We start from the raw sequence: 57,671 nt of genomic DNA, 5'->3' as shown, positions 1-57,671 counted from the left end.
GCATTCGTAATGTCTTTTTATTGGTAGGTGCTTTCTTATTTTTAGCTGCAATCCTAACCATTTTCTTTATCAAGGAAGATTTTCAGCCCGTGGCTAAGGAGAAGGCTATTCCAACGAAAGAAGTATTTTCTTCTTTCAAGTATCCTAGGCTCTTAGTAAACCTATTTTTGACGAGCTTTGTCATTCAATTTTCAGCTCAATCAATTGGCCCTATTCTGGCTCTCTATGTGCGGGACTTAGGGCAGACTGAAAATCTCCTATTTGTATCAGGATTGATCGTATCCAGCATGGGATTTTCTAGCATGATGAGTGCTGGAGTTCTAGGAAAACTTGGCGATAAGGTAGGGAATCATAGATTGTTAGTCGCAGCGCAGATTTATTCTGTCATCATTTACCTTCTTTGTGCCCATGCGACCAGCCCCCTTCAACTTGGCTTGTATCGTTTTCTCTTTGGTTTGGGAACGGGAGCTCTCATACCGGGAGTCAATGCCCTTCTCAGCAAAATGACTCCAAAATCAGGTATTTCCAGGATTTTCGCCTTCAACCAAGTCTTTTTTTACCTCGGTGGAGTGATTGGACCTATGGCGGGATCCGCAGTTGCAGGATATTTGGGCTACCATGCTGTCTTTTATGCGACAGCAGCCTGTGTAGCTTTCAGTTGTTTATGTAATTTAGTGCAATTTAGATCATTATTAAAAGTAAAGGAAATCTAGTGCGAGTAAAAATCAATCTCAAGTGCTCCTCTTGCGGTAGCATGAATTATCTAACCAGTAAGAACTCCAAAACTCATCCTGACAAGATTGAGGTTTTAAAGTATTGTCCCAAGGAAAGAAAAGTAACCCTACATCTTGAATCTAAGTAGATTTTATGGTAAAATAATAGGGATTTTAAGGAGTTTGATATGTATAACCTATTGTTAACCATTTTATTAGTATTATCTGTTGTGATTGTGATTGCGATTTTCATGCAACCAACTAAGAACCAATCCAGCAATGTATTTGATGCCAGCTCAGGTGATTTGTTTGAACGTAGTAAGGCGCGTGGTTTTGAAGCTGTGATGCAACGTTTGACAGGTATTTTAGTCTTTTTCTGGCTAGCCATTGCCTTAGCATTGACGGTATTATCAAGTAGATAAGAAATGGGCGAGACTAGGTCTTAGCCTATTTTTATTTTGAATGATGTTTACTAAAGTTATCACTCAAAAAGAAATTATAAAAATCTAGAAAGAAAACATGAAAGATAAAATTAAAGAATATTTGCAAGAGAAGGGGCGAGTGACGGTAAATGATCTAGCTCAGGCTCTCGGAAAGGATGGGTCCAAGGATTTCCGTGAGTTAATTAAAAACCTGTCTCTGATGGAAAGAAAGCACCAGATTCGTTTTGAAGATGATGGTAGTTTATGTCTGGACCAAAAGAAGAAACATGAAATTACCCTCAAAGGGGTTTTTCATGCCCATAAAAATGGCTTTGGATTTGTCAGTCTGGAAGGCGAAGAGGACGACCTTTTTGTAGGAAAAAACGATGTCAACTACGCTATTGATGGCGATACCGTTGAGGTCGTTATCAAGAAAGTCGCTGACCGTAACAAGGGAACTGCTGCAGAAGCAAAAATTATCGATATCCTAGAGCATAGCCTGACGACAGTTGTCGGGCAAATCGTTCTGGATCAGGAAAAGCCCAAGTATGCGGGCTACATTCGTTCAAAGAATCAGAAAATCAGCCAACCGATTTATGTGAAGAAACCGGCTATCAAGTTGGAAGGTACTGAAGTTCTCAAGGTCTTTATCGACAAATACCCAAGTAAGAAACATGATTTCTTTGTCGCTAGTGTGCTAGACGTGGTGGGGCACTCGACTGATGCTGGGATTGACGTTCTTGAAGTCTTGGAATCCGTGGATATTGTTTCAGAATTTACAGAAGCTGTTCTCAAGGAGGCAGAAAGTGTACCAGATGCTCCGTCTCAAAAGGATATGGAAGGGCGTCTTGATTTAAGAGATGAGCTTACCTTTACCATTGACGGCGCGGATGCCAAGGACTTGGACGATGCAGTTCACATCAAGCCTTTGAAAAATGGCAATCTAGAACTCGGAGTTCACATCGCAGATGTTTCCTACTATGTGACCGAGGGTTCTGCCCTCGACAAGGAAGCCCTTAATCGCGCGACTTCTGTCTACGTGACAGACCGTGTGGTACCAATGCTTCCTGAACGATTGTCAAATGGCATCTGCTCTCTCAATCCTCAAGTAGATCGCTTGACCCAGTCTGCTATTATGGAAATTGATAAACATGGTCGTGTGGTTAATTACACCATTACCCAAACAGTCATCAAGACTAGTTTCCGTATGACCTATAGCGCTGTCAATGACATCCTGGCTGGCGATGAGGAAAAGAGACAAGAGTTTAAGAAAATTGTTCCAAGTATCGAGCTCATGGCCAAGCTACATGAAAGGCTAGAAAGCATGCGTGAGAAACGTGGAGCTCTCAATTTTGATACCAGTGAAGCTAAGATTTTAGTGGATAAAAAAGGTAAGCCAGTGGATATCGTTCTTCGTCAGCGTGGTGTTGCTGAGCGGATGATCGAGTCCTTCATGTTGATTGCTAATGAAACGGTTGCCGAGCACTTTAGCAAGCTGGACCTACCTTTCATTTATCGAATTCACGAGGAGCCCAAGGCTGAAAAAGTTCAGAAGTTTATTGACTATGCTTCAAGCTTTGGTTTGCGAATTTACGGAACGGCCAGTGAGATTAGCCAGGAGGCGCTTCAAGACATCATGCGTGCTGTTGAGGGAGAACCCTATGCGGATGTATTGTCAATGATGCTTCTCCGTTCTATGCAACAAGCTCGCTATTCGGAGCACAATCACGGTCACTATGGACTAGCAGCTGACTATTATACTCACTTTACCAGTCCGATTCGTCGTTATCCAGACCTCCTTGTTCATCGAATGATTCGGGATTACGGCCGTTCTAAGGAAATAGCAGAGCATTTTGAACAAGTGATACCAGAGATTGCAACCCAGTCTTCCAACCGTGAGCGTCGTGCCATCGAGGCCGAGCGTGAAGTCGAAGCCATGAAAAAGGCTGAGTACATGGAAGAATACGTGGGTGAAGAGTATGACGCTGTTGTATCCAGCATTGTTAAGTTTGGTCTCTTTGTCGAATTGCCAAATACAGTTGAAGGTTTGATTCACATCACTAATTTGCCTGAATTTTATCATTTCAATGAGCGTGACTTGACACTCCGCGGAGAGAAATCGGGCATAACCTTCCGTGTAGGACAGCAAATTCGCATTCGAGTTGAAAGAGCCGATAAGATGACGGGAGAGATTGATTTCTCTTATATTCCAAGTGAGTTTGATGTCATCGAAAAGGGCTTGAAACAGTCTAATCGCAGTGACAGAGGTCGTGGTTCAAATCGTCGTTCGGACAAGAAGGAAGATAAGAGAAAATCAGGGCGCTCAAATGATAAGCACAAGCATTCACAAAAAGATAAGAAGAAAAAGGGAAAGAAACCTTTTTACAAAGAAGTAGCTAAGAAAGGAGCCAAGCATGGCAAAGGGCGAGGGAAAGGTCGTCGCACAAAATAAAAAAGCACACCACGACTATACAATCGTAGATACGCTTGAAGCAGGAATGGTCCTGACAGGAACGGAAATCAAGAGCGTTCGAGCAGCTCGAATCAATCTCAAGGACGGCTTTGCCCAAGTAAAAAATGGGGAAGTCTGGCTGAGCAATGTTCATATCGCCCCTTACGAAGAGGGGAATATCTGGAACCAGGAACCGGAACGCCGCCGCAAACTCCTGCTCCATAAGAAGCAAATTCAAAAACTGGAACAGGAAACCAAAGGGACAGGAATGACCCTTGTTCCCCTCAAAGTCTATATTAAAGATGGCTATGCCAAGCTTCTTTTAGGACTTGCTAAAGGGAAACATGACTATGACAAACGCGAATCCATCAAGCGTCGTGAACAAAACCGCGACATCGCGCGTGTGATGAAAGCTGTCAACCAGCGATAAGAAGAGGAAGTAAAATGGAAAAATTAATTGCCTATAAACGGATGCCCTTATGGAATAAACAGACCATGCCAGAAATTGTCCAGCAAAAGCACAATACTAAGGTCGGGACTTGGGGGAAAATCACGGTCTTGAAGGGCATACTCAAGTTTATTGAGTTGACTGAAGATGGTGAGGTTCTAGCTGAGCACCTCTTTGAGGCAGGAGCAGACAACCCCATGGCGCAACCACAAGCCTGGCACCGAGTAGAGGCCGCAACAGACGATGTAGAGTGGTACTTGGAATTTTATTGTAAACCTGAGGATTATTTCCCTAAGAAATACCAGACCAATCCAGTCCATTCAGAGGTCCTAGAAGCCATGCAAACGGTGAAACCAGGAAGAGCCTTAGATTTGGGTTGTGGTCAGGGTCGTAACTCTCTCTTTCTTGCACAGAATGGTTTTGATGTGACAGCTGTGGATCAAAATGAATTGTCCCTTGAAATCTTGCAAAGCATCGTAGAGCAAGAGGATCTAGACATGCCTGTCGGACTTTATGATATCAATTCAGCCAGCATTAGCCAAGACTATGATTTCATCGTATCGACAGTTGTTCTGATGTTCCTACAAGCGGACCGCATTCCAGCTATTATCCAAAATATGCAGGAGCATACCACGGTCGGTGGTTACAACCTTATCGTCTGTGCTATGGATACGGAGGATTATCCTTGCTCAGTCAATTTTCCATTCACATTTAAAGAAGGGGAGTTGGCGGACTACTACAAGGATTGGGAATTGATTAAGTACAATGAAAATCCAGGACATCTGCACCGTCGTGATGAAAATGGCAATCGCATTCAACTACGCTTTGCGACTATGTTAGCTAAAAAAGTCAAGTAAATCAAACATATACCAGCGAATAGAAACCACTTTGCAAAGTTTCTATTCGTTTTTGTTTGCGTTGGTTGATTGGGGCGAGCAGGATTTTATGCTATACTAGAAGTAGGAAATGTGAGTAGTAGAGCTGTGTTTCTGACACTCTCAGCGCAAGAAAGTCTTTATGATGGAGGTAGTCGAATGACGAGTCTTTTGGTGGAATTGTATGATCGGCATGTATTGGAAAAGAATGTCTACCAAGCCTTTATCAGTGATTGTGACGAGATTCTTTTTCTATCTTTGACGAAAATAAGCAATGAAGAGAAACTCTCTCTCCGTCAGTTCATCGTGGAAGAGGTGCCTCATATCCAACGAGTGACCTTTCGTCAGTTATCCTTAGAACAACTAGCAGATCAGTTAGATTATTGTCTAGCAGGCTATGACCAGATTCTTCTTGATGTTTTTGGTGGGGATTCGCTACTAGCCTTATCTCTCTATCAATACGGCTTGGATCGGGACCTCCCCATCGTTGCCATGGATATCGAGCGGGGAAAACAATACAAGTGGGTAGCCGGTCAGTTGGAAAAAGAAGACTTGGACATTCCAACCCTAAGCATCCAACAGCTGATAGCCTTGCGTGGTGGAAAAATGCTCAAATCAAAACGCCCTATCCACTCAGTTCAAGAAATTTCAGCCATCAAAAAATTAGCCAGCTCGGCTATTACCAATCCAGCCCACTGGTACCAAGTGACCCAATTTTTCTCTCTAGCAAAGACCAATGATCTGCATGCTGAAACTGAAAAGATACTGGAAAACAACGGCAAATATTATCGCTATCCAGAATCCTTCATTCCCTTACTAGTGGAAGCGGGGATGCTTTGTATTGAAAGCGAGGACAAAGAGCGAGTAAGCTACAGCTTTCCAAGTCAAGAAGCTCAAGTTTTTTGCCGCAACAAGGGGCATATTTTAGAGGTATATCTCTATCTCTTGGCGATTGAATCTCAGCTGTTTGATGAGTGCATGATAGGCGGTGAGATTGATTGGAATGGCATCTTTCCAGAGGCGGACAATGTTCAAAATGAGATTGATGTCATTCTGAGAAAGGGACGCTCGATTACCTTTATCTCTTGCAAGATGACAGATTTATCAGTTGAAGCCATCAATGAGCTAGAGGTCTATGCCAATCATTTTGCTGGAGAGAGTTGCCTCAAGTTAATTGTCTGTACGGGGAAAATCAATCCCGTTTATGCCAATCGCTGCCAGGAATACGGCGTGCTGGTCATTAGAAGTGAGCAGATTCCCAATCTCATTCCCATGCTAAAAAAATATTCTAAGAGACAAAAAAGATGAGAAATAATATCATGAAAGGCTGGATTCCAGTCTTTTTTAATTCTTTTTCGAATAAATGAGAAAAGGAGGTAGACCATGTTTGTAGCCAGAGATGCCAAGGGAAAATTGGTGAATGCCCTCGAAAAAGACGTGACTAAGCAAGCTTATACCTGCCCCGCCTGTGGGGGCGGGCTACGATTACGCCAAGGACAGAGCATTCGAACGCACTTTGCTCATGAAAGGTTAAGAGATTGTATTGCCATTTTTGAAAATGAAAGTCCAGAACACTTAGGCAACAAAGAGGCCCTTTATTACTGGGCCAAGAAGGACAATCAGGTCGCCTTAGAATATAGTTTGCCCGAGATCCAGCAGATAGCAGATGTTCTCGTCAATGAGAAATTAGCTCTGGAGGTTCAGTGCAGTCCCTTGTCTCAAAAGCTTTTAGGAGATAGAAGCCAAGGATACCGCAGTCAGGGCTATCAGGTTATCTGGCTACTGGGAGAAAAACTCTGGTTAAAAGAGCGGTTAACACAACTGCAAAGAGGATTCCTCTATTTTAGTCAAAATATGGGTTTCTATGTTTGGGAACTGGATCTCAAAAAGCAAGTTTTGAGACTCAAATATCTTCTGCATCAGGACCTACGTGGCAAGCTTCATTTTCAGGTCAAAGAATTTCCCTATGGAAAAGGAAATCTCTTGGAAATCTTACGATTTCCTTATCAAAAACAAAAACTGCCTCGTTTTGCAGTCGTGCAAGATTTAACTATCTGTCACTACATTCGTCAGCAGTTGTACTACCAAACGCCTTACTGGATGAAGAAGCAGGAGGAAGCTTATCATCGAGGAGACAATCTATTAAACCATCAACTAGACGACTGGTATCCTCAAGTCAAGCCGATAGAATCAGGAAATTTTTTGCAGATTGAAACGGATCTGACTAGCTATTATAGAAATTTTCAGGCTTACTATCAAAAAAATCCGAAAAATAATCGCCAAAAGCTCTATCCACCAGCCTTTTATCACTTATATTTCTCAAAAAATGTGGTAAAATAGAAAGGATGGAGGAATCTTATGGTATTACAACGACATGAAATAAATGAAAAAGATACATGGGATCTTTCGACAATCTACCCAACAGACCAGGCTTGGGAAGAAGCCTTGAAAGATTTAACTGAAAAAGTACAAACAGCATCTCAGTATGAGGGACATCTCTTGGACAGCGCAGACAGTTTGCTTGAGATCACAGAATTCTCACTCGACTTGGAACGCCAAGTTGAAAAGCTTTATGTCTATGCGCATATGAAAAATGACCAGGACACGCGTGAAGCCAAGTACCAAGAGTACTATGCTAAGGCAATGACCCTATACAGTCAGTTAGAACAAGCCTTTTCATTCTATGAACCTGAGTTTATGGAGATTAGCGAAGAGCAGTATGCGGCCTTCCTAGAAGCTCAACCAAAACTCCAAGTTTACAAGCACTTTTTTGATAAGCTCTTGCAAAAGAAAGACCATGTTCTTTCGCAACGTGAGGAAGAATTACTTGCTGGAGCAGGAGAAATCTTTGGCGCTGCTAGTGAAACCTTCGCTATTTTGGACAATGCGGATATTAGCTTCCCATACGTGCTTGATGACGAAGGCAAGAAAGTGCAACTCTCACATGGTACTTACATTCGCTTGATGGAGTCTAAAAATCGTGAAGTGCGTCGTGGTGCCTATGAAGCCCTTTATGCGACTTACGAGCAATTCCAACACACTTACGCTAAGACCTTGCAGACAAATGTTAAGGTGCAAAACTACCGAGCAAAAGTTCACAACTATAAGAGTGCTCGCCATGCAGCCCTCGCAGCAAATTTTGTTCCAGAAAGTGTCTATGACAATCTAGTAGCTGCAGTTCGCAAGCATTTGCCACTCTTGCATCGTTACCTAGAACTTCGTTCTAAAATCTTGGGTATTTCCGACCTCAAGATGTACGATGTCTACACACCGCTTTCGTCAGTAGATTATAGCTTTACCTACGAAGAAGCCTTGAAAAAGGCAGAAGAAGCTTTGGCGGTTTTAGGTGATGACTACTTGAGTCGTGTCAAACGTGCCTTCAGTGAGCGTTGGATTGATGTCTATGAAAACCAAGGCAAGCGTTCTGGTGCTTACTCTGGTGGTTCTTACGATACCAATGCCTTCATGCTTCTCAACTGGCAGGACAATCTAGACAATCTCTTTACCCTTGTCCATGAAACAGGTCATAGTATGCACTCAAGCTATACTCGTGAAACCCAACCTTATGTTTACGGAGATTATTCTATCTTCTTGGCTGAGATTGCCTCAACGACCAACGAAAATATCTTGACAGAGAAATTATTGGAAGAAGTAGAAGACGACGCAACGCGCTTTGCTATTCTCAATAACTTCTTGGACGGTTTCCGTGGAACAGTCTTCCGTCAAACTCAATTCGCTGAGTTTGAACATGCCATTCACCAAGCAGACCAAAATGGAGAAGTCTTGACAAGTGATTTCCTCAATAAGCTATACGCTGACTTGAACCAAGAGTACTATGGACTCAGCAAGGAAGACAATCCTCAAATCCAATACGAGTGGGCACGAATCCCACACTTCTACTATAACTACTATGTTTATCAATATTCAACTGGTTTTGCAGCTGCTTCAGCCTTGGCTGAGAAGATTGTCCATGGTAGTCAAGAAGATCGTGACCGCTATATCGACTACCTCAAGGCAGGTAAGTCTGACTATCCGCTCAATGTTATGAGAAAAGCGGGTGTTGATATGGAAAAAGAAGACTATCTTAACGATGCCTTTGCAGTCTTTGAACGTCGCTTGAACGAGTTTGAAGCCCTTGTTGAAAAATTGGGATTAGCATAAGATGGTAGAGTCTTATAGTAAAAATGCCAATCACAATATGCGTCGTCCCGTCGTCAAGGAAGAAATCGTTGAACTCATGCGCCAGCGTCAAAAGCAGGTGACTGGTTCTTTGAAAGAATTGGAAGCCTTCGCTCGCAAGGAAAATATCCCAATCATTCCTCATGAAACAGTTGCTTACTTTCGATTTCTCATGGAAAGTCTGCAGCCTAAGAATATTTTAGAAATTGGGACAGCTATCGGTTTTTCAGCTCTTTTGATGGCGGAGCATGCGCCAGATGCTAAGATTACAACCATTGACCGCAATCCTGAGATGATAGGCTTTGCCAAGGAAAACTTTGCCCAGTTTGACAGTCGTAAGCAAATCACCCTCTTAGAGGGAGATGCCGTAGATGTTTTGTCTAGCCTGACAGAAACTTATGACTTTGTCTTTATGGATTCGGCTAAGTCCAAGTACATCGTCTTTCTACCTGAAATCCTCAAACGACTTGAAGTTGGTGGAGTGGTTGTCTTGGATGATATTTTTCAAGGAGGAGATGTTGCCAAGGACATCATGGAAGTCCGCCGTGGTCAACGAACCATTTATCGTGGTTTGCAAAGACTTTTCGACGCAACTTTGGACAATCCAGGTCTAACAGCAACTCTAGTTCCTCTTGGTGATGGCATTCTCATGCTACGAAAGAATGTAGCAGATGTACAGCTACCTGATGATAAATGATTTTCAGAAAAATTTAAGAAATTATAGTAAAATAGATAAAGTAACACTTACCGTAAAAGGAGTAAACATGAAGAAAAAACTTATGGCAGGAGCCATCACACTTTTATCAGTAGCAACACTTGCAGCTTGTTCAAATAGTTCTGAAGGAAAAGATTTGATCAGCATGAAGGGCGATGTGATTACAGAGCATCAATTCTTTGAAGAAGTAAAGAACAATCCAACTGCACAACAAGTCTTGCTCAATATGACCATCCAGAAAGTATTTGAACAACAATATGGATCAGAAGTAACGGATAAAGATGTGGATGACGCCGTTGCTGAAGAACAAAAGAAATACGGCGATAGCTACAATAGCGTACTTCAACGGGCAGGTATGACTGCTGAAACTCGTAAAGCTCAAATTCGTACTAGCAAATTGGTTGAATTGGCAGTTAAGAAGGCTGCCGAGAGTGAATTGACAGATGAGGCTTACCAAAAGGCTTTTGAGTCCTATACACCAGATGTGACAGCTCAAATCATCCGTATGGATAATGAAGACAAGGCAAAAGAAGTGCTTGAGAAAGCCAAAGCAGAAGGTGCAGATTTTGCTCAGTTGGCGAAAGACAACTCTAACGATGACAAAACAAAAGAAAATGGTGGAGAAATCACTTTTGACTCTGCTTCAACAGAACTTCCAGAACAAGTCAAAAAAGCAGCCTTTGCCTTGGATGTGAACGGTGTTTCTGATGTGATTACGGCTACTGGAACACAAGCCTACAGCAATCAATTCTACATCGTTAAAGTAACGAAGAAGACAGAAAAATCTTCTAACTTAGAGGATTACAAAGAAAAATTGAAGACCATCATTTTGACTCAAAAACAAAATGATTCAGCCTTTGTTCAAGGAGTAATTGGTAAAGAATTACAAGCAGCAAACATCAAGGTCAAAGACCAAGCCTTCCAAAACATCTTCACCCAATACATCGGTGGTGGTGACTCAAGCTCAAGCAGTAGCTCTTCATCTAATTAAGCAATGAAAATACAAATCTCATTTGAGGTTTGTATTTTTTATGCTTGAAGACAAAAAATAAGTAAAATTCGAAGGATTAAAGGATAATAGTTTTTTTCTTTCTGAAAAAGTGGTATAATAACAATCAAAACTAGAAAATAAAACGGAATTAGGGACAACCACCTCTGTTCCTATTAGAGTGGTGAAATATGAAAATTAGTAAAAGGCACCTACTAAACTATTCCATTTTGATTCCTTATTTTCTTCTGTCGATTTTGGGATTGATTGTAGTTTACTCGACAACGAGTGCAACCCTAATTGAAGAAGGAAAAAGCGCTTTTCAATTGGTACGTAACCAGGGGATTTTCTGGGTGGCTAGTTTGGTTTTGATTGCCTTAATCTATAAATTAAAATTAGGTTTCCTGAGAAATGGACGTCTCATTTTTATCGTGATGATTGTGGAGATGGTTCTTTTAGCCCTAGCGCGTCTGGTCGGAACACCTGTCAATGGAGCATACGGATGGATTTCTGTAGGACCTGTAACGATTCAGCCGGCTGAATACCTTAAGATTATCATCATCTGGTACTTGGCACATCGTTTTTCAAAACAGCAAGATGAGATTGCGGTTTATGATTTCCAGGTGTTGACCCAAAATCAATGGCTACCTCGGGCTTTTAACGACTGGCGTTTTGTTCTGCTGGTTCTGATTGGTAGCTTGGGGATCTTCCCCGACTTGGGAAATGCGACCATCTTGGTTTTGGTGGCGCTCATTATGTACACCGTTAGTGGAATCGCCTATCGTTGGTTCTCGACCATTCTAGCTCTCTTAGCAGGGAGTTCAATTTTAGTATTGTCTGTCATTCGTCTCGTTGGGGTTGAAAAATTTTCTCAGATACCGGTATTTGGTTACGTTGCTAAACGTTTTAGTGCCTTCTTTAATCCCTTTAATGACTTGGCAGGTGCAGGACACCAGCTTGCAAATTCCTACTATGCCATGGTAAATGGTGGCTGGTTCGGACTGGGCTTGGGAAATTCTATCGAGAAGCGTGGTTATCTGCCAGAAGCCCATACGGATTTCGTGTTTTCGATTGTTATCGAAGAGTTTGGATTCGTAGGAGCGAGTATGATTTTGGCTTTACTCTTCTTCTTAATTTTGCGAATCATCTTGGTTGGTATTCGAGCCAAGGATCCTTTTAACTCCATGGTTGCTATCGGTGTCGGAGGGATGATTCTTGTCCAGGTCTTTGTCAATATCGGTGGGATTTCTGGTTTGATTCCTTCTACAGGGGTGACCTTCCCCTTCCTTTCACAAGGTGGGAACAGTCTCCTGGTATTATCCGTAGCCATTGCCCTTGTATTAAATATCGATGCCAGCGAGAAACGTGCTAAACTCATTAGAGAATACGAATCTCAAACTGTTGAAGGTCTGTAAGGATTGTATGGAAAGGAAAAATATATGTCTCTTCAGAAATTAGAAAACTATAGTAATAAAGCCGTCGTCCAAGAAGAAGTCTTGATTTTGACTGAGCTGCTAGAAGATATCACAAAAAATATGCTAGCGCCAGAGACCTTTGAAAAAATCATGCAGTTGAAGGAATTATCAACAAATGAAAACTATCAAGGGCTCAATGAACTGGTGACTAGCCTTTCCAATGAAGAAATGATTTACATTTCTCGTTATTTCTCTATCCTTCCACTCTTGATTAATATATCTGAGGATGTGGACTTAGCCTATAAAATTAACCACCAGAACAATGTGGACCAAGACTATCTAGGGAAATTGTCTACAACCATAAAGATGGTAGCTGAAAAAGAAAATGCAGCTGAAATTTTAGAAAAGTTAAATGTCGTTCCTGTCTTAACCGCCCATCCAACGCAAGTACAACGCAAGAGTATGCTGGACTTGACCAACCATATCCATACGCTCTTGCGTAAGTACCGTGATGTCAAACTAGGCTTGATTAATAAAGAAAAATGGAACATGGATCTCCGTCGTTACATTGAAATTATCATGCAAACAGACATGATTCGTGAGAAGAAGTTGAAAGTAACTAACGAAATCACCAACGTGATGGAGTACTACCAAAGTTCTTTCCTGAATGCTGTTCCACGTTTGACGGCTGAGTATAAGAAACTAGCTAAAGAACAAGGTATCGAGCTCCAACATCCAAAACCAATTACCATGGGGATGTGGATTGGAGGAGACCGTGATGGAAATCCTTTCGTAACAGCGGAAACTCTCAATAAATCAGCCTTGACCCAGTGCAAAGTCATCATGAACTACTATGATGAAAAGATTTATAATCTTTATCGTGAATTTTCACTGTCAACCAGCATCGTGAATGTCAGCGACAAGGTCCGTGAGATGGCGCTGAAGTCACAAGATAACTCCATTTATCGCGAAAAAGAACTCTATCGTCGTGCTCTTTTTGATATCCAAGCTAAGATGCAGGCAACTAAGGCTTATCTCATTGAAGACAGGGATCTTCAGCCTAGATATGCTACTGCAGATGAATTTTATCAAGACTTGTTGGCCATTCGAGATTCTCTCCTTGAGAACAAGGGGGAATACCTGATTTCAGGAGAATTTGTTGAACTGATGCAAGCCGTTGAAATCTTTGGCTTCTACCTTGCTTCTATCGATATGCGCCAAGACTCTAGTGTTCATGAAGCCTGTGTGGCTGAATTGTTAGCATCTGCTGGCATCAACGACCATTATAGCGATCTCTCTGAAGATGAAAAATGCGCCCTCCTCTTAAAAGAGTTGGAAGAAGATCCTCGTATCCTCTCAGCTACTCATGCTGAAAAGTCAGAACTGCTTGAGAAAGAATTGTCTATCTTCAAAACTGCTCGCAAGTTGAAGGATAAATTGGGTGAAAATGTCATTCGCCAAACCATCATCTCTCACGCAACAAGTGTATCTGATATGCTAGAATTAGCCATCATGCTCAAGGAAGTGGGCTTGGTTGATGCTCAAAAAGCGCGCGTTCAGATTGTTCCCCTCTTTGAAACGATTGAAGACTTGGATCACTCGGAAGAAACCATGAGAAGATACTTCTCTCTTCCATTGGCTAAAAAATGGATTGCTTCAAAAGACAACTACCAAGAAATCATGCTTGGCTACTCCGATAGTAATAAAGACGGTGGTTATTTATCATCATGTTGGACTCTCTATAAAGCACAACAACAACTGACTGCTATTGGGGATGAATTTGGCGTTAAAGTCACCTTCTTCCATGGACGTGGTGGTACTGTTGGTCGAGGTGGTGGTCCAACTTATGAAGCCATCACATCTCAACCGCTCAAGTCTATCAAGGACCGTATCCGTCTGACTGAGCAAGGAGAAGTGATTGGAAACAAATACGGAAACAAAGACGCTGCCTATTATAACCTTGAAATGTTGGTTTCTGCAGCCATTAACCGTATGATTACCAAGAAGAAGAGCGATACCAACACGTCAAATCGTTATGAAGCTGTTATGGATCAAGTGGTGGACCGTAGCTACGATATCTACCGTGATTTGGTCTTTGGAAATGAACATTTCTATGACTATTTCTTCGAGTCAAGCCCAATCAAGGCTATTTCAAGCTTCAATATCGGTTCGCGTCCAGCAGCTCGTAAGACCATCACTGAAATCGGCGGTTTGCGTGCCATTCCTTGGGTCTTCTCATGGTCACAAAGTCGTGTCATGTTTCCTGGATGGTATGGTGTAGGATCAAGCTTTAAAGAGTTTATTGATCAAGATCCAAAGAATATCGAGTTTCTTCGAGACATGTACCAAAACTGGCCTTTCTTCCAATCTTTGCTTTCCAATGTAGACATGGTCTTATCTAAGTCTAACATGAACATTGCTTTTGAATATGCCAAGCTCTGTGAAGATGAAGAAGTGCAGGCTATCTACTACACTATTTTAGATGAATGGCAGTTGACTAAGGACGTTATTTTAGCTATCGAAGGCTATGACGAACTCTTGGCAGAAAACTCTTACCTAAAAGACAGCCTAAACTATCGTATGCCTTACTTTAATATCCTTAACTACATCCAGTTGGAATTGATCAAACGTCAACGCCGCGGTGAATTGTCAGCAGACGAAGAAAAACTGATCCATACAACTATCAACGGAATTGCAACCGGTTTGCGTAATTCAGGCTGATATTCTACAAACTTCCTCTTTTTTCAAGGGGAAGTTTTTGAATTGTTTAAAAAATTCTAAAAATAGTCTTGACAAGTAGTTGAAAAATGATATAATTTAAACATTCAGAAAGTAATCATGCTCATTTTTGAGAGAGTCTGTGGTTGGTGGAAGCAGATAGATGAAAGTGATGAAAATTGGGCTGAATGTTATAAAGAATTTGAAATCATAAAAATTCGGTGAGCACACCTTACAGTGCAACTCGTGAATGCGAGAAAGAGCGATAGGGATATTCCCTATAATTGAGGTGGTACCGCGCATCGACGTCCTCACACAAGTTTTTTGTGTGAGGATTTTTTATGGGAGGAAAGATTATGAAATTTAATCGATGGCGTCGCTTGTTTTGAGTGAAAAGAGTATTATACAAGTGATTTAAAAGGAGAAAGAATATGAAAAATAAACGTTTAATGGGAATTATCGCTGGATTAGCAGTATTGGTAGTGGCTAGCTTGATTTATTCATCAATGAACAAGCCTGCAGCTAAGGAAGAGCAAAAGGCTGCTAAGGTTGGTGTCCTTCAATTTGTTAGTCACCCATCCTTGGACTTGATTTACCAAGGGATTCAAGATGGACTAGCTGAAGAAGGCTATAAGGACGACCAGGTAAAAATTGACTTTATGAACTCTGAAGGCGATCAGAGCAAGGTTGCAACCATGAGTAAACAATTGGTTGCTAATGGAAACGATGTTGTTGTTGGGATCGCAACACCAGCTGCTCAAGGACTTGCTAGTGCTACAAAAGACCTACCTGTTATCATGGCTGCTATTACAGACCCAATCGGTGCTAACTTGGTCAAAGATTTGAAAAAACCAGGTGGCAACATCACAGGGGTGTCAGACCATAACCCAGCTGAACAGCAAGTAGAGTTGATTAAAACCCTCACACCAAATGTCAAAACGATCGGAGCTCTCTACTCAAGCAGTGAAGATAACTCAAAATCACAAGTTGAAGAATTCAAGGCTTATGCTGAAAAAGCAGGTTTGACAGTCGAAACATTTGCCGTTCCATCAACCAATGAAATTGCTTCAACAGTCAATGTTATGACCAGCAAGGTCGATGCGATTTGGGTTCCAATTGATAACACCATCGCATCCGCATTTTCAACAGTTGTTTCAAGCAACCAAACAGCTAAAAAGCCAATCTATCCAAGTGCCACTGCCATGGTAGAAGCAGGTGGATTAGCATCTGTAGTAGTTGACCAACACGATCTTGGAGTGGCTACTGGTAAGATGATTGCCAAAGTATTGAAAGGTGAAAAACCAGCTGATACGCCAGTTAATGTCTTCTCAACTGGTAAGTCAGTGATTAACAAAAAACTAGCGCAGGAACTTGGTATAACCATTCCTGAGTCCGTTCTAAAAGAAGCAGGACAAGTGATTGAATAAAGATAAAGGAGGAGCTGGACACATCTCCTCCCATTTTTACTAAAGAAAGAAATGAGTGAAAGATTATGATAGTATCCATTATTTCTCAGGGGATGGTCTGGGCGATTTTAGGTTTGGGAATTTTTATGACTTTCCGAATTTTGAATTTTCCAGATATGACTACTGAGGGCTCTTTTCCTCTAGGGGGAGCTGTAGCTGTAACCTTGATAACGCAGGGAGCCAACCCATTTTTAGCAACCCTAGCTGCAGTAGGGGCGGGCTGTCTAGCTGGAATGGCGACGGGACTCTTATATGCCAAAGGAAAAATCCCAACTCTCTTATCAGGGATTTTAGTAATGACTTCTTGCCATTCCATCATGCTCATGATTATGGGACGTGCCAATCTGGGGCTTCTTGGAACCAAGCAAATTCAGGATGTCTTGCCTTTTGATTCAGACCTTAACCAACTCCTGACTGGATTAATCTTTGTAGCTCTTGTTATTGTCCTCATGCTCTTTTTCCTTGATACCAAACTAGGCCAAGCCTACATCGCTACAGGTGACAATCCTGATATGGCTCGTAGCTTTGGTATCAATACGGGACGTATGGAACTCATGGGCTTGGTTCTCTCAAATGGGATTATCGCGCTTGCAGGAGCCTTAATTGCTCAACAAGAAGGATATGCAGATGTTTCTCGAGGAATCGGTGTGATTGTCGTAGGGCTTGCCAGCTTGATTATTGGTGAGGTATTGTTCAAGAGTTTGACCTTGGCAGAGCGTCTCATGACCATTGTCGTAGGCTCTATCGCTTATCAGTTCCTCGTTTGGGGAGTGATTGCTCTTGGGTTTAATACAAGTTATCTTCGCTTGTACAGCGCCTTGATTTTGGCAGTTTGCCTTATGATTCCAACCTTCAAAAGCAAATACCTGAAAGGAGTCAAGTTTAGCAAATGACAGCAATTGTAGAATTAAAAAATGCTACCAAAGTCATCACGAATGGCTTTGATGAGGAAAAAATCATTCTGAATGATGTTTCTCTTGAAATTTTCGAACATGATTTCATTACCATCCTAGGGGGAAATGGAGCAGGGAAATCAACGCTTTTTAACACTATTGCAGGTACCTTGCCTTTAACAAGTGGAAGTATCCGTATCATGGGCGAGGACGTGACGCATTTTTCACCTGAAAAGCGGGCTAAGTACTTGTCTCGTGTCTTTCAGGATCCTAAGATGGGTACGGCTCCCCGTATGACGGTGGCAGAAAATCTCTTGATTGCCAAGTTTCGTGGTGAGAAGAGAGGACTCCTTCCTAGAAGGCTATCAAGTCATCGGGAAGAGTTTCAGGCTACCATTGAAAAAGTGGGGAATGGCCTTGAAAAGCACCTAGATACTCCGATTGAGTTTCTATCAGGTGGACAACGTCAGGCCTTGAGTCTCTTGATGGCAACCTTGAAGCGACCAGAGTTGCTCTTGTTGGATGAACACACAGCAGCTCTTGACCCAAAAACAAGTGTGGCCTTGATGGAATTAACAGATGACTTTGTCAGCAAGGATCATCTGACAGCCTTGATGATTACTCACCATATGGAAGATGCACTGAAGTATGGAAATCGTCTGATAGTCATGAAGGAAGGCCGAATCATCCAAGACTTCAATAAAGAAGAAAAAGCTAAGATGAAAATTTCAGACTACTATCAACTGTTTGAATAGGAGACGGCAGGAACTTCCTGAGACTATATAAAATCAAAACTTAGAAGCACGCAGATGTTTCTAGTTTTTTTAGTGACATAATTAGATCGATTGGTGCACTTGTCCAAGTTGCTTCATTTTATAGTATAATAAGTATCAACATGGAGTATAAATACAAGATTATTCCTAGCCTTTTAAGAAAATATCAAAATCAAGGATATCTAGGATAATAATAAGTCATTCACAGTGAAAAAATTAAATAAAACATATTGTTTATGGAGGTAAAAAATGACTTACACACAAGAAGATTTTCAGGAATGGATTTTCCAGATTGAATTTAAAATGGATTATTTTACTAAGGATTTTGCCCAAGAGCAAAATTTAATCTTGGACTATAGCATGCAGTCCTTGGATGATTTGGAGGCTTGGATTTTGGCTCATTACGAAAATCACCATGTCTTGATAGAGGATAAAAAACTCTTGGATTATTTAACAGTCTATATCGGAGAAACCTTCCGCAAGCACTTAGGTGGCAAGTGGTTCATTGACCTAAAGAATAAAAAGAATGCTTATTATTCCATGCCTGTGTTGGTTGATCCTTCCTATCGAGGAGAAGTATATATAGCACCCATGACTTTTGCAACGGCTTGTATCAGCAGAAAAGATGGACAATATATTAGCAGAATACTGAAAAATAATCTTCAAGAACAAGTAAAATAAAAGTAACTTATGAGCAATCTTACAAGAAAATAAAAGGATAAGTTGGAGGAGTTAAGGAGAAGATTCCCGATAACATGATAACAGTGAGTTTTTATGAAATATAAGTAGGGAAAGCGTATGAAATGGTTTACTTTTTTTCAGAAATAAGCTATACTAGTTAACGTAAAACTATGATAACATGGAGGTATTGTGTATGGTTGACAAGCAAGTTATTGAAGAAATCAAAAACAATACCAACATTGTGGAAGTCATAGGCGACGTGATTTCTTTACAAAAGGCTGGACGGAACTATTTAGGGCTCTGTCCTTTTCATGGTGAGAAGACCCCCTCTTTCAACGTTGTGGAAGACAAGCAGTTTTATCATTGCTTCGGCTGTGGTCGTTCAGGAGATGTTTTTAAGTTCATCGAAGAATACCAAGGTGTGTCCTTTATGGAAGCCGTTCAGCTCTTAGGGGAGCGCGTCGGTATTCAACTAGCCATGCCTGTCCAGTCTCGTCCTCAACAAGCTTCTCCCCATCAAGCTCTATATGATATGCATGAAGAAGCTGCTCGTTTTTACCATGCAATTCTCATGACGACCAAGATGGGAGAAGAAGCAAGGGCTTATCTATATAAGCGAGGGTTGACAGACGATGTTCTGAAGCACTTCCAAATTGGACTGGCTCCAGCAGAGAGAACCTATCTTTATCAACGTTTGGCTGACAAGTTTGAGGAAAAAGATTTATTGGATTCGGGCTTGTTTTACCTGTCAGATGGCAATCAATTTTATGATACCTTTTTCGGACGGATCATCTTTCCTTTGACCAATGACAAGGGGCAGGTTATTGCCTTTTCAGGTCGTATCTGGCAAGAAACGGATAGTCAGACTGCTAAGTATAAAAATAGTCGCTCGACTGCAATTTTTAACAAGAGTTACGAATTGTATCATTTGGACAAGGCAAAAAAGGGAACAGGTAAGATCACAGAGCTCTATCTGATGGAAGGCTTCATGGATGTAATCGCAGCCTACCGTGCTGGTATAGAAAATGCTGTAGCTTCCATGGGAACAGCCTTAAGCAAGGAGCATGTTGACCACCTCAAACGCTTTACCAAAAAAATTGTTCTCAGCTATGATGGTGACAAGGCAGGGCAGGCAGCAACAGCCAAGGCTCTAGTGGAATTAAAAGACTTCTCAGTGGAGGTTGTTCGAGTACCTGATGCCATGGACCCAGATGAGTATTTGCAAAAGAATTCTGCTGAAGACCTGGCTTACCTTTTAACCAAGACTCGTATCAGTCCTATAGAGTTCTATATTCACCAGCTAAAGCCTGAAAATAGTGATAACTTACAGGCGCAAATCGAATTCATTGAAAAGATTGCACCCCTAATCGCCAAAGAAAAGTCTATCACTGCCCAGAATTCTTATATCCACATTCTGGCGGATAATCTACCTTCTTTTGATTACCAGCAGGTGGAACAGATAGTAAATGAAAGTCGAATTGTTCAAAGGCAGGAAAGAGTCAAAGAGGAGCAACCTCCAGCAGCGATTAGTTTACCTGTAACGCGGCAACTGACAGCAGTCATGAGAGCAGAGGCTCATCTCCTCTATAGGATGGCTGAGAACCCAGTTGTGTTAAATGACTACCGATTAAGAGAAGATTTTTTCTTTGATACCCCAGAATTTCAGATTCTTTACGAATTATTAAGTGAGCAGGGAGAAATCGGCTCAGAGGAGCTTTCTCATCAGACACCTGAGGTTGAAAATGCTTGGTACCATGTGCTTAGTCTGGATTTGCCAGCTGAGATGTCGCCTCAGGAGCTAGCGGAAGTCGAAGCGACTCGAAACCGTGCTCTCCTCAGCAAGGACAACTTAAGAATTAAAAAGAAAGTGCAGGAAGCTAGTCATGTAGGAGATACAGATACGGCCTTGGAAGAATTGCAACGATTGATTTCCCAAAAGAGAAGAATGGAGTAATAATGGCAACAAAACAAAAAGAAGTAACCACATTTGATGTGCAAGTAGCAGACTTTATCCGTAACCACAAAAAAACAGGAACAGCAACAGATGACGAAATCAATTCAAGTCTGGTTATTCCTTTCACCCTCGATGCAGACGGCATTGAAGACCTTTTGCAACGGATTCAGGATGCTGGAATTTCTATCACAGACAACGAAGGAAATCCAAGTGCGCGTGTGCTTAGTGCAGAAGAGGAACCAGAACTCAGTGATGAGGACTTGATTGGCTCAACTTCTGCCAAGGTCAATGACCCAGTCCGTATGTATTTGAAGGAAATTGGGGTTGTTCCTCTCTTGACCAACGAAGAGGAAAAAGAATTGGCCCTAGCAGTTGAAGCAGGTGATATCGAAGCCAAACAACGTCTTGCAGAAGCCAACCTTCGTTTGGTGGTTTCCATTGCTAAGCGCTACGTAGGGCGTGGCATGCAGTTTCTTGACTTGATCCAAGAAGGAAACATGGGTTTGATGAAGGCAGTTGACAAATTTGACTATTCTAAAGGATTCAAGTTCTCAACTTACGCAACTTGGTGGATTCGTCAGGCGATTACCCGTGCCATTGCTGACCAGGCCCGTACTATTCGTATCCCTGTCCACATGGTTGAAACCATTAACAAGCTTGTCCGTGAACAGCGGAATCTCCTTCAAGAATTGGGACAAGATCCAACTCCTGAACAAATTGCTGAGCGTATGGATATGACACCTGACAAGGTGCGTGAAATCTTGAAAATCGCCCAAGAGCCAGTATCACTTGAAACACCGATTGGTGAAGAGGACGATAGCCATCTTGGGGACTTTATCGAAGACGAAGTGATTGAAAATCCCGTAGACTACACAACTCGTATCGTTTTGCGTGAGCAGTTGGATGAAGTTTTGGATACTCTTACAGACCGTGAAGAAAACGTCTTGCGCTTGCGCTTCGGTTTGGACGATGGGAAAATGCGTACTCTTGAAGATGTTGGTAAAGTCTTTAACGTGACTCGTGAGCGTATCCGTCAGATCGAGGCCAAGGCTTTGAGAAAATTGCGCCAACCAAGTCGCAGCAAACCCCTTCGTGATTTTATTGAAGACTAAGAGTGAGGAATAACATGGCTTATACAGAAGAGCAAATTGAAACGATCAAAACACGCATTTTAAATGCTTTGGAAGAAGTCATCGACCCTGAGTTGGGAATTGATATTGTCAACCTAGGTTTGATTTATGAAATTCGTTTTGATGGTGAAACAGGTCACACGGAAATTGATATGACCTTGACAACTATGGGCTGCCCACTGGCTGACCTCTTAACAGACCAGATACACGATGCGATGACAGAGGTGCCTGAGGTAACCAATATCGAAGTCAAATTGGTCTGGTATCCAGCCTGGACGGTTGAAAAAATGAGTCGCTATGCGCGTATCGCCCTAGGAATTAAGTAATCGATTGGAAAATTACGAGAGACGATTGGAAAAGAGAGGGGCTCCTCCATTTTCCTCTGGTCTCTTCTTTCTTTTACTGATTTTCTTGAAATAAAATGGTATAATGAGTAATATGGAAAACAAAAAATTGCGTATTAATATGCTAAGTTCAAGTGAAAAAGTGGCTGGTCAAGGAGTGTCAGGAGCCTACCGTGAATTAGTGAGTCTCCTTCATCGTGATGCCAAAGATCAGTTGATTGTTACGGAGAATCTTCCTGTAGAGGCAGATGTAACCCACTTTCACACCATTGATTTCCCTTATTATTTATCCACATTTCAAAAGAAACGCTCTGGGAGAAAAGTTGGCTATGTGCATTTCTTGCCTGAGACACTCGAGGGGAGTTTGAAAATCCCATTTTTCTTAAAAGGAATTGTCAAACGCTATGTTTTTTCCTTTTACAATCGGATGGAACACTTGGTGGTGGTCAATCCCATGTTTATCGAGGATTTAGTGGCTGCGGGTATTCCACGAGAAAAAATAACTTATATTCCAAATTTTGTAAACAAAGAAAAATGGCATCCATTACCAGCTGAACAAGTTGCACAACTTCGTGAAGAAATGGATCTCGCAAAAGATCAGTTTGTCGTGGTTGGTGCGGGCCAGGTTCAGAAACGAAAAGGGATAGATGATTTTATCCGTCTTGCTGAAGAATTGCCAGAAATTACCTTTATCTGGGCTGGTGGTTTTTCATTTGGCGGGATGACAGATGGTTATGAACGCTATAAGAAGATTATGGACAATCCACCTAAAAATCTAATTTTCCCAGGTATTGTGTCACCGGAGAGGATGCGGGAACTGTATGCTTTAGCTGATTTGTTCTTATTACCTAGCTATAATGAACTATTCCCTATGACCATCTTAGAGGCAGCTAGTTGCGAGGCTCCTATTATGTTAAGGGATTTGGACCTGTATAAGGTCATTCTTGAGGGAGATTATCGTGCTACAAGTGATGTCTCTGAGATGAGAGAAGCAATCCTAGAATATAAAGAAAATCCTGAAGCATTGAGAGAATTGAAAGAAAAAGCGAAAAGGATATCCAAGCAGTATTCAGAAGAGCGTTTACTAGGAATTTGGTTAAAATTTTATCGGGAACAGGCTGCTCTAGGTAAAAAGTGAGGTAATCTATGCGAATTGGTTTATTTACAGACACCTATTTTCCTCAGGTTTCCGGGGTTGCGACCAGTATTCGAACCTTGAAGACAGAGCTTGAGAAGCAAGGCCATGCAGTTTTTATCTTTACAACAACAGATAAAGATGTGAACCGCTACGAGGATTGGCAAATTATTCGAATTCCGAGTGTTCCTTTCTTTGCATTTAAAGATCGACGATTTGCCTATCGAGGTTTTACAAAGGCACTTGAAATCGCCAAGCAGTATCAACTCGATATCATTCATACCCAGACAGAATTTTCACTTGGTTTGTTAGGGATTTGGATTGCACGAGAATTGAGAATTCCTGTTATCCATACCTATCATACCCAGTACGAAGACTATGTGCATTATATTGCTAAGGGGATGTTGATTCGTCCAAGTATGGTAAAATATCTGGTACGTGGTTTCCTTCGTGATGTAGATGGAGTAATCTGTCCTAGTGAGATTGTTCGGGACCTTTTATCTAAATACAAAGTGAAGGTTGAAAAACGTGTCATTCCAACCGGAATTGAGCTAGCTAAGTTTGAACGACCTGAGATTAAAGAGGAAAACTTGCAAGAACTTCGTTCGAAGTTAGGTATTCAGGAAGGCGAGAAAATGCTACTGAGTCTTTCTCGTATCTCCTTTGAGAAGAATATCCAAGCAGTCCTAGATGCTTTTGCTGAAGTATTGAAAGAAGAAGATAAGGTGAAGCTGGTCGTTGCTGGAGACGGTCCTTATCTGGACAGTCTGAAAGAGCAAGCAGTGAAATTAAACCTGCAAAAACATGTGATTTTTACAGGTATGATTGCTCCAAGCGAGACAGCCTTATACTATAAGGCTGCAGATTTCTTCATCTCTGCCTCTACGAGTGAAACTCAGGGCTTAACCTATCTAGAAAGTCTAGCCAGTGGAACGCCTGTTATCGCTCATGGCAACCCCTATCTTGAAAATCTGATCAATGATAAAATGTTTGGTACCCTCTACTATGGAGAACGAGAGCTTGCAGGAGCTATCCTTGAAGCATTAATCGCTACTCCGGATATGTCTGAACAAAAGTTGGCGGATAAGTTGTACGAAATTTCGGCTGAGAACTTTGGAAAACGAGTACATGAGTTTTACCTTGATGCCATTATCTCAAATAACTTTGAACATGAATTGCATGATGGAAAACCTGTCAGTCAGCGCTTTTTGAAAACGATTTTATATCTACCCCAACAGGCTGTTACAAGTCCAGTAAAAGAGTCTAAGCGTATTTTACGGGCTTCTCGGAAGCAATTATCCAGCATCAGAGATTATTGGAAAGATGAATTCAAATAATAGAATAAGAGGAAAATATTATGAAAAAATTAATGCGAAGTGGAAAAAATCAAATAATTGGTGGAGTTTGTGCAGGAGTTGCCCATTATTTTGATATTGACCCAACAATTGTTCGTGTTGTTTGGGGTGTTCTTGCATTTTGTTATGGAGCAGGAATCCTTGCTTACATCATTTTATGGGTGGTTGCACCGGTTTCAACAGACTATTAATTTAGAATTATAAAGTGAAAAGGAGAAGTTATGGCTTTTGGAGATAATGGAAAACGTAAAAAAACATTGTTTGAGAAAGTGACACTTGTTGTCGTGCTCATCATGTTGTTTGTAACCCTTGCTGGTATCTTTGCAACTGCGCTTGGAGCTTTTAGCAGATTCTAAGCAAGCTGCGAGAATAGAAACAATAACTAATGACTGGGTTCTCCCCAGCCTTTTTAAAGTGAGAAGAAAATATGAGTATGTTTTTAGATACAGCCAAGATCAAGGTCAAGGCTGGTAATGGTGGCGATGGCATGGTTGCCTTTCGTCGTGAAAAATATGTCCCTAATGGCGGTCCGTGGGGTGGTGATGGTGGACGTGGAGGTAACGTTGTTTTCGTGGTAGACGAAGGCTTACGTACCTTGATGGATTTCCGCTATAACCGTCATTTCAAGGCTGATTCCGGTGAAAAAGGGATGACCAAAGGAATGCATGGACGTGGTGCAGAAGACCTTCGTGTTCGTGTGCCACAGGGAACTACTGTACGTGATGCAGAAACAGGTAAAGTCATTACAGACTTGATTGCACATGGTCAAGAATTTATCGTGGCTCACGGCGGTCGAGGCGGTCGTGGGAATATCCGTTTTGCAACACCAAAAAATCCTGCGCCTGAAATCTCTGAGAATGGAGAACCAGGTCAAGAACGTGAGTTACAACTGGAATTGAAGATTCTAGCGGATGTTGGTCTAGTCGGTTTCCCATCTGTCGGAAAGTCAACTTTGCTCAGTGTCATCACTTCAGCCAAACCCAAAATTGGTGCTTACCACTTTACGACGATTGTCCCTAATTTGGGAATGGTTCGTACGCAGTCAGGTGAATCTTTTGCAGTAGCAGACCTTCCAGGTTTGATTGAAGGTGCCAGTCAAGGTGTTGGTCTTGGAACCCAGTTCCTTCGACATATCGAACGCACTCGAGTTATCCTCCATGTCATCGATATGTCTGCTAGCGAAGGTCGTGATCCTTATGAGGATTACCTTGCTATCAATAAGGAATTGGAATCCTATAACCTTCGTCTCATGGAACGTCCGCAGATCATCGTTGCCAACAAGATGGATATGCCTGAAAGTCAGGAAAATCTTAAAGCCTTCAAGGAAAAGTTGGCAGCAAACTACGACGAGTTTGAGGAACTTCCAGCCATCTTCCCTATTTCTGGATTGACCAAGCAAGGTTTGGCTACACTTTTGGATGCGACAGCTGAATTGTTAGACAAGACTCCAGAATTTCCGATTTATGATGAATCCGATATGGAAGAAGAGGCATACTACGGCTTTGATGAGGAAGAAAAAGCCTTTGAGATTAGTCGTGATGATGATGCGACATGGGTACTTTCTGGTGAAAAACTCATGAAACTCTTTAACATGACCAACTTTGACCGTGACGAATCAGTTATGAAATTTGCTCGCCAGCTTCGTGGTATGGGGGTTGACGAAGCCCTTCGTGCGCGTGGAGCCAAAGATGGTGATTTGGTCCGAATCGGTAAATTTGAGTTTGAATTTGTAGACTAGGAGATTGATATGGGAGATAAACCGATATCATTCCGAGATGCAGATGGAAATTTTGTTTCTGCAGCAGATGTGTGGAATGAAAAGAAACTAGAAGAATTGTTTAATCGTCTCAACCCTAAACGTGCTCTTCGATTGGCACGTACAAAGAAAGAAGAAACACAGTCAAAGAAATAAAAAATTCCCGTGATCTTTTGATCACGGGATTTGTTTTATTCACCAAAGAAAAATGGTGGTGCGTATTTTTTAAGGCTTTCAAAACAAGCTTGCGCTTTTGTAGCATCTTTACAGATAATCATGCAGACATCATCTCCACAAAGCGTTGCAATGACATCTGGAAAGTCCAAGGAATCAATTACAGATCCAAACGATTGGGCTAAACCGGGTAAAGTTTTCAAAATAACCTGGTGTTGGACAGGACGCAACATAACAAGAGCATCTTCCATATAATTTTCGAGACGTTTTTCCCACTTGGAGATAGAGCCTGTATTTAACACGTAGTAAGAATTATCTTCTTCTCGTACTTTTGAAAGGTTCATGGTTTTGATATCGCGTGATAAGGTAGCCTGTGTAACCTGGATATCGTTTTCGGCTAACAAGGCTTGCAATTCTGCTTGGGTATGGATTTTATTTTTTGAAACGAGGGCACGAATAAGTTGATGTCTGTGTTCAGATTTGTTCATAAGTGTTAATAGCTCCTTTTATGAGGGAATAGTGATAGTAGACTGTGCTAAATCAACAGTCAAGTGATAGTCTGTATTATCTCGAACTGTAATCTCAAAGTCTGTTGTGTAGAGAACCAAGCGGAGAGTGTCTCCCTCTTTAAGTCTGTAAATAGTTGGTTGAAGCTCTAGCTTGAAGTCCATCCATTCATTTGGTTGAATTTCTTCGATTGTCAAGAGATCATTTCGGTTTTGAAGATTGAGGTAGCCTTTAGTGATAACACGTTGGGCACTTGGATTGAATGGCAGTTCACAGAGATTTTCTAACATGTGGTAACGACCATTGTCAATCGTTCGAACTGATTGAACTGCTGGATAGGGTTGAAGGTACTTCTGTTGTCCTAGTTGGAGGACTTGAGCAGACAATAATCCCTTATTTGTACTTGATTTGACACGAAGTTTCAGGTCCACTCGACCATTTAAGTGAATGTCTTTAGTCACCGGAAGGTCAATGGTGATTTGATTGGCTTTTCCTTGGTAAAGTTCAGTGTTGAAGGTCTGGTAAGTCTTTCCATAACGTTCAAAATCTTTTTGATCATACTGGTTTTGAATCACTTTTTCTTCAGTTCCAAGAGAGAAGGTATGCAGTTCGTCCTGTTTGTCAAAGTTATCAAGTCTCTGCCAAGTTTGCGGTGCGGTATTGTCCTGCCAGATGACAGTCGGAAGTTGATAGCCTGAGTCAAGTCCTAACAATTTCTTACTCAACAAGGCATTCATGGACTCGCGGAAGTCAATTGACTGCCAGTTGTTCATATAGACATGGGCACCATGATGGAAAAAGAGGTGCTTGTTAATATGAGGTGGAAGAGCATGAAACATCTGGTAAACATGAAGAGGTTTGACGTTCCAATCTTGAGAACCATGCGTAAAGACGACCTCAGCTTGAACCTTATGAGCATTGAGCAGATAGTTGCGGTCATGCCAAAACTGATTGTAGTCACCAGTCTTGCGATCGAGTTTCTCTTTAACCTTTTCTAAGTCTGCTTGATGAGCTTCATTGGCACGAATATAGTCACCGGCTTGGAGGTTGCGAGAGTAGGTCAATTCAGCAAGTGAGTCAAAATCCTCACCTGGATAGCCACCTGGGTTAGTCACCAAACCATTTTCTCGATAGTAGTTGTACCAAGAGGAAATACCTGCTTCAGCGATAATGACCTCTAAGCCATCAACACCAGTGGTGGCGAGACCATTGGACATGGTGCCTAGATAGGAAATTCCTGTTGTTGCAACTTTGCCGTTTGACCAATCAGCCTTGACTTGCCGTTTGCGTGTGTGGTCTGTGAAAGCACGGCAATGACCATTAAGCCAGTCAATCACGTTTTTATATGCTTCAATTTGCTGGTAGTCCCCATTGGTCATGAGACCTTGAGAATCTTTAGTTCCAACACCCGATACATAGAGATTGGCAAATCCTCGTGGGAGGAAGTAGTCGTTGAGAGTGTATGAGCTATTGATATGAGCTAACTTTTCTTTAGCTTCAGAGACGAGTTCAGCTTGGCCGATAGGCTCGACTAAATTCAGCTTGGGCTCCTCAAGCTGAATGGTGTGGGCAGGTTTGACCTCAAGCTCCCCTTCCATTTTGTAGAGAGCTTTATCGCTAGCTTTGACGTTGGTCCCTTGGTGATAAGGGCTGGCAGTCATAACTGAAGGAATTTGTCCATCATAACACGGGCGAATAATGCTGACCTTGACTAAGTCAGGGAGACCGTCTTTATCAGTATCCACACGGCTCTCGACATACACGACTTCACGAATGACATCATGAGTAGAGAAGGTTGCCAAGCTCTTACCGTTAAAGTAGTGGTAGTGATTGTCTTCTGAAATGAGTCCGTCACTAACAAGTTGGTCGATGAGCGTATTTCCTTTTTTCGTTCGCGTATTGAGTAACTGATAAAGATTTTCGATGAGATCTCCATAAACAATAGGAAATCCAGTTTCTTTACGGAATTGTTCGGCGTCCTCAAAGTCAACAAGATAGTTAAACCCTAAAAGTTGAAAAACTACCGTGTAGAAAACATCAGCAGTTAAATCACGCTCTGATTGGAAAAAAGTTAATAGATCTGTTTCGTTATCCGCGGCTAAAGTGGATAAGACATAATCCGTGTTAGAATAAGTGAAAAAACTCCAGCGGATGAAGTCTTCAAATTGCTTTTTTAAGGGCAGTTGAGGGGACAATTCCAGACCAAGACTTGCTAATTCATCTAATTGTTGAGAACTAGAGGTCGGAAGATAGCTAAATTGATTAAAACGCATGGTTCTCTCCTTTGAAAACAGACTGAATTTATTATATCAAAAAATAAGGAAAAATGGAATAAATAAACTTTGATGCAAGAAATTTCGTGAAGCGGAATACCTATTTAGTAAGTTATTATAAAATGATGAATAAATACTATAATAAAAAGCCCTTTCTTAGAATTTTTTATATGTGAAATTGCATATAGAGTCCGGCTTTATTATACTTTACTTAGTATAAAAATGTCTAAAATGACATTCAAATCTATCTTATGATATTAAAAATTAAAGGGAAGAAAGACGGAGAGGTTGTAAATGCTGATGTTGAAAAGAAAGCATCCGAGTTGCTTCAATATCCAACTTAAAATGGTATAATAGTAGTAAAACGAAAGCAAGGAGGAGAAGAAATGATTGCACAGCTCGACACCAAGACTGTTTATAGTTTTATGGGAAGTGTGGTTTCGATTGAAAAATATGTACAAATGGCTAAAGAATACGGCTATTCTCACCTTGCTATCATGGATGTGGATAATCTCTATGGAGCCTATCATTTTCTAGAAGCAACTCGTAAGCATGGCATTCAACCTTTAATTGGTTTAGAAATGACCTTGGTCAAAGATGAGGAGAATCTCTCTCTACGTTTTCTAGCCCTATCCACTAAAGGTTATCAAGAGTTGATGAAGTTATCCACTTTAAAAATGACTGGACGGAAAAATTGGTCTGACTTCACCTCCCACCTCGAAGATGTTGCTATTATTGTTCCCTATTTTAATGGGGTCGAACAGCTGGATTTAGGGCATGATTATTTTATCGGTGTCAGTCCAGATACTCCTCAAGAAGCCTTTACTAGACCCATTCTTCCACTGTATCAAGTCAACTCTTTTGAAAAAGAAGATATCCAAGTTTTACAAATCTTGTCAGCAGTCAAGGATAATGTCAGCCTAAGAGAAGTGGATCTGCATTCACAACAAGGAATATTTCTACCTGCCTCAGACTTGGAAGCACGTTTTATGAATCGCTTCCCTCAGGCGCTTGCCAATCTCCAGGATTTGATAGAGAATGTAAGCTATCAAATCGACCCAAGTTTAAAACTTCCTCGCTTTAATCCTGAAAGACCAGCAGTAGAAGAACTTCGAGAGAGGGCTGAGCAAGGCTTGAGTGACAAGGGGCTAACCTCGGCTCTCTATCGTGAGCGACTAAATGAAGAATTGGCTGTGATTCATGATATGGGCTTTGACGACTATTTCCTTGTAGTTTGGGATTTGCTCCGTTTTGGACGTTCCCAAGGATATTATATGGGAATGGGGCGTGGTTCTGCGGTTGGTAGTCTGGTGGCTTACTCACTGGATATTACAGGAATCAACCCGGTTGAAAAGAACTTGATTTTCGAACGCTTTTTAAATCGTGAGCGCTACACCATGCCTGATATCGATATCGACATCCCTGACCTCTATAGACCAGAGTTCATTCGCTATGTTCGTGATCGCTATGGTAGTCAACACGTGGCACAGATTGTCACTTATTCGACCTTTGGAGCAAAACAGGCAATTCGTGATGTTTTTAAACGTTATGGCGTTCCAGAGTACGAATTAACCAATATTACGAAAAAAATCAGTTTCCGAGATACGCTAACGACAGCCTATGAAAAGAATTTGCAGTTTAGGCAGATTATCAATAGCAAGATTGAATACCAAAAAGCTTTTGAGATTGCTCGAAAGATTGAAGGGTATCCTCGTCAGACCTCTATCCATGCGGCAGGAGTTGTTATGAGTGACCAAGACCTGACAGACTATATTCCACTTAAATACGGTGAGGATATGCTGATCACTCAATATGATGCACATGCAGTTGAAGCTAATGGCCTTTTAAAAATGGATTTCCTAGGTCTGCGTAACTTAACTTTTGTCCAAAAAATGCAGGAATTACTGGCTGAGTCAGAAGGTATTCATCTGAAAATCGAAGAGATTGATTTGGAAGACAAGGAAACTCTTGCCCTCTTTGCTGCTGGAAATACCAAGGGGATTTTCCAATTTGAACAACCTGGTGCCATTCGACTCTTGAAACGAGTTCAGCCACAAGTCTTTGAAGAGGTAGTAGCCACAACCTCCCTCAACAGACCAGGGGCTAGTGATTATATTGATAACTTTGTCGCTCGGAAGCACGGCAAAGAAAAGGTGACGGTGCTGGATCCTGTCTTGGAGGACATTCTGTCATCAACTTATGGTATTATGCTCTATCAAGAGCAGGTCATGCAGGTAGCTCAGCGATTTGGAGGCTTCAGCCTTGGTAAAGCTGATATTCTCAGACGAGCCATGGGTAAGAAAAATGCTAAAGAGATGCATTTAATGAAGGAAGATTTTATCTCTGGAGCTATGAAATTGGGGCATACAGAAGAAAAGGCCAACCAAGTTTTTGCAGTGATGGAAAAGTTTGCAGGCTATGGATTTAACCGATCCCACGCATATGCCTACTCAGCCCTAGCTTTCCAGCTTGCTTATTTCAAGACACACTATTCCGCTATTTTCTTCCAAGTCATGTTGAATTATTCCAGTAGCGATTACATTGTGGATGCATTGCAGATGGGCTTTGAAGTAGCCCCGTTAGCAATCAATAGCATTCCCTATCATGACAAGATTGCTCAGAAGAAAATATATCTTGGTCTAAAAGCCATTAAGGGCATGCCAAGAGATTTTTCTTACTGGATCATCGAAAATCGTCCTTTCTCAAGCATTGAAGATTTTGTCACACGTCTTTCCAAGAATTACAAGAAACTGTCGCTTTTGACTCCTTTGGTTGAACTAGGGCTTTTTGATGAATTTGACAAGAATCGCCAGAAAGTCTTAGTGAACCTACCAAACTTATTTGTTTTTGTTGAGGAGTTAGGTGGACTCTTTGCGGATACAACCTATAGTTGGACTGAAGCTGATGATTTTACTGAGGCGGAGAAATTTTACAAGGAGCAGGAACTGATTGGGGTAGGTATCAGTGCCCATCCTCTCCAAACTCTTGCCAAACAAGCCCTATATCCGACGACGCCAATCACTAATCTAACCGAGGGAGCTCAAGCTACTCTCCTAGTTGAAGTGCAAAAACTAAAAGTGATTCGAACCAAGAAGGGCGAGAACATGGCTTTCCTACAGGTTCATGACAGTAAGTCTCGGATGGATGTGACTGTATTTTCAGATCAATATAGAAAATTCGCCCCCATCCTCTCCGAAGGGAAATTTTACTATATCAATGGGAAGGTTCAATCTCGAGATGGTCGTCTGCAAATGATTGCACAAGATTTGAAGGAAGCAGTAGCGGAACGATTCTGGATTCAAGTTAAAAATCATGAATACGATAAAGAGATTTCAAATATCCTAGAACAATACAAAGGCCCAATTCCTGTCATTATCAGGTATGAAGAGGAGCAAAAAACAGTTGTTTCTACACGGCATTTTGTAAAAAAAGAGCCTGCTTTACAGGAGAAATTAAAGGAAATTACCATGAAAACGATTTATCACTAAAAATACGAAAAATAGAAGAATTTTCGATTTAAATGTGGTATAATCAGTAAGAATGTTAAAAGGAAAAGGAGCAAAAACCAAATGAAACGTATTGCTGTTTTGACCAGTGGTGGAGACGCCCCTGGTATGAATGCTGCCATCCGTGCAGTAGTTCGCCAAGCAATCTCAGAAGGAATGGAAGTTTTTGGTATCTATGATGGGTATGCAGGTATGGTTGCCGGCGAAATTTATCCACTTGATGCTGCTTCAGTAGGAGACATCATTTCCCGTGGTGGTACTTTCCTTCACTCTGCTCGTTACCCTGAGTTTGCACAACTTGAAGGTCAACTTAAAGGGATTGAGCAGTTGAAAAAACACGGTATCGAAGGTGTCGTTGTTATCGGTGGTGATGGTTCTTATCACGGAGCTATGCGCTTGACTGAGCATGGATTCCCTGCTATCGGACTTCCAGGTACAATCGATAACGATATCGTAGGTACTGACTTCACAATCGGATTTGATACCGCAGTTACTACTGCAATGGATGCAATCGATAAGATTCGTGATACATCATCAAGTCACCGTCGTACTTTCGTTGTTGAAGTAATGGGACGTAATGCTGGTGATATCGCACTTTGGGCAGGTATTGCAACTGGTGCTGATGAAATCATTATCCCTGAAGAAGGCTTCAAGATGGAAGATATCGTAGCTAGTATCAAAGCTGGTTATGAATGTGGTAAAAAACACAACATCATCGTTTTGGCCGAGGGAGTTATGTCAGCCGATGAATTCGGTAAGAAACTCAAGGAAGCAGGAGATACTAGTGACCTTCGTGTGACTGAGCTTGGACATATCCAACGTGGTGGTTCACCAACCGCTCGTGACCGTGTATTAGCGTCACGTATGGGAGCACACGCTGTTAAACTTCTTAAACAAGGAATCGGTGGTGTCGCTGTTGGTATCCGTAACGAAAAAATGGTTGAAAACCCAATTCTTGGAACAGCAGAAGAAGGAGCCTTGTTCAGCCTGACAGCTGATGGCAAAATCGTTGTTAACAACCCTCACAAAGCTGACCTTGGACTTGCTAGCTTGAACAAGAGCTTGTCATAATCAACTTTAACTAATCTGGTAAAATGACCATAAAGGTCAAATTATATAAAGGAGTCACAAATCATGAATAAACGTGTAAAAATCGTTGCAACTTTGGGTCCTGCGGTTGAAATCCGTGGTGGGAAAAAATTCGGTGATGACGGATACTGGGGTGAAAAACTTGACGTTGAAGCTTCAGCAAAAAACATTGCTAAATTGATTGAAGCAGGAGCTAACACTTTCCGTTTCAACTTCTCACACGGTGACCACCAAGAACAAGGTGAACGTATGGCAACTGTTAAACTTGCAGAAAAACTTGCAGGTAAAAAAGTTGGTTTCCTTCTTGATACTAAAGGACCAGAAATCCGTACTGAATTGTTCGAAGGTGAAGCTAAAGAGTACTCATACAAAACTGGTGAAAAAATCCGTGTTGCAACTAAACAAGGAATCAAATCAACTCGTGAAGTGATTGCTTTGAACGTTGCTGGTGCTCTTGACATCTATGATGACGTTGAAGTTGGTCGCCAAGTATTGGTTGACGATGGTAAACTTGGTCTTCGCGTTGTGGAAAAAGACGATGCAACTCGTGAATTTGTAGTTGAAGTTGAAAATGACGGTGTGATCGCTAAACAAAAAGGTGTAAACATCCCTAACACTAAAATTCCTTTCCCAGCTCTTGCTGAACGTGATAACGATGATATCCGCTTTGGTCTTGAACAAGGTATTAACTTCATCGCGATTTCATTCGTTCGTACTGCAAAAGACGTTAACGAAGTTCGTGCAATCTGTGAAGAAACTGGTAACGGCCACGTTCAATTGTTCGCTAAAATCGAAAACCAACAAGGTATCGAAAACTTGGATGAAATCATTGAAGCTGCTGACGGTATCATGATCGCTCGTGGTGACATGGGTATCGAAGTACCATTCGAAATGGTTCCAGTTTACCAAAAAATGATTATCACTAAAGTGAACGCAGCAGGTAAAGTTGTTATCACAGCAACAAACATGCTTGAAACAATGACTGAAAAACCACGTGCAACTCGTTCAGAAGTATCAGACGTATTTAACGCTGTTATCGACGGAACTGACGCAACAATGCTTTCAGGTGAGTCTGCAAATGGTAAATACCCACTTGAGTCAGTAGCAACAATGGCTACAATTGACAAGAACGCACAAACTCTTCTTAATGAATACGGACGTTTGAACTCAGATACTTTCGAACGTAACTCTAAGACAGAAGTTATGGCTTCAGCTGTTAAAGACGCTACTAACTCAATGGACATCAAATTGGTTGTAACTCTTACTAAGACAGGTCACACAGCACGTTTGATTTCTAAATACCGTCCAAATGCTGATATCTTGGCATTGACATTTGACGAATTGACAGAACGTGGATTGATGTTGAACTGGGGTGTTATCCCAATGTTGACAGATGCTCCATCATCAACTGACGATATGTTCGAAATCGCTGAACGTAAAGCAGTTGAAGCAGGTCTTGTACAATCTGGTGACGATATCGTTATCGTTGCAGGTGTACCAGTTGGAGAAGCTGTTCGTACAAACACAATGCGCATCCGTACAGTACGCTAATCTAACATTAAAACCTATCATTCAAGCTGAACAGCTTGAATGATAGGTTTTTTTATCGAAATGGAATGTTTAATCAATAGGAATGGGAAAAAATTGAAAATTGTGGTATAATAGAACGAAAAGACCTTTTTAGTAAATTTTGAAAGAGTAAAACATGAGAAAAATTGTCATCAATGGTGGACGTCCATTGCAAGGTGAGATCACCATTAGTGGTGCTAAAAATAGTGTTGTAGCACTTATTCCAGCTATTATCTTATCAGATGATATTGTCACTTTAGATTGTGTTCCAGATATTTCAGACGTTGCTAGTCTTGTCGAAATCATGGAGATTATGGGGGCAACTGTTAAGCGTTATGACGATGTCTTGGAAATTGATCCAAGAGGCGTTCAAAACATTCCTATGCCTTATGGTAAGATTAATAGCTTACGTGCTTCTTATTATTTCTACGGAAGTCTTTTAGGTCGCTTTGGTGAAGCTACAGTTGGACTTCCTGGTGGATGTGATCTGGGACCTCGTCCGATTGACCTTCACTTAAAAGCCTTTGAAGCCATGGGTGCTAAGGTCAGCTATGAGGGAGATAATATGAATTTATCTGCCCAAGGTAAGGGACTTCATGGCGCAAGTATTTACATGGATACCGTCAGCGTTGGTGCAACGATTAACACTATGATTGCTGCGGTTAAAGCTAAGGGACGCACTGTCATTGAAAATGCGGCTCGTGAACCGGAAATTATCGATGTCGCTACCCTTTTGAACAATATGGGTGCCCACATTCGTGGTGCGGGGACCGATATCATCATTATTGATGGTGTTGAGAAACTTCATGGAACGCGTCACCAAGTCATTCCAGACCGTATCGAAGCTGGAACCTATATTTCACTTGCTGCAGCGGTAGGAAAAGGAATTCGCATTAACAACGTTCTCTATGAGCACTTAGAAGGTTTTATCGCCAAACTAGAGGAAATGGGCGTTCATATGACAGTCTCAGAAGACAGTATCTTCGTTGAAGAACAGTCTGATTTGAAGGCTATCAATATCAAAACAGCTCCTTATCCTGGATTTGCAACCGATTTGCAACAGCCTATAACTCCGCTATTGTTGACTGCTCAAGGTCGTGGAACCATTATTGATACGATCTATGAAAAACGTGTTAACCATGTTTTTGAATTAGCAAAAATGGATGCGGATATTACGACTACGAATGATCATATTATCTACAACGGTGGTCGTAGATTGCACGGGGCAAGCGTAAAAGCTACAGACTTGCGAGCTGGTGCAGCGCTTGTTATTGCTGGTTTGATGGCTGAAGGTAAAACTGAAATTACAAATATTGAGTTTATCCTGCGAGGCTACTCAGATATTATTGAGAAATTGCGTAGTCTTGGAGCGGATATTACACTCATTGAAGACTAAACCGTTGAGGTGATTATGAATATTTGGACCAAATTAGCAATGTTTTCTTTTTTTGAAACGGAGCGCTTGTATTTGCGTCCTTTCTTTTTTAGTGACAGTCAAGCGTTTTTCGATATTGCTTCCAATCCTGAAAATTTGCAGTTTATTTTTCCCAGTCAATCAAGTTTAGAAGAAAGTCAATATGCGCTTGCCAACTATTTTATGAAGAATCCTCTAGGTGTTTGGGCAATTTGTCTCCAAGGAAATCAGGAAATGATTGGCTCCATTAAATTTGAAAAAATTGATGAAATCAAAAAAGAAGCAGAAATTGGTTATTTCTTAAAAAAGGATTCTTGGTCACAAGGTTTTATGACAGAAGTAGTTACCAAGCTTTGTCAGCTTTCCTTTGAAGAATTTGGTTTAAAACAATTATCCATCATCACTCATCTGGAGAATCAAGCTAGTCAAAAAGTAGCCTTAAAATCAGGCTTTAGTCTCTTCCGACAGTTTAAGGGGAGCGACCGCTATACACGAAAAATGAGGGACTATCTTGAATTTCGATATATAAAAGGAGAATTCAATGAGTAAACACCAGGAAATTTTGTCCTATCTGGAAGAGTTGCCAATTGGGAAAAGAGTTAGTGTTCGCAGTATCTCTAATCACCTAGGTGTTAGTGATGGAACCGCCTACCGAGCTATCAAAGAAGCTGAAAATCGTGGCATCGTTGAAACTCGGCCACGTAGTGGAACCATACGAGTTAAGCCAAAGAAAGTGGCTATTGAACGGCTAACCTATGCTGAAATCGCTGAAGTCACCTCCTCTGAGGTTTTAGCCGGTCAGGAAGGGCTGGAGAGAGAGTTTAGCAAATTTTCCATTGGGGCCATGACAGAGCAGAATATCCGATCCTATCTCCATGATGGTGGTCTTGTGATCGTAGGTGACCGTACTCGTATTCAACTTCTAGCCTTGGAAAATGAAAATGCGGTCCTCGTGACAGGTGGTTTCTATGTTCAGGACGATGTTCTTGAGTTGGCCAATAAAAAAGGGATTCCAGTTCTAAGAAGTAAAGATGACACTTTTACAGTAGCGACCATGATTAACAAAGCCCTCTCAAACGTTCAAATCAAAACCGATATTCTGACAGTTGAAAAGCTCTATCGCCCCAGTCATGAGTATGGTTTTTTGAGAGAAACCGATACAGTCAAAGATTATCTAGACTTGGTTCGTAAGAACAGAAGTAGCCGTTTTCCAGTCATTAACCAACACCAAGTGGTTGTTGGGGTTGTTACTATGCGTGACGCAGGAGACAAGTCTCCCAGCACGACGATTGACAAGGTGATGACGCGCAGTATATTCGTAACAGGGTTAGCGACGAATATTGCCAATGTCAGTCAACGAATGATTGCAGAAGACTTTGAGATGGTTCCCGTTGTCAGAAGTAACCAAACTCTACTTGGTGTCGTAACACGACGAGATGTCATGGAAAAGATGAGCCGTTCCCAAGTTTCTGCTTTGCCGACCTTCTCAGAGCAAATCGGGCAAAAACTCTCTTATCATCATGATGAAGTCGTCATAACTGTTGAGCCCTTCATGTTGGAGAAAAATGGAGTCCTTGCTAATGGAGTCTTGGCTGAAATTCTCAACCATATGACCCAAGACCTTGTTGTCAATAGCGGACGTAATCTCATCATTGAGCAGATGTTGATTTATTTCTTGCAGGCTGTGCAGATAGATGATATTTTGCGGATTCAGGCTCGTATTATTCACCACACGAGACGCTCAGCTATTATTGATTATGATATTTATCATGGTCATCAGATTGTTTCAAAAGCAAATGTTACAGTTAAAATTAATTAGAATCTAGGAGAAAAAATGATAACTTTAAAATCAGCACGTGAAATCGAAGCCATGGACAAGGCTGGTGATTTTCTAGCAAGTATCCATATCGGCTTACGTGATTTGATTAAGCCAGGCGTAGATATGTGGGAAGTCGAAGAGTATGTTCGTCGACGTTGCAAAGAGGAGAATTTTCTTCCTTTACAGATTGGTGTGGATGGTGCAGTCATGGATTACCCCTATGCCACTTGTTGCTCTCTCAACGACGAAGTAGCTCACGCTTTTCCACGTCATTACATCTTGAAAGATGGCGATTTGCTCAAGGTTGACATGGTACTGGGTGGTCCGATTGCCAAATCCGACCTCAATGTATCTAAACTTAACTTCAACAATGTTGAGCAAATGAAAAAATACACCCAAAGCTATACTGGTGGTTTAGCAGACTCATGTTGGGCTTATGCGGTTGGTACACCGTCTGAAGAAGTGAAAAACTTGATGGACGTGACCAAGGAAGCTATGTATATAGGGATTGAGAAAGCGGTTGTTGGAAATCGTATCGGTGATATCGGTGCGGCCATTCAAGAATACGCTGAAAGTCGCGGTTACGGTGTCGTTCGTGATTTGGTTGGTCATGGTGTTGGTCCAACTATGCACGAGGAGCCAATGGTTCCTAACTACGGTATTGCAGGTCGTGGACTCCGTCTCCGTGAAGGAATGGTACTAACCATTGAACCCATGATCAATACTGGTGACTGGGAAATTGATACAGATATGAAGACTGGCTGGGCTCATAAGACTATAGATGGTGGACTGTCTTGCCAATATGAACACCAGTTTGTTATTACCAAAGACGGTCCTGTTATCTTGACTAGTCAAGGTGAAGAAGGAACGTATTAAAAAAAAGGAGCTTAGCTCCTTTTTTTGTGTCAAATTTAGTCAAAATAAATAAACGTAGCAAAGTTATCACAATTTTTTTCTTTTATAGTAAAATAAGATTAGAATTTTGAGAAAGTAGGTAATTCGTTGGAGTCGATTATATTTCTAGTATCCGTTTTTTTGGCAGGTATTCTGTCCTTCTTTTCACCCTGCATCTTTCCTTTGCTACCTGTCTATGCTGGTATTTTACTGGATGATCAAGGAAATTCGAAAAGTTTCCGCTTTTTTGGAAGAGACATTGCCTGGTCAGGCTTAATTCGGACCTTGTGTTTTATTGCAGGAATTTCCCTCATTTTCTTTATTTTAGGATTTGGAGCCGGATTCCTAGGGCACATGCTCTATGCAGACTGGTTTCGTTATACTATGGGAATAGTCATTATTCTTTTAGGGTTTCACCAGATGGAAATCTTGCATTTCAATAAACTGGAAGTTCAAAAGACAGTCACCTTCAAACAATCAAAGTCTAATCACTATCTGTCAGCCTTTTTACTTGGGATAACCTTTAGTTTTGGTTGGACCCCTTGTATCGGACCGGTTTTAAGTTCGGTCTTAGCTCTAGCGGCTTCAGGAGGGAATGGTGCTTGGCAAGGAGCCGTGTTAACATTAGTATACACATTTGGAATGGCACTTCCTTTCCTTGGTTTGGCCTTAGCTTCGGGCTGGATTATGCCCTATTTTAGTAAATTAAAACCCCATATGATCCTACTAAAGAAAATCGGGGGAGCTTTGATTATTTTGATGGGATTATTATTAATGCTAGGGCAGTTAAATGCCTTGTCAGGAATTCTTGGATAAAAGGAGAAAAAATGAAAAAAGTTATTTTTGCTGGATTGAGCCTCATGTCTCTATTCTTGTTGATTGCCTGTGGTGAAAAAGAAACCAAACAGACAAGCAGTCCAAAACAACCAGCTGTACAACAAATCGCAGTCGGTAAGGATGCACCAGACTTTACCTTACAGTCTATGGATGGCAAAGAAGTAAAGTTATCAGACTATAAAGGGAAAAAGGTCTATTTAAAATTTTGGGCTTCTTGGTGTGGACCATGCAAAAAAAGCATGCCTGAGTTGATGGAATTAGCTGCCAAACAAGATCGAGACTTTGAAATTTTGAGTGTCATTGCACCTGGTCTACAAGGTGAAAAAACAGTTCAAGACTTTCCAAAATGGTTTCAAGAGCAAGGGTATAAGGATATACCAGTCTTGTATGATACCCAAGCAACTGCCTTTCAAGCCTACCAAATTCGTAGTATCCCAACGGAATACTTGATTGACAGTCAAGGTAAAATCGGGAAAATTCAGTTCGGTGCTATTAGCAATGCGGATGCGGAAGCAGCTTTTAAAGAGATGAAATGAAATAAAGAAAAAATCGCGATTCTTCGCGATTTTTTTATAGTTTCTCATTGATAAAACGGATAAAACGATTCCACCAAACCTTCAAAAAGAAGGCTTTTTCAACGTTCCTTTCAGCGACCATTTCAAAAGAAGGTTTTTCAGAAGTGAGATAACCTTGACCGACCAAATCCTGATCGTCATAGGTTAGAGTACCGACAACCTTACCTTCTTCCAGTGGAGCTATTTCTGATTTTGGTGTGAATTGAAGAGCTGATGTTGTTTCACTTCCAACTCGTTGGACGATTGAAATATCTGACTTAGCAATTGCAGCTACCTTATCTTCTTTCCCATCAAGGACTGTCACTTTGCTATCTTTATAGGTTTCGCCTTTCTGAACGACAGTTTTTAAAGCAAAGTTTGCAGAAACATAATCTAAAAGTGAAGAAGTTGCAGTAAAACGTGCATAAGGGTTGCTATCTTGTTGGTCCGCATTTAAAACAACCGTAATAATACGCATCCCTTTTTCAACGGTTGTTCCAACGAAAGAAGCACCAGCTTTGTCGGTAGTACCTGTTTTCAAACCGTCGACACCACCACGATAGGCTGGCATTCCTTCCAACATATAGTTGGTTGAGTGGATTTCAAGTCCAGCAAAAGTAGAAGTTGGTTTTTTGGTGATTTCCAAAACTTGAGGATAATCTCGGATGAGATTACGAGCGACTATTGCAACGTCGTAGGCACTCAACTTGTTTTCATCGTCTTTTTTAGAACCAGGATAGATATTATCGCCAAGGGTCTCATTATTTAAACCAGTTGTGTTTACAATAGTTGCATCTTGAATTCCCCATTCAAGAAGTTTAGCCCTCATTTTGTCTACAAAGTCTTTCTCAGAACCAGCAATCTTTTCTGCTAGCGCAATCGCAGCGCTGTTTGCACTGGATACCATTGTAGCCTCTAATAGTTGTTCAACAGTATAATTTCGAGCTTCCATAGGGACGTTACTCGCCTCAGAATTAGTTGTAAGTTTGTAAGGATAGTCCGAAATATCAACAGGTGTAGATAGGCTGATAGTTCCTTGTTCCAGAGCTTCATAGACCAAATAGACTGTAACAAGTTTGGTAATAGAAGCAATTTCTACAGGCTGATTTGCATCTTTCTCGTAGAGGATTTTTCCAGTTGTGGCCTCGACAGCAATGGCATGTTTAGCAGCAACATCAAACTCCTGAGCAGAAACAGTAGAAACTGTTCCAAAAACAAAAAGTGTTATAAAAGATAGAATTATTTTTTTCATATTAGCTTTATTTTATCATAAAGAAAAAAATTTTTCTCGCTTTTATACTAAAGCCATCTTATCTTTTGAAGAAATATGATAAAATAAATAGAGGAGGATGCCTATGTTCCGTAGAAACAAATTATTTTTTTGGACAGCTGAAATTTTATTATTAACACTGATTTTCTATCTTTGGAGAGAGATGGGAGCGATTATTACTCCTTTCGTGACGGTTGTGAATACCATCATGATTCCATTTTTGTTAGGTGGATTTTTTTACTACATTACCAATCCAATCGTTACCTTTTTGGAAAAGAGATGTAAGATTAATCGTCTAATTGGTGTCTTGGTCACTCTCTGTGCTTTAATTGGTGCCATCGTTGTAGGGGTCGTCTATCTCTTGCCGATTCTGATTAATCAGTTGACTAGCTTGATTATTTCTAGTCAAAATATCTATAGCAGATTGCAGGATTTGGTTATTGATTTGTCGATGAACCCTATTTTCCAGAATATCGATATTCAACAAACAATTCAACAGTTAAATCTCTCCTATGTGGATATCCTACAGAATATTCTTAATAGCGTCAGCAACAGTTTAGGAAGCGTCCTTTCAGCCTTGTTTAGCACGGTTTTGATTCTCATTATGACCCCCGTCTTCTTGATTTATTTCTTGTTAGATGGACATAAGTTGCTGCCCATGTTGGAACGAACTGTCTTAAAACATGATAAATTAAATCTTTCTAGCCTTTTAACCAATCTCAATACAACCATAGCACGTTATATCAGCGGAATTGCGATTGATGCGGTTATTATTGGATGTTTAGCCTATATTGGTTATAGCGTTATCGGATTAAAGTACGCTCTTGTTTTTGCTATTTTCTCTGGAATCGCAAATTTGATTCCTTATGTTGGTCCAAGTATTGGCTTGATTCCGATGGTGATTGCGAATGTATTCACGGATCCTCATCGTATGCTGATTGCGGTTGCCTATATGCTTATTATTCAGCAGATTGATGGAAATGTTCTCTATCCACGTATCGTTGGAGGGGTTATGAAAGTACACCCGATTACGATTTTGGTACTTCTCTTATTGTCAAGTAATATCTACGGCGTCATAGGGATGATTGTAGCAGTACCAACCTACTCTATTCTCAAAGAAATCACTAAGTTCTTGGCAAAATTATATGAAAATCATAAGGAAGCTAAAGAACTGGAAAAATCAGAATCCATTTAGAATCAGGGAAACCTGATTTTTTTGTGAGCATAATACTGCTAGAATGAAATAAGCTTGAATTGTATAAAGAAGCAGAAGAACAGCACTTTGTAAGATTCAGATTAATTCACAAAATATGTGTAAAACACTTGCAATTTAGCAGAAATTTGATAAAATAGTAAGGAAAGTTAGACTGTATTGCCTACTGTCTATCTATAAAATATATTTTATTGGAGGCTTTTACTCAAATGGCAAAAGAAAAATACGATCGTAGTAAACCACACGTTAACATTGGTACTATCGGACACGTTGACCACGGTAAAACTACTTTGACTGCAGCTATCACAACTGTTTTGGCACGTCGCTTGCCTTCAGCAGTTAACCAACCTAAAGACTATGCGTCTATCGATGCTGCTCCAGAAGAACGCGAACGCGGTATCACTATCAACACTGCGCACGTTGAGTATGAAACTGCAAAACGTCACTATGCTCACATCGACGCTCCAGGACACGCGGACTACGTTAAAAACATGATCACTGGTGCCGCTCAAATGGACGGAGCTATCCTTGTAGTAGCTTCAACTGACGGACCAATGCCACAAACTCGTGAACACATCCTTCTTTCACGTCAAGTTGGTGTTAAACACCTTATCGTCTTCATGAACAAAGTTGACTTGGTAGACGACGAAGAATTGCTTGAATTGGTTGAAATGGAAATCCGTGACCTCTTGTCAGAATACGACTTCCCAGGTGACGATCTTCCAGTTATCCAAGGTTCAGCTCTTAAAGCACTTGAAGGTGATACTAAATACGAAGATATCATCATGGAATTGATGGATACTGTTGATGAGTACATCCCAGAACCAGAACGTGATACAGATAAACCATTGCTTCTCCCAGTCGAAGACGTATTCTCAATCACTGGACGTGGTACTGTTGCTTCAGGACGTATCGACCGTGGTACTGTTCGTGTCAACGACGAAATCGAAATCGTTGGTATCAAAGACGAAACTCAAAAAGCAGTTGTTACTGGTGTTGAAATGTTCCGTAAACAACTTGATGAAGGTCTTGCCGGAGATAACGTAGGTGTCCTTCTTCGTGGTATTCAACGTGACGAAATCGAACGTGGACAAGTTATCGCTAAACCAGGTTCAATCAACCCACACACTAAATTCAAAGGTGAAGTCTACATCCTTACTAAAGAAGAAGGTGGACGTCACACTCCATTCTTCAACAACTACCGCCCACAATTCTACTTCCGTACTACTGACGTTACAGGTTCAATCGAACTTCCAGCAGGTACTGAAATGGTAATGCCTGGTGATAACGTGACTATCGACGTTGAGTTGATCCACCCAATCGCCGTAGAACAAGGTACTACATTCTCTATCCGTGAGGGTGGACGTACTGTTGGTTCAGGTATGGTTACAGAAATCGAAGCTTAATTCGATTAAGTTCCCAGAAGAACAATTATTTAAGTCAGACACTAAAAGAATCTTGCCTTGCAAGGTTCTTTTTTTCTTCTTACTCTATTTGAAGTGCTTCTACTCTAGCAGTAAAATCGTTTTTTTGGTATAATAAAGGTTATGGAAATCGAAAAAACCAATCGTATGAATGCGCTTTTTGAATTTTATGCTGCGCTTTTGACAGACAAGCAGATGAACTATATTGAACTCTACTATGCTGATGACTACAGTCTTGCTGAGATTGCTGAAGAGTTCGGTGTCAGTCGTCAAGCTGTTTATGATAATATCAAGCGGACAGAAAAGATTCTAGAAGATTATGAGATGAAATTGCACATGTATTCGGACTACATTGTCCGCAGTCAGATTTTTGACCAGATCTTGGAGCGTTATCCCGAGGATGACTTTCTGCAGGGGCAGATAGAAGTTTTAACAAGCATTGATAATAGAGAATAAGAGGAAGAAAAATGGCATTTGAAAGTTTAACAGAACGTTTACAGAACGTTTTTAAAAATCTACGTAAAAAGGGAAAAATCACTGAGGCTGATGTCCAGGAAGCAACCAAAGAGATTCGTTTGGCCTTGCTGGAAGCTGACGTTGCCTTGCCTGTTGTAAAGGATTTTATCAAGAAGGTTCGTGAGCGTGCAGTAGGGCACGACGTCATTGATACCCTCAATCCTGCACAACAGATTATCAAAATCGTTGATGAGGAACTGACAGCTGTTTTAGGTTCCGATACGGCAGAGATTATCAAGTCACCAAAAATTCCAACCATTATCATGATGGTCGGTTTGCAGGGGGCTGGTAAAACAACATTTGCTGGTAAGCTGGCTAATAAACTCAAGAAGGAAGAAAATGCTCGTCCTTTGATGATTGCGGCAGATATTTATCGTCCAGCAGCCATCGATCAGTTGAAAACACTTGGACAACAAATTGATGTTCCTGTCTTTGCACTTGGAACAGAGGTTCCAGCTGTTGAGATTGTTCGTCAAGGTTTGGAGCAAGCACAAGCCAATCACAACGACTATGTCTTGATCGATACGGCAGGTCGTTTACAGATTGATGAGCTCTTGATGAATGAGCTTCGTGACGTAAAAGCATTGGCCCAACCAAACGAAATGCTACTCGTAGTGGACGCCATGATTGGTCAGGAAGCGGCTAATGTTGCCCGTGAGTTCAATGCTCAGTTAGAAGTGACTGGGGTTATCCTTACCAAGATTGATGGGGATACTCGTGGTGGTGCAGCTTTGTCTGTTCGCCACATCACTGGTAAACCTATCAAGTTCACTGGTACGGGTGAAAAGATTACAGATATTGAAACCTTCCACCCAGACCGTATGTCAAGTCGTATCCTTGGTATGGGGGATATGCTGACCTTGATTGAGAAAGCTTCTCAGGAATACGATGAGCAAAAAGCCCTTGAAATGGCTGAGAAGATGCGTGAAAACACCTTTGATTTCAATGATTTCATTGATCAATTGGATCAGGTGCAAAACATGGGACCAATGGAAGACTTGCTCAAGATGATCCCAGGTATGGCTAACAATCCAGCCCTTCAAAATATGAAGGTGGATGAGCGCCAGATTGCGCGCAAACGTGCCATTGTGTCTTCCATGACACCTGAGGAGCGTGAAAATCCTGATTTGTTAAATCCAAGTCGTCGCCGTCGTATCGCTGCTGGTTCTGGAAATACCTTTGTCGAAGTCAATAAATTTATCAAGGACTTTAATCAGGCCAAACAGCTCATGCAAGGTGTCATGTCTGGGGATATGAACAAGATGATGAAGCAAATGGGAATCAATCCAAATAACCTTCCAAAAAATATGCCAAATATGGGAGAGATGGATATGTCTGCCCTCGAAGGCATGATGGGACAAGGTGGAATGCCGGATATGTCAGGTCTCGGAGGCGCAGGCATGCCAGATATGAGCCAGATGTTTGGTGGCGGACTCAAAGGTAAAATCGGTGAATTTGCCATGAAACAGTCTATGAAACGCATGGCCAACAAAATGAAAAAAGCGAAGAAGAAACGCAAATAAAAAAAGGAAAGCAGCAATGCTTTCCCTGCATATAAAAAAGAACTCTGAATCTGATTCAGAGTTCTTTTGTGTTTGATTGGTTTATTCCCACTCTACAGTTGCAGGTGGTTTACTTGTAATATCGTAGACGATACGGTTAACGTGATCCACTTCATTTACGATTCGTACGGAAATCTTTTGAAGGACTTCCCAAGGAATTTTGGCAAAGTCTGCTGTCATACCATCGATAGAAGTGATTGCACGAATGGCGATTGTGTAGTCATAAGTACGACCATCACCCATAACACCAACTGAACGAACGCCTGTGTTGACAGTGAAGTATTGCCAGATATCGCGGTCAAGACCAGCTTTAGCGATTTCTTCACGCAGGATAGCATCAGACTCACGAACAGTTTCTAGTTTTTCTTCAGTGATTTCACCCATGACACGGATAGCAAGTCCTGGTCCTGGGAATGGTTGGCGCCATACGATGTGGTCCGGCATACCAAGTTCTGTACCAAGAGCACGGACTTCGTCTTTATAGAGAGTATTGAGTGGTTCAATCAATTCAAACTGCATGTCTTCTGGAAGACCACCAACATTGTGGTGTGATTTGATGGTTTGAGCAGTATCTGTACCAGACTCAATCACGTCAGTGTAAAGCGTTCCCTGAGCAAGGAATTTTACATCTTTTAGCTTGCTAGCTTCGTCATCAAAGACATAAACAAATTCGTTACCAATAATTTTACGTTTTTGTTCAGGGTCAGAAACGCCAGCAAGTTTGTCAAGGAAACGTTTTGAAGCATCTGCTTTGACAATGTTCAAACCGAACTTACCACCAAGCATGTCCATAACTTGGTCAGCCTCTCCCTTACGGAGAAGACCGTGGTCTACAAAGATACAGATTAATTGATCACCGATTGCTTTTTGGAGAAGAACTCCAACAACAGAAGAGTCAACACCACCTGATAGACCGAGAAGAACACGCTTGTCACCTACAGTTTCACGGATTTTCTTGATCTGCATATCGATAAAGTTGTCCATTGACCAGTCACCCTTAGCTTTACAGATGTTAAGGGCAAAGTTGCGAAGGATATCATTTCCGTATACAGAATGGCGCACTTCTGGGTGGAATTGGATACCATAAATGTGCTTTCCTGGGTTTTCAATAGCTGCATAAGGACAGTCAGCAGAAGTACCAGTACGAACAAAATCAGCTGGAATCTCTGTAACAGCATCGCCATGGCTCATCAAAACAATCTGTTCTTCAGGAGTCCCTTCAAAGAGGGCAGAAGTGGTATGGGTAAGTGGTGATTGGCCATACTCGCGGTTACCAGCATCACCTGCAGGGACAACTTTTCCTCCAAGTTTATGAGTTAAAAGTTGCATACCATAGCAGATTCCTAAAATTGGAATGCCAAGTTCAAAAATTTCTGGGTCAATATCAAATGAACCATCTTCGTATACAGAGTTTGGTCCACCAGAGAGGATGATCCCTACAGGGTTAATCGCACGAACTTCTGCGGCTGAGATTTTGTGACTTTTTAGCTCTGAAAAAACACCAATTTCACGAATACGGCGTGAAATCAGCTGGTTGTATTGGCTACCATAATCCAGCACGATGATTTTTTCGACATCTTGCAAATCAGTTGAAATGTTGCTCATCTTTTTCCTTTCTCAAAAGAAATATCTTTTTCAATATTCTATCACAAATAGGGGCGAATTACCAACTAAACAAGGCAAAGTTTGACTTTTTCTTAGCAAATACGGTACAATGGAGAAAATAAAGAAAAGAAGTGAGAATCATGTTACCAGCTTATATGAAAATCCACGATCAGATCAAGAAAGATATAGATGAGCATCATTGGAAAATTGGTGAGAGGCTTCCAAGTGAGCGAGATTTAGCTGAACAGTTTCAAGTTAGCCGGATGACATTACGCCAAGCTATCTCTCTCTTGGTTGAGGAAGGAGTTTTGGAGCGTCGTGTAGGAAGTGGGACTTTTGTCTCTAGCACTCGTGTCCAAGAAAAAATGCGGGGAACGACTAGTTTTACGGAGATTGTCAAATCTCAGGGGAAAGTACCTTCCAGCCAACTCATTTCTTACAGAAGAACCATTCCAAATGAACAAGAGGTCGCTAAGCTGGGGATTACTCCAACAGAGAATATTATCCGCATGGAACGGGTGCGTTATGCTGACCAAGTTCCACTAGTCTATGAAGTCGCATCCATTCCTGAGAAATTTATTAAGGATTTCAAAAAAGAAGAAATCACCAGTCACTTCTTTCAAACCTTGCAGCAGTATGGCTACCGGATTGGCAAATCCCAACAGACCATTTATGCGAGATTGGCTAAGGAAAAGATTGCTGACTATCTGGAAGTCGAAAAGGGGCATGCGATTTTAGCCTTGACTCAGGTTTCTTATCTTGAAGATGGGACAGCTTTTGAATATGTAAAGAGTCAATACGTGGGTGAACGCTTTGAATTTTATCTTGAAAATAACTAGTTTAGAAAGGCTAGTTTTTTGTTTTCTTAAAAGATTAGAATTGTCAAAACAATCTGTCTAGGCTTGATTTTATCTATTATTTACTATAAAATGAAAAGGAAAAACGTCAAACTTTTATATTGCAAATAGGAGAAAACATGACAAAAACATTAAAACGTCCTGAGGTTTTATCGCCTGCAGGGACTTTAGAGAAGCTAAAAGTGGCTGTTCGGTATGGAGCTGATGCTGTTTTTATAGGTGGACAAGCTTATGGTCTTCGTAGCCGTGCAGGAAACTTCACCTTTGAACAGATGGAAGAAGGCGTGCAGTTCGCTGCCAAGTATGGTGCCAAGGTCTATGTAGCTGCCAACATGGTTATGCACGAAGGAAATGAAGCTGGGGCTGGTGAGTGGTTCCGTAAGTTGCGTGACATTGGGATTGCGGCAGTTATCGTGTCAGATCCGGCCTTGATTATGATTGCAGCAACAGAAGCGCCAGGTCTTGAAATCCACCTCTCTACCCAAGCCAGTGCGACGAACTATGAAACGCTTGAATTTTGGAAAGAACTGGGCTTGACTCGTGTCGTTTTGGCGCGTGAGGTCTCAATGGAAGAATTGGCAGAGATTCGCAAACGCACAGACGTAGAGATTGAAGCCTTTGTCCACGGAGCGATGTGTATTTCCTACTCAGGTCGCTGTACGCTGTCAAATCACATGAGTATGCGTGATGCCAACCGTGGTGGCTGTTCTCAGTCTTGCCGTTGGAAATACGACCTTTACGACATGCCTTTTGGTCAAGAACGCAAGAGTCTTAAAGGTGAAATTCCTGAAGAATTTTCGATGTCAGCCGTTGACATGTCCATGATTGACCATATTCCAGATATGATTGAAAATGGTGTAGACAGTCTCAAGATTGAAGGACGCATGAAATCTATTCACTATGTTTCAACTGTAACCAACTGTTACAAGGCGGCTGTGGATGCTTATCTTGAAAGTCCTGAGAAATTTGAAGCTATCAAACAGGACTTGGTGGATGAAATGTGGAAAGTTGCCCAACGTGAATTGGCAACAGGTTTCTACTATAGCACACCTACAGAAAATGAACAGTTGTTTGGTGCACGTCGTAAAATCCCTGAATACAAGTTTGTTGCTGAAGTGGTAGCTTATGATGAAGCAACCCAGACAGCAACTATTCGTCAACGAAATGTCATCAATGAAGGCGATCAAGTTGAGTTTTACGGACCAGGTTTCCGTCATTTTGAAACCTATATCGAAAATCTTCACGATTCTAAAGGAAATAAAATCGACCGTGCTCCAAATCCAATGGAACTCTTGACAATCAAGGTTCCACAACCTGTTCAGGCAGGTGACATGGTCCGCGCTCTTAAGGAAGGTCTTATCAATCTCTATAAGGAAGATGGGACAAGTGTCACAGTTCGTGCCTAGATAAGGAAAAGGGAATGATTCAAGCACAAGGTTTATTAGTAGATGATGAAAGCAGATGTGTTCATTATCATAGTGAAAAGGATATTGTTTCACTCCAGTGTTATGAATGCAAGAAATACTATGCATGCTATCAGTGCCACAATGCTATAGAAACGCATTTGTTTTCACCCTACCCCTTGACGCTTACCGAGGATCGACCGATTTTATGTGGATCCTGTGGGAATACGCTAACCTATGTGGAGTATACCGAGAAGGGGACTTGTCCATTTTGTAATGCTGCATTTAATCCAGCTTGTCAAAATCATCATTCAATTTATTTCAGATAAAAAATGATACATCCGAGTTGTAAAACTCGGATTTTTGTTTTCAGAAAACATAGAAAGATAGTGAAAGGGTCGTGAAAAGGGAATAAAATTTTCTATACAATTGTCTTGAAAATCGTAAAATTGGAAATAAATGATTCAAAACGCTTCCATTACTAGTAAAAAGTTGACAAAAACAAATTTTAGGACTAAACTAAGTAAGTAAATTTTAAATAAAAGGAGAATTTATCATGAATTTAACATTTTTCGGTCTATGTCTTGCCTGTATGGGTGTATCCCTTGCAGAAGGATTTTTGATGAACGGTTTGTTCAAGTCTGCAGCACGCCAACCAGATATCATCCCACAATTGCGTAGTTTGATGATCATGGGGATTGCCTTTATCGAAGGAACATTCTTTGTAACCTTGGCGATGTCATTTGTCATTAAATAGACAACTCTATTTAGAAATGGAGGTGTCAAACCATGGAAGAAAGTTTGAATCCAACCGTTAATATTGGACCAATATCCTTTGATTTGACCCTGCTTGCCATGTCTCTTGTAACTGTTTTGATGGTTTTTGCCTTTGTCTACTGGGCAAGTCGTAAAATGACCATCCGTCCAAAGGGCAAACAAAATGCTCTTGAGATGATTTACGACTTTGTGATTGGTTTTACCAAACCAAACATTGGAGAATCATACATCAAGGATTATTCCTTATTTCTGTTTTCTCTATTTCTGTTTATCTTGGTTGCCAATAATATCGGCTTAATGGCAAAAGTACAAACAACAAACGGTTATAACTTGTGGACTTCCCCAACAGCCAACCTTGGATACGATTTATCCCTATCATTCTTGATCACTTTGATCGCCCATGTAGAAGGAGTTCGTCGTAGAGGCGTTAAAGAATATTTGAGAGCATTTGTTACACCTGGCTTTATGACTCCGATGAACATTTTAGAAGAGTTCACCAATTTTGCTTCCTTGGCGATTCGGATCTACGGAAATATTTTTGCCGGTGAGGTCTTAGCTGGATTGCTATTAGCCTTGTCACAAAATGCTTTGTATTGGTATCCTTTTGCCTTTATCGCAAACATGTTATGGACAGCCTTTTCAATTTTCATTTCATGTATTCAGGCTTATGTATTTACCATGTTGTCATCTATGTACATTGGTAAAAAAATAAATGAAGGGGAAGAGTAAGTAGAGGAGGATTAGAAGATGGATTTAACTATTAGTACCATTATCGGTGACTTTATTCTTATCGCTGGTTCCTTCCTTTTATTGATCTTTTTAGTGAAAAAATATGCTTGGGGAAATATTTCCAGCATCTTGGATGAACGTGCTGAAAAGATTTCTTCAGATATTGATGGTGCCGAGGAAGCCCGTAAAAAGGCTGAGGAACTAGCTAACAAACGTGAAGCTGAGTTAGCAGGTAGCCGTACCGAAGCTAAAACGATTATCGAGAATGCAAAGGGAACTGCTGAGAAAAGTAAAGCCGATATTTTAGCCGAAGCTAAACTTGAAGCAGGGCGCTTAAAAGAAAAAGCCAACCAAGAAATTGCTCAAAATAAAGCTGAAGCTTTACAAAGTGTTAAGGGCGAGGTGGCAGATTTGACAGTTAGTCTAGCTGGAAAAATCATCTCACAAAACCTTGACAGTCATGCCCATAAGGAACTCATTGATCAGTATATCGATCAGCTAGGAGAAGCCTAATGGACAAGAAAACAGCAAAGGTCATTGAAAAGTACAGCATGCCTTTTGTCCAATTAGTGATTGAAAAAGGAGAAGAGGACCGGATTTTTTCAGACTTGGATCAAATCAAGCAAGTCGCAGAAGAAACTGGCTTACCTTCTTTTTTAGCTCAGGTAGCAGTTGATGAGTCAGATAAGGAAAAAACAGTTCGTTTCTTTCAAGACTCTGTGTCACCTTTAATGCAAAACTTTATTCAGGTTCTGGTTTACAATCACAGAGCAAATCTTTTTTATGAAGTAATTGCGGATTGTTTGAATCGCCTTGAAAAAGAGACCAATCGTTTTGTAGTCACGATTTCTTCAGCCCATCCTTTAACAGATGAACAGAAGGAACGTCTGCTCCCATTGATAGAGAAAAAAATGTCTCTGAAAGTGCGGAGCGTCAAAGAACAAATTGATGAAGGACTCATTGGTGGTTTTATCATTTTTGCTAATCACAAGACAATTGATGTGAGTATTAAACAACAACTTCGAGTTGTTAAAGAAAATTTGAAATAGAAAGTGGTGTTCTTTTGGCAATTAACGCACAAGAAATCAGCGCTTTAATTAAGCAACAAATTGAAAATTTCAAACCCAATTTTGATGTATCTGAAACAGGTGTTGTAACCTATATCGGGGACGGAATTGCGCGTGCTCACGGCCTTGAAAATGCCATGAGTGGAGAGCTGTTGATTTTTGAAAATGGCTCTTATGGAATGGCGCAAAACTTGGAGTCTACAGACGTTGGGATTATCATCTTAGGTGACTTTACAGATATCCGTGAAGGCGATACTATTCGTCGTACAGGTAAAATCATGGAGGTTCCTGTTGGTGAGGGCCTTATTGGACGTGTTGTCGACCCGCTTGGTCGTCCAGTTGACGGTCTTGGAGAAATCCATACTGATAAGTCTCGTCCAGTAGAGGCGCCGGCTCCTGGCGTTATGCAACGTAAGTCTGTATCAGAACCATTGCAAACAGGTTTGAAAGCTATTGATGCCCTTGTTCCGATTGGTCGTGGTCAACGTGAGTTGATTATCGGTGACCGTCAGACAGGGAAAACAACCATCGCTATTGATGCTATTTTGAACCAAAAAGATCAAGATATGATCTGTATCTATGTAGCGATTGGACAAAAAGAGTCAACTGTTCGTACGCAAGTTGAAACACTTCGTCAGTACGGTGCCTTGGACTATACAATCGTTGTGACAGCTTCTGCTTCACAACCTTCTCCATTGCTCTTCCTAGCTCCTTATGCTGGGGTTGCCATGGCAGAAGAGTTTATGTACCAAGGGAAGCATGTTTTGATCGTTTATGATGATCTTTCAAAACAAGCGGTCGCTTATCGTGAACTTTCCCTCTTGCTTCGTCGTCCACCAGGTCGTGAAGCCTTCCCTGGGGATGTTTTCTACCTTCATAGCCGTTTGCTTGAGCGTTCAGCTAAGGTTTCTGATGAACTTGGTGGTGGTTCAATCACAGCTCTACCATTTATCGAGACACAAGCAGGAGATATCTCTGCTTATATCGCAACCAACGTGATTTCAATCACAGATGGTCAAATCTTCCTTGGCGATGGTCTCTTCAATGCGGGTATTCGTCCAGCTATCGATGCGGGTTCATCTGTATCCCGTGTAGGTGGTTCTGCACAAATCAAAGCTATGAAGAAGGTTGCTGGTACACTTCGTATCGACCTTGCTTCATATCGTGAGTTGGAAGCCTTCACTAAGTTTGGTTCTGATTTGGATGCGGCTACTCAAGCTAAGTTAAATCGTGGACGTCGTACCGTTGAAGTTCTGAAACAACCAGTTCATAAACCATTACCTGTTGAGAAACAAGTAACCATTCTTTATGCTTTGACACATGGTTTCTTGGATACGATTCCTGTAGATGACATTGTTCGTTTTGAGGAAGAGTTTCATGATTTCTTTGATGCACAACATCCAGAGATTTTGGAAACTATTCGTGAAACAAAAGACTTGCCAGAAGAAGCAGTCTTGGATGCTGCGATTACAGAGTTTCTCAATCAATCCAGCTTCCAATAAGAATAGAGGTGTCAAATGGCAGTATCTCTAAATGATATTAAAACAAAAATCGCCTCAACAAAAAATACTAGTCAAATCACCAATGCCATGCAAATGGTATCGGCTGCCAAGTTAGGTCGCTCTGAAGAAGCAGCACGCAACTTTCAAGTTTATGCTCAGAAGGTTCGTAAGCTTTTGACGGATATTCTGCATGGTAACGGATCTGGTGGTTCTACCAATCCGATGCTCATTAGTCGCCCAGTTAAGAAAACAGGCTATATCGTTATTACTTCAGACCGTGGCTTGGTTGGAGGTTATAATGCTTCCATCCTTAAAGCTGTGATGGAGTTGAAAGAAGAATACCATCCAGATGGTACAGGTTTTGAGATAATCTGTATTGGTAGTATGGGAGCTGATTTCTTTAAGGCTCGTGGCATTCAACCAATCTATGAACTACGTGGCTTGGCCGACCAACCTAGTTTTGATGAAGTTCGTAAAATTATTTCAAAAACGATTGAGATGTACCAAAACGAACTTTTTGATGAACTCTATGTTTGTTACAACCATCATGTCAATACTCTCACAAGTCAAATGCGTGTGGAACAAATGCTGCCGATTGTTGACTTGGATCCAAATGAAGCGGATGAAGAGTATAGCTTGACATTTGAGTTGGAAACGAGTCGTGATGAGATTCTAGAGCAGTTGTTACCTCAGTTTGCAGAAAGTATGATATACGGGGCTATTATCGATGCCAAGACAGCTGAGAATGCTGCAGGTATGACAGCCATGCAAACGGCGACTGATAATGCCAAGAAAGTCATCAATGATTTGACAATTCAGTATAACCGTGCCAGACAGGCGGCGATTACACAAGAAATTACAGAAATTGTAGCGGGGGCTAGTGCCTTAGAATAAGGCTTTGCCTCCCTCGTATTAAAATGAACTTAGGCCCTAGGTGAACTAGGAACCGACAGTATCTTATATAGAATAGGAGAAGGAGATGAGTTCAGGTAAAATTGCTCAGGTTATTGGACCCGTTGTCGACGTCTTGTTCGCAGCAGGTGAAACACTTCCTGAGATTAATAATGCACTTGTCGTCTACAAAAATGACGAAAGAAAAACAAAAATCGTCCTTGAAGTAGCCTTGGAGTTGGGTGATGGTATGGTTCGTACGATCGCCATGGAATCAACAGATGGTTTGACTCGTGGAATGGAAGTTTTGGACACGGGCCGTCCAATCTCTGTGCCAGTAGGTAAAGAAACTTTGGGACGTGTCTTCAACGTTTTGGGAGATACCATTGACTTGGATGCTCCTTTCGATGAAGACGCTGAGCGTCAGCCAATTCATAAGAAAGCTCCAACTTTTGATGAATTGTCTACCTCATCTGAAATCTTGGAAACAGGGATCAAGGTTATCGACCTTCTTGCCCCTTACCTTAAAGGTGGGAAAGTTGGACTCTTCGGTGGTGCCGGAGTTGGTAAAACTGTCTTGATCCAAGAATTGATTCACAACATTGCCCAAGAACACGGTGGTATTTCAGTATTTACTGGTGTTGGGGAACGTACTCGTGAAGGGAACGACCTTTACTGGGAAATGAAAGAATCAGGCGTTATCGAGAAAACAGCCATGGTATTTGGTCAGATGAATGAACCACCTGGAGCACGTATGCGTGTTGCCCTTACTGGTTTGACAATTGCTGAATACTTCCGTGATGTAGAAGGTCAAGATGTGCTTCTCTTTATCGATAATATCTTCCGTTTCACTCAAGCTGGTTCAGAAGTATCTGCCCTTTTGGGTCGTATGCCTTCAGCCGTTGGTTACCAACCAACACTTGCTACGGAAATGGGTCAATTGCAAGAACGTATCACATCAACCAAGAAGGGATCTGTAACCTCTATCCAGGCTATCTATGTGCCAGCGGATGACTATACTGACCCTGCGCCAGCAACAGCCTTCGCTCACTTGGATTCAACAACAAACTTGGAACGTAAGTTGGTACAGTTGGGTATCTACCCAGCCGTTGATCCACTGGCTTCAAGCTCTCGTGCCTTGGCACCTGAGATTGTTGGTGAGGAGCACTATGCAGTTGCTGCTGAGGTCAAACGTGTCCTTCAACGTTACCATGAATTGCAAGATATCATTGCTATCCTTGGTATGGATGAACTCTCTGATGAAGAAAAGACTTTGGTTGCTCGTGCCCGTCGTATCCAGTTCTTCTTGTCTCAAAACTTTAACGTTGCCGAACAATTTACTGGCCAACCTGGTTCTTATGTACCAGTGGCGGAAACAGTTCGCGGCTTTAAGGAAATCCTTGAAGGAAAACATGACCATCTACCAGAAGATGCTTTCCGTGGTGTCGGTTCAATCGAAGATGTGATTGCAAAAGCTGAGAAAATGGGATTTTAAGAGGTGATCTATGGCTCATTTAACTGTCCAGATCGTGACACCAGATGGCCTCGTCTATGATCACCATGCCAGCTTTGTATCGGTACGAACTCTGGATGGTGAGATGGGGATCTTGCCACGACATGAAAATATGATTGCGGTTTTAGCGGTTGATGAAGTAAAGGTAAAACGAATCGATGACGATACTCATGTGAACTGGATTGCAGTGAACGGAGGAATTATCGAGATTGCCAATGACATCATTACTATTGTAGCAGACTCAGCAGAACGTGCTCGTGATATCGATATTAGCCGTGCCCAACGTGCTAAACT

54 protein-coding genes and 1 other annotated feature (2 of these 55 only partly in view) are annotated in these 57,671 nt (G+C 41.3%); of the genes, 50 read left to right on the top strand and 4 right to left on the bottom strand.

Annotation, left to right across the window (positions count from 1 at the left end; translation table 11 throughout):
* The 26 genes from HMPREF1149_RS03875 to HMPREF1149_RS03750 form a co-directional block, all read left to right on the top strand.
* A protein-coding gene (locus HMPREF1149_RS03875; protein ID WP_001156302.1) for a multidrug efflux MFS transporter crosses the window boundary here: on the top strand, positions 1-713 show its 3' portion. It extends 487 nt beyond the left edge of the window; only the last 713 of its 1,200 coding nucleotides appear in the window; its start codon lies beyond the left edge, outside the window; the stop codon is at positions 711-713.
* Complete coding sequence (gene rpmG / locus HMPREF1149_RS03870) at positions 713-862, top strand: 50S ribosomal protein L33 (RefSeq protein ID WP_007519517.1); 150 nt, start codon at positions 713-715, stop codon at positions 860-862. Before HMPREF1149_RS03875 ends, rpmG begins: the two co-directional genes overlap by 1 nt.
* A gap of 39 nt (positions 863-901) precedes the next feature.
* A complete protein-coding gene (gene secG, locus HMPREF1149_RS03865; RefSeq protein WP_000282517.1) occupies positions 902-1,135 on the top strand; it encodes a preprotein translocase subunit SecG in 234 nt (77 codons plus the stop codon).
* Positions 1,136-1,232: 97 nt separating this feature from the next.
* Positions 1,233-3,587 (top strand): ribonuclease R, encoded by a 2,355-nt coding sequence (gene rnr, locus HMPREF1149_RS03860; protein ID WP_000653273.1) that lies wholly within the window; start codon positions 1,233-1,235, stop codon positions 3,585-3,587.
* Positions 3,550-4,017: an SsrA-binding protein SmpB gene (gene smpB / locus HMPREF1149_RS03855; protein WP_001051742.1), complete on the top strand. Its 468-nt coding sequence runs from the start codon at positions 3,550-3,552 to the stop codon at positions 4,015-4,017. The genes rnr and smpB overlap by 38 nt, the downstream gene beginning before the upstream one ends.
* Positions 4,018-4,031: 14 nt before the next feature.
* On the top strand, positions 4,032-4,892 hold the full coding sequence (tehB, locus tag HMPREF1149_RS03850; protein ID WP_000413071.1) for an SAM-dependent methyltransferase TehB: 861 nt from the start codon (positions 4,032-4,034) through the stop codon (positions 4,890-4,892).
* 177 nt (positions 4,893-5,069) lie between these two features.
* The gene (locus HMPREF1149_RS03845) at positions 5,070-6,218 is read left to right on the top strand and encodes a hypothetical protein (protein WP_000202643.1); all 1,149 of its coding nucleotides are present in this window, start codon (positions 5,070-5,072) and stop codon (positions 6,216-6,218) included.
* A 75-nt stretch (positions 6,219-6,293) separates the two neighbouring features.
* The gene (locus HMPREF1149_RS03840) at positions 6,294-7,250 is read left to right on the top strand and encodes a competence protein CoiA (RefSeq protein WP_000495873.1); all 957 of its coding nucleotides are present in this window, start codon (positions 6,294-6,296) and stop codon (positions 7,248-7,250) included.
* Positions 7,251-7,268: 18 nt separating this feature from the next.
* Positions 7,269-9,071, top strand: a complete 1,803-nt coding sequence (gene pepF / locus HMPREF1149_RS03835) for an oligoendopeptidase F (protein WP_000244096.1) — start codon at positions 7,269-7,271, stop codon at positions 9,069-9,071.
* Position 9,072: 1 nt separating this feature from the next.
* On the top strand, positions 9,073-9,786 hold the full coding sequence (locus HMPREF1149_RS03830; protein ID WP_000230405.1) for an O-methyltransferase: 714 nt from the start codon (positions 9,073-9,075) through the stop codon (positions 9,784-9,786).
* Positions 9,787-9,853: 67 nt separating this feature from the next.
* Entirely contained in the window at positions 9,854-10,795 is a 942-nt protein-coding gene (gene prsA, locus HMPREF1149_RS03825; protein ID WP_000728078.1) for a peptidylprolyl isomerase PrsA, read from the top strand.
* A gap of 188 nt (positions 10,796-10,983) precedes the next feature.
* On the top strand, positions 10,984-12,207 hold the full coding sequence (gene ftsW / locus HMPREF1149_RS03820; protein WP_000703350.1) for a cell division peptidoglycan polymerase FtsW: 1,224 nt from the start codon (positions 10,984-10,986) through the stop codon (positions 12,205-12,207).
* A 24-nt stretch (positions 12,208-12,231) separates the two neighbouring features.
* Positions 12,232-14,928 (top strand): phosphoenolpyruvate carboxylase, encoded by a 2,697-nt coding sequence (gene ppc, locus HMPREF1149_RS03815; protein ID WP_000058172.1) that lies wholly within the window; start codon positions 12,232-12,234, stop codon positions 14,926-14,928.
* 96 nt (positions 14,929-15,024) lie between these two features.
* Positions 15,025-15,241 (top strand) — a binding site (T-box leader).
* 115 nt (positions 15,242-15,356) lie between these two features.
* Complete coding sequence (gene trpX / locus HMPREF1149_RS03810) at positions 15,357-16,352, top strand: tryptophan ABC transporter substrate-binding protein (RefSeq protein ID WP_000792192.1); 996 nt, start codon at positions 15,357-15,359, stop codon at positions 16,350-16,352.
* 65 nt (positions 16,353-16,417) lie between these two features.
* Positions 16,418-17,284, top strand: a complete 867-nt coding sequence (locus HMPREF1149_RS03805; protein WP_000637244.1) for an ABC transporter permease — start codon at positions 16,418-16,420, stop codon at positions 17,282-17,284.
* Entirely contained in the window at positions 17,281-18,039 is a 759-nt protein-coding gene (locus HMPREF1149_RS03800) for an ABC transporter ATP-binding protein (RefSeq protein ID WP_000125418.1), read from the top strand. Before HMPREF1149_RS03805 ends, HMPREF1149_RS03800 begins: the two co-directional genes overlap by 4 nt.
* Before the next feature lie 267 nt (positions 18,040-18,306).
* Positions 18,307-18,738 (top strand): hypothetical protein, encoded by a 432-nt coding sequence (locus HMPREF1149_RS03795; RefSeq protein ID WP_000222726.1) that lies wholly within the window; start codon positions 18,307-18,309, stop codon positions 18,736-18,738.
* A gap of 193 nt (positions 18,739-18,931) precedes the next feature.
* Complete coding sequence (gene dnaG / locus HMPREF1149_RS03790) at positions 18,932-20,692, top strand: DNA primase (protein WP_000227914.1); 1,761 nt, start codon at positions 18,932-18,934, stop codon at positions 20,690-20,692.
* 2 nt (positions 20,693-20,694) lie between these two features.
* Positions 20,695-21,804, top strand: coding sequence for an RNA polymerase sigma factor RpoD (rpoD, locus tag HMPREF1149_RS03785; protein ID WP_000201892.1), 1,110 nt, complete (start codon positions 20,695-20,697; stop codon positions 21,802-21,804).
* Between the two features lie 14 nt (positions 21,805-21,818).
* Entirely contained in the window at positions 21,819-22,148 is a 330-nt protein-coding gene (locus HMPREF1149_RS03780; protein ID WP_000331931.1) for a metal-sulfur cluster assembly factor, read from the top strand.
* Between the two features lie 103 nt (positions 22,149-22,251).
* A complete protein-coding gene (locus HMPREF1149_RS03775) occupies positions 22,252-23,304 on the top strand; it encodes a glycosyltransferase family 4 protein (RefSeq protein WP_324250343.1) in 1,053 nt (350 codons plus the stop codon).
* A gap of 8 nt (positions 23,305-23,312) precedes the next feature.
* Positions 23,313-24,638 carry a glycosyltransferase family 4 protein gene (locus HMPREF1149_RS03770; RefSeq protein WP_001219470.1) on the top strand — a complete coding sequence of 442 codons (1,326 nt, stop codon included), beginning with the start codon at positions 23,313-23,315 and terminating at the stop codon, positions 24,636-24,638.
* Between the two features lie 20 nt (positions 24,639-24,658).
* Complete coding sequence (locus HMPREF1149_RS03765) at positions 24,659-24,847, top strand: PspC domain-containing protein (protein ID WP_000735791.1); 189 nt, start codon at positions 24,659-24,661, stop codon at positions 24,845-24,847.
* A gap of 30 nt (positions 24,848-24,877) precedes the next feature.
* Entirely contained in the window at positions 24,878-25,012 is a 135-nt protein-coding gene (locus HMPREF1149_RS03760; protein ID WP_000863851.1) for a DUF4044 domain-containing protein, read from the top strand.
* A 71-nt stretch (positions 25,013-25,083) separates the two neighbouring features.
* Positions 25,084-26,394 carry a GTPase ObgE gene (obgE, locus tag HMPREF1149_RS03755; RefSeq protein WP_033606545.1) on the top strand — a complete coding sequence of 437 codons (1,311 nt, stop codon included), beginning with the start codon at positions 25,084-25,086 and terminating at the stop codon, positions 26,392-26,394.
* Positions 26,395-26,403: 9 nt separating this feature from the next.
* On the top strand, positions 26,404-26,568 hold the full coding sequence (locus tag HMPREF1149_RS03750; RefSeq protein WP_000502578.1) for a hypothetical protein: 165 nt from the start codon (positions 26,404-26,406) through the stop codon (positions 26,566-26,568).
* A gap of 35 nt (positions 26,569-26,603) precedes the next feature.
* Here HMPREF1149_RS03750 and HMPREF1149_RS03745 read toward each other — a convergent pair whose 3' ends face one another.
* Both HMPREF1149_RS03745 and HMPREF1149_RS03740 read right to left on the bottom strand, forming a co-directional pair.
* Complete coding sequence (locus HMPREF1149_RS03745) at positions 26,604-27,074, bottom strand: arginine repressor (RefSeq protein ID WP_001043021.1); 471 nt, start codon at positions 27,072-27,074, stop codon at positions 26,604-26,606.
* 18 nt (positions 27,075-27,092) lie between these two features.
* On the bottom strand, positions 27,093-29,366 hold the full coding sequence (locus tag HMPREF1149_RS03740; protein ID WP_001212000.1) for a Xaa-Pro dipeptidyl-peptidase: 2,274 nt from the start codon (positions 29,364-29,366) through the stop codon (positions 27,093-27,095).
* Positions 29,367-29,752: 386 nt separating this feature from the next.
* Between HMPREF1149_RS03740 and HMPREF1149_RS03735 the strand changes: the two genes are divergently transcribed.
* The 9 genes from HMPREF1149_RS03735 to sdbB all read left to right on the top strand — a co-directional run bounded on the left by HMPREF1149_RS03735 (position 29,753) and on the right by sdbB (position 41,030).
* Positions 29,753-32,854 (top strand): DNA polymerase III subunit alpha, encoded by a 3,102-nt coding sequence (locus tag HMPREF1149_RS03735; RefSeq protein ID WP_000561567.1) that lies wholly within the window; start codon positions 29,753-29,755, stop codon positions 32,852-32,854.
* An 81-nt stretch (positions 32,855-32,935) separates the two neighbouring features.
* Positions 32,936-33,943, top strand: coding sequence for a 6-phosphofructokinase (gene pfkA / locus HMPREF1149_RS03730; RefSeq protein ID WP_000820880.1), 1,008 nt, complete (start codon positions 32,936-32,938; stop codon positions 33,941-33,943).
* A 63-nt stretch (positions 33,944-34,006) separates the two neighbouring features.
* Positions 34,007-35,512 carry a pyruvate kinase gene (pyk, locus tag HMPREF1149_RS03725; protein ID WP_001042797.1) on the top strand — a complete coding sequence of 502 codons (1,506 nt, stop codon included), beginning with the start codon at positions 34,007-34,009 and terminating at the stop codon, positions 35,510-35,512.
* Between the two features lie 154 nt (positions 35,513-35,666).
* Complete coding sequence (locus HMPREF1149_RS03720; RefSeq protein ID WP_001227104.1) at positions 35,667-36,926, top strand: UDP-N-acetylglucosamine 1-carboxyvinyltransferase; 1,260 nt, start codon at positions 35,667-35,669, stop codon at positions 36,924-36,926.
* Between the two features lie 15 nt (positions 36,927-36,941).
* Entirely contained in the window at positions 36,942-37,493 is a 552-nt protein-coding gene (locus HMPREF1149_RS03715; protein WP_001028740.1) for a GNAT family N-acetyltransferase, read from the top strand.
* A complete protein-coding gene (spxR, locus tag HMPREF1149_RS03710; RefSeq protein WP_000033802.1) occupies positions 37,486-38,763 on the top strand; it encodes a CBS-HotDog domain-containing transcription factor SpxR in 1,278 nt (425 codons plus the stop codon). Before HMPREF1149_RS03715 ends, spxR begins: the two co-directional genes overlap by 8 nt.
* Positions 38,764-38,778: 15 nt before the next feature.
* A complete protein-coding gene (locus HMPREF1149_RS03705) occupies positions 38,779-39,639 on the top strand; it encodes a methionyl aminopeptidase (RefSeq protein ID WP_000631555.1) in 861 nt (286 codons plus the stop codon).
* Positions 39,640-39,765: 126 nt separating this feature from the next.
* On the top strand, positions 39,766-40,473 hold the full coding sequence (gene ccdA2, locus HMPREF1149_RS03700; RefSeq protein ID WP_002878947.1) for a thiol-disulfide oxidoreductase-associated membrane protein CcdA2: 708 nt from the start codon (positions 39,766-39,768) through the stop codon (positions 40,471-40,473).
* An 11-nt stretch (positions 40,474-40,484) separates the two neighbouring features.
* Positions 40,485-41,030 (top strand): thiol-disulfide oxidoreductase-associated lipoprotein SdbB, encoded by a 546-nt coding sequence (gene sdbB, locus HMPREF1149_RS03695; protein WP_000755589.1) that lies wholly within the window; start codon positions 40,485-40,487, stop codon positions 41,028-41,030.
* A 34-nt stretch (positions 41,031-41,064) separates the two neighbouring features.
* Here the strand turns inward: sdbB and pbp3 are convergent, their stop codons facing one another.
* Positions 41,065-42,300 carry a D-alanyl-D-alanine carboxypeptidase PBP3 gene (pbp3, locus tag HMPREF1149_RS03690; protein ID WP_000720626.1) on the bottom strand — a complete coding sequence of 412 codons (1,236 nt, stop codon included), beginning with the start codon at positions 42,298-42,300 and terminating at the stop codon, positions 41,065-41,067.
* Positions 42,301-42,403: 103 nt separating this feature from the next.
* On the opposite strand from pbp3, the gene HMPREF1149_RS03685 reads away from it, so the two are divergent.
* The 4 genes from HMPREF1149_RS03685 (at position 42,404) to ffh (ending at position 46,994) form a co-directional block, all read left to right on the top strand.
* Entirely contained in the window at positions 42,404-43,513 is a 1,110-nt protein-coding gene (locus HMPREF1149_RS03685; protein WP_000489825.1) for an AI-2E family transporter, read from the top strand.
* 227 nt (positions 43,514-43,740) lie between these two features.
* Complete coding sequence (tuf, locus tag HMPREF1149_RS03680; RefSeq protein WP_001040717.1) at positions 43,741-44,937, top strand: elongation factor Tu; 1,197 nt, start codon at positions 43,741-43,743, stop codon at positions 44,935-44,937.
* 141 nt (positions 44,938-45,078) lie between these two features.
* Entirely contained in the window at positions 45,079-45,411 is a 333-nt protein-coding gene (locus HMPREF1149_RS03675; RefSeq protein ID WP_000402063.1) for a putative DNA-binding protein, read from the top strand.
* An 11-nt stretch (positions 45,412-45,422) separates the two neighbouring features.
* On the top strand, positions 45,423-46,994 hold the full coding sequence (ffh, locus tag HMPREF1149_RS03670) for a signal recognition particle protein (protein ID WP_000863648.1): 1,572 nt from the start codon (positions 45,423-45,425) through the stop codon (positions 46,992-46,994).
* 81 nt (positions 46,995-47,075) lie between these two features.
* On the opposite strand, the gene guaA is transcribed toward ffh, so the two are convergent.
* Positions 47,076-48,638, bottom strand: coding sequence for a glutamine-hydrolyzing GMP synthase (gene guaA, locus HMPREF1149_RS03665; protein WP_000065701.1), 1,563 nt, complete (start codon positions 48,636-48,638; stop codon positions 47,076-47,078).
* A 140-nt stretch (positions 48,639-48,778) separates the two neighbouring features.
* Here guaA and HMPREF1149_RS03660 point away from each other — a divergent pair, with 140 nt between their 5' ends.
* The 11 genes from HMPREF1149_RS03660 to HMPREF1149_RS03615 form a co-directional block, all read left to right on the top strand.
* Positions 48,779-49,477 carry a GntR family transcriptional regulator gene (locus tag HMPREF1149_RS03660; protein ID WP_000936179.1) on the top strand — a complete coding sequence of 233 codons (699 nt, stop codon included), beginning with the start codon at positions 48,779-48,781 and terminating at the stop codon, positions 49,475-49,477.
* 137 nt (positions 49,478-49,614) lie between these two features.
* Positions 49,615-50,901 (top strand): peptidase U32 family protein, encoded by a 1,287-nt coding sequence (locus tag HMPREF1149_RS03655; protein ID WP_000169123.1) that lies wholly within the window; start codon positions 49,615-49,617, stop codon positions 50,899-50,901.
* Between the two features lie 14 nt (positions 50,902-50,915).
* Complete coding sequence (locus tag HMPREF1149_RS11245; protein ID WP_081502328.1) at positions 50,916-51,227, top strand: CHY zinc finger protein; 312 nt, start codon at positions 50,916-50,918, stop codon at positions 51,225-51,227.
* A 227-nt stretch (positions 51,228-51,454) separates the two neighbouring features.
* The gene (locus tag HMPREF1149_RS03650; RefSeq protein ID WP_001054551.1) at positions 51,455-51,655 is read left to right on the top strand and encodes a F0F1 ATP synthase subunit C; all 201 of its coding nucleotides are present in this window, start codon (positions 51,455-51,457) and stop codon (positions 51,653-51,655) included.
* 32 nt (positions 51,656-51,687) lie between these two features.
* Complete coding sequence (atpB, locus tag HMPREF1149_RS03645) at positions 51,688-52,404, top strand: F0F1 ATP synthase subunit A (protein WP_000392938.1); 717 nt, start codon at positions 51,688-51,690, stop codon at positions 52,402-52,404.
* An 18-nt stretch (positions 52,405-52,422) separates the two neighbouring features.
* The gene (gene atpF, locus HMPREF1149_RS03640) at positions 52,423-52,917 is read left to right on the top strand and encodes a F0F1 ATP synthase subunit B (protein ID WP_000366309.1); all 495 of its coding nucleotides are present in this window, start codon (positions 52,423-52,425) and stop codon (positions 52,915-52,917) included.
* The gene (locus HMPREF1149_RS03635) at positions 52,917-53,453 is read left to right on the top strand and encodes a F0F1 ATP synthase subunit delta (RefSeq protein WP_000358985.1); all 537 of its coding nucleotides are present in this window, start codon (positions 52,917-52,919) and stop codon (positions 53,451-53,453) included. Before atpF ends, HMPREF1149_RS03635 begins: the two co-directional genes overlap by 1 nt.
* A gap of 14 nt (positions 53,454-53,467) precedes the next feature.
* On the top strand, positions 53,468-54,973 hold the full coding sequence (gene atpA, locus HMPREF1149_RS03630; RefSeq protein ID WP_000996621.1) for a F0F1 ATP synthase subunit alpha: 1,506 nt from the start codon (positions 53,468-53,470) through the stop codon (positions 54,971-54,973).
* 15 nt (positions 54,974-54,988) lie between these two features.
* Complete coding sequence (locus HMPREF1149_RS03625) at positions 54,989-55,867, top strand: F0F1 ATP synthase subunit gamma (protein ID WP_000301233.1); 879 nt, start codon at positions 54,989-54,991, stop codon at positions 55,865-55,867.
* A gap of 85 nt (positions 55,868-55,952) precedes the next feature.
* Positions 55,953-57,359: a F0F1 ATP synthase subunit beta gene (gene atpD / locus HMPREF1149_RS03620; RefSeq protein ID WP_000094373.1), complete on the top strand. Its 1,407-nt coding sequence runs from the start codon at positions 55,953-55,955 to the stop codon at positions 57,357-57,359.
* Positions 57,360-57,369: 10 nt separating this feature from the next.
* Positions 57,370-57,671: the 5' portion of a F0F1 ATP synthase subunit epsilon gene (locus HMPREF1149_RS03615; RefSeq protein ID WP_000940837.1), read on the top strand. 118 nt of this gene lie beyond the right edge of the window; only the first 302 of its 420 coding nucleotides appear in the window; the start codon lies at positions 57,370-57,372; the stop codon falls past the right edge of the window.

The sequence above is a fragment of the Streptococcus sp. BS35b genome, assembly GCF_000286475.1.
GTDB classification, from domain to species: Bacteria; Bacillota; Bacilli; order Lactobacillales; family Streptococcaceae; genus Streptococcus; species Streptococcus oralis_W.
Note: the sequence above shows the minus strand (reverse complement) of the source record. Positions and strands in the feature narration are given on the sequence as shown.

What these genes read in the sequence shown, in the direction of transcription:
- ftsW (WP_000703350.1), top strand. Translation starts at nt 10,984, where the DNA reads ATGAAAATTAGTAAAAGGCACCTACTAAACTATTCCATTTTGATTCCT.
- HMPREF1149_RS03845 (WP_000202643.1), top strand. Translation starts at nt 5,070, where the DNA reads ATGACGAGTCTTTTGGTGGAATTGTATGATCGGCATGTATTGGAAAAG.
- HMPREF1149_RS03770 (WP_001219470.1), top strand. Translation starts at nt 23,313, where the DNA reads ATGCGAATTGGTTTATTTACAGACACCTATTTTCCTCAGGTTTCCGGG.
- tehB (WP_000413071.1), top strand. Translation starts at nt 4,032, where the DNA reads ATGGAAAAATTAATTGCCTATAAACGGATGCCCTTATGGAATAAACAG.
- trpX (WP_000792192.1), top strand. Translation starts at nt 15,357, where the DNA reads ATGAAAAATAAACGTTTAATGGGAATTATCGCTGGATTAGCAGTATTG.
- HMPREF1149_RS03685 (WP_000489825.1), top strand. Translation starts at nt 42,404, where the DNA reads ATGTTCCGTAGAAACAAATTATTTTTTTGGACAGCTGAAATTTTATTA.
- HMPREF1149_RS03780 (WP_000331931.1), top strand. Translation starts at nt 21,819, where the DNA reads ATGGCTTATACAGAAGAGCAAATTGAAACGATCAAAACACGCATTTTA.
- HMPREF1149_RS03675 (WP_000402063.1), top strand. Translation starts at nt 45,079, where the DNA reads ATGGAAATCGAAAAAACCAATCGTATGAATGCGCTTTTTGAATTTTAT.
- tuf (WP_001040717.1), top strand. Translation starts at nt 43,741, where the DNA reads ATGGCAAAAGAAAAATACGATCGTAGTAAACCACACGTTAACATTGGT.
- HMPREF1149_RS03775 (WP_324250343.1), top strand. Translation starts at nt 22,252, where the DNA reads ATGAGTAATATGGAAAACAAAAAATTGCGTATTAATATGCTAAGTTCA.
- spxR (WP_000033802.1), top strand. Translation starts at nt 37,486, where the DNA reads ATGAGTAAACACCAGGAAATTTTGTCCTATCTGGAAGAGTTGCCAATT.
- obgE (WP_033606545.1), top strand. Translation starts at nt 25,084, where the DNA reads ATGAGTATGTTTTTAGATACAGCCAAGATCAAGGTCAAGGCTGGTAAT.
- HMPREF1149_RS03840 (WP_000495873.1), top strand. Translation starts at nt 6,294, where the DNA reads ATGTTTGTAGCCAGAGATGCCAAGGGAAAATTGGTGAATGCCCTCGAA.
- pfkA (WP_000820880.1), top strand. Translation starts at nt 32,936, where the DNA reads ATGAAACGTATTGCTGTTTTGACCAGTGGTGGAGACGCCCCTGGTATG.
- sdbB (WP_000755589.1), top strand. Translation starts at nt 40,485, where the DNA reads ATGAAAAAAGTTATTTTTGCTGGATTGAGCCTCATGTCTCTATTCTTG.
- HMPREF1149_RS03720 (WP_001227104.1), top strand. Translation starts at nt 35,667, where the DNA reads ATGAGAAAAATTGTCATCAATGGTGGACGTCCATTGCAAGGTGAGATC.
- atpB (WP_000392938.1), top strand. Translation starts at nt 51,688, where the DNA reads ATGGAAGAAAGTTTGAATCCAACCGTTAATATTGGACCAATATCCTTT.
- dnaG (WP_000227914.1), top strand. Translation starts at nt 18,932, where the DNA reads ATGGTTGACAAGCAAGTTATTGAAGAAATCAAAAACAATACCAACATT.
- ppc (WP_000058172.1), top strand. Translation starts at nt 12,232, where the DNA reads ATGTCTCTTCAGAAATTAGAAAACTATAGTAATAAAGCCGTCGTCCAA.
- ffh (WP_000863648.1), top strand. Translation starts at nt 45,423, where the DNA reads ATGGCATTTGAAAGTTTAACAGAACGTTTACAGAACGTTTTTAAAAAT.
- smpB (WP_001051742.1), top strand. Translation starts at nt 3,550, where the DNA reads ATGGCAAAGGGCGAGGGAAAGGTCGTCGCACAAAATAAAAAAGCACAC.
- HMPREF1149_RS03765 (WP_000735791.1), top strand. Translation starts at nt 24,659, where the DNA reads ATGAAAAAATTAATGCGAAGTGGAAAAAATCAAATAATTGGTGGAGTT.
- HMPREF1149_RS03740 (WP_001212000.1), bottom strand. Translation starts at nt 29,366, where the DNA reads ATGCGTTTTAATCAATTTAGCTATCTTCCGACCTCTAGTTCTCAACAA.
- HMPREF1149_RS03705 (WP_000631555.1), top strand. Translation starts at nt 38,779, where the DNA reads ATGATAACTTTAAAATCAGCACGTGAAATCGAAGCCATGGACAAGGCT.
- pepF (WP_000244096.1), top strand. Translation starts at nt 7,269, where the DNA reads ATGGTATTACAACGACATGAAATAAATGAAAAAGATACATGGGATCTT.
- prsA (WP_000728078.1), top strand. Translation starts at nt 9,854, where the DNA reads ATGAAGAAAAAACTTATGGCAGGAGCCATCACACTTTTATCAGTAGCA.
- HMPREF1149_RS03650 (WP_001054551.1), top strand. Translation starts at nt 51,455, where the DNA reads ATGAATTTAACATTTTTCGGTCTATGTCTTGCCTGTATGGGTGTATCC.
- rnr (WP_000653273.1), top strand. Translation starts at nt 1,233, where the DNA reads ATGAAAGATAAAATTAAAGAATATTTGCAAGAGAAGGGGCGAGTGACG.
- HMPREF1149_RS03760 (WP_000863851.1), top strand. Translation starts at nt 24,878, where the DNA reads ATGGCTTTTGGAGATAATGGAAAACGTAAAAAAACATTGTTTGAGAAA.
- HMPREF1149_RS03635 (WP_000358985.1), top strand. Translation starts at nt 52,917, where the DNA reads ATGGACAAGAAAACAGCAAAGGTCATTGAAAAGTACAGCATGCCTTTT.
- HMPREF1149_RS03625 (WP_000301233.1), top strand. Translation starts at nt 54,989, where the DNA reads ATGGCAGTATCTCTAAATGATATTAAAACAAAAATCGCCTCAACAAAA.
- HMPREF1149_RS03750 (WP_000502578.1), top strand. Translation starts at nt 26,404, where the DNA reads ATGGGAGATAAACCGATATCATTCCGAGATGCAGATGGAAATTTTGTT.
- atpD (WP_000094373.1), top strand. Translation starts at nt 55,953, where the DNA reads ATGAGTTCAGGTAAAATTGCTCAGGTTATTGGACCCGTTGTCGACGTC.
- HMPREF1149_RS03805 (WP_000637244.1), top strand. Translation starts at nt 16,418, where the DNA reads ATGATAGTATCCATTATTTCTCAGGGGATGGTCTGGGCGATTTTAGGT.
- secG (WP_000282517.1), top strand. Translation starts at nt 902, where the DNA reads ATGTATAACCTATTGTTAACCATTTTATTAGTATTATCTGTTGTGATT.
- HMPREF1149_RS03735 (WP_000561567.1), top strand. Translation starts at nt 29,753, where the DNA reads ATGATTGCACAGCTCGACACCAAGACTGTTTATAGTTTTATGGGAAGT.
- guaA (WP_000065701.1), bottom strand. Translation starts at nt 48,638, where the DNA reads ATGAGCAACATTTCAACTGATTTGCAAGATGTCGAAAAAATCATCGTG.
- HMPREF1149_RS11245 (WP_081502328.1), top strand. Translation starts at nt 50,916, where the DNA reads ATGATTCAAGCACAAGGTTTATTAGTAGATGATGAAAGCAGATGTGTT.
- HMPREF1149_RS03800 (WP_000125418.1), top strand. Translation starts at nt 17,281, where the DNA reads ATGACAGCAATTGTAGAATTAAAAAATGCTACCAAAGTCATCACGAAT.
- HMPREF1149_RS03660 (WP_000936179.1), top strand. Translation starts at nt 48,779, where the DNA reads ATGTTACCAGCTTATATGAAAATCCACGATCAGATCAAGAAAGATATA.
- HMPREF1149_RS03795 (WP_000222726.1), top strand. Translation starts at nt 18,307, where the DNA reads ATGACTTACACACAAGAAGATTTTCAGGAATGGATTTTCCAGATTGAA.
- HMPREF1149_RS03715 (WP_001028740.1), top strand. Translation starts at nt 36,942, where the DNA reads ATGAATATTTGGACCAAATTAGCAATGTTTTCTTTTTTTGAAACGGAG.
- pyk (WP_001042797.1), top strand. Translation starts at nt 34,007, where the DNA reads ATGAATAAACGTGTAAAAATCGTTGCAACTTTGGGTCCTGCGGTTGAA.
- rpoD (WP_000201892.1), top strand. Translation starts at nt 20,695, where the DNA reads ATGGCAACAAAACAAAAAGAAGTAACCACATTTGATGTGCAAGTAGCA.
- pbp3 (WP_000720626.1), bottom strand. Translation starts at nt 42,300, where the DNA reads ATGAAAAAAATAATTCTATCTTTTATAACACTTTTTGTTTTTGGAACA.
- HMPREF1149_RS03830 (WP_000230405.1), top strand. Translation starts at nt 9,073, where the DNA reads ATGGTAGAGTCTTATAGTAAAAATGCCAATCACAATATGCGTCGTCCC.
- HMPREF1149_RS03745 (WP_001043021.1), bottom strand. Translation starts at nt 27,074, where the DNA reads ATGAACAAATCTGAACACAGACATCAACTTATTCGTGCCCTCGTTTCA.
- HMPREF1149_RS03655 (WP_000169123.1), top strand. Translation starts at nt 49,615, where the DNA reads ATGACAAAAACATTAAAACGTCCTGAGGTTTTATCGCCTGCAGGGACT.
- atpF (WP_000366309.1), top strand. Translation starts at nt 52,423, where the DNA reads ATGGATTTAACTATTAGTACCATTATCGGTGACTTTATTCTTATCGCT.